The organism is Streptomyces sp. NPDC050121 (assembly GCF_044460385.1).
In the GTDB taxonomy this organism is placed as follows: Bacteria; Actinomycetota; Actinomycetes; order Streptomycetales; family Streptomycetaceae; genus Streptomyces; species Streptomyces soliscabiei.
Genome location: NZ_JBITJV010000002.1, coordinates 272609 through 330279, shown reverse-complemented (window position 1 = coordinate 330279; position 57671 = coordinate 272609). Strand labels below are relative to the sequence as shown.

Genomic DNA, 57671 nt, shown 5'->3' with positions numbered 1-57671 from the left:
GACGCTGGACACCACGAGCGAGAAGAAGATCCTCGACGTGCCCGCCTCGCGCGGCCTGTGCTGCCATGTCGGCGGCGACATCGACTTCGACGCGGCGGGAAACCTCTACCTGTCCACCGGCGACGACACCAACCCCTTCCAGTCGGACGGCTTCACCCCCATCGACGACCGCGACGGTCGCAACCCCGCCTTCGACGCCCGCCGTTCCGCCGGAAACACCAATGACCTGCGCGGCAAGCTCCTGCGCATCAAGGTGAACGCCGACGGCTCGTACGCCATCCCCGACGGCAACCTCTTCGCGCCTGGCACGGACCGCACGCGGCCCGAGATCTACGCGATGGGTTTCCGCAACCCGTTCCGCTTCAGTGTCGACAAGGCCACCGGCATCCTCTACGTCGGCGACTACGGTCCCGACGCCGGCGCCGCCGATCCGGCCCGCGGACCGGCCGGCCAGGTCGAGTTCGCACGTGTCACCGGTCCCGGCAACTTCGGCTGGCCGTTCTGCACGGGCGACAACGACCCGTATGTCGCCTACGACTTCGCGACCGGTGCATCCGGCGCGCCCTTCGACTGCGGCGCCCCGAAGAACACCTCGCCGCACAACACGGGACTCACCGACCTGCCCCCGGCCCAGCCCGCCTGGATCCCGTACGACGGCGCTTCGGTACCCGAGTTCGGCGACGGTTCGGAGTCCCCGATGGGCGGCCCCGTCTACCACTACGACGCCTCGCTCGACTCGCCGGTGAAGTTCCCGCAGGCGTACGACGGGAACTTCTTCGCCGGGGAGTTCGGCCGCCGCTGGATCAAGCGCATCGTCAGTGACGCGAACGGCTCCGTGCAGTCGATCAACCCCGTCCCATGGACCGGCACCCAGGTTATGGACATGACATTCGGGCCGGACGGGGCCCTGTACGTCCTCGACTACGGCACCGCCTGGTTCGGCGGAGACGAGCACTCGGGTCTATACCGCATCGAGAACGCCACCGACGGCCACTCCCCGGTCGCCCAGGCCGCTGCCGACCGCACCTCGGGACAGGCCGCTCTGAAGGTGCGGTTCTCCTCCGCCGGCTCCACCGATCAGGACGGCGACGCGCTCACCTACCGCTGGGACTTCGGCGACGGCGGCACCTCGACGTCGGCCAACCCCACGCACAAGTACAAGAGCAACGGCACCTACACCGCGACCCTGACCGCCGCGGACGGCACCGGCCGCACCGGCAGCGCGAGCGTGCAGATCGTCGTCGGCAACACGGCCCCGAAGGTGGTCCTGGAGACGCCTAAGGACGGTCAGTTGTTCAGCTTCGGCGACGCGATCCCGTTCAAGGTGAAGGTCACCGACCCCGAGGACGGCACGGCGATCGACTGCGCCAAGGTCGAGGTCACCTTCGTCCTCGGCCACGACAGCCACGGCCACCCGGTGACCTCGGCCAACGGCTGCACCGGCACCCTCCAGACCAGCGCCGACGGCGGCCACGACGAGGACGCCAACATCTTCGGGGTCCTGGACGCCGAGTACACCGACGGCGGAGGCGGCGGCCAGGCCCCGCTCACCTCGCACGACCAGAACGTCCTCCAACCCCGCCACCGGCAGGCCGAGCACTTCGGCGCCTCCTCCGGCGTCACGGTGACCGCACGCGAGTCCGCCCACGGCGCTCGCACGGTCGGTGACATCAGCCGTGGCGACTGGATCTCCTTCACGCCGTATGTGCTCGGCAACGCCCAGAAGATCACCGCACGGGTCTCCTCCGCCGGCGCCGGCGGCGTCCTCGAGGTCCGCGCGGGCTCACCGAAGGGCCCCCTGCTCGGCAGGGCGACCGTGCCGGTCACCGGCGGGTGGGACACCTACCAGGACGTCAGCGCCGGCCTGTCCCGCGCCCCGAGGGGCACGACCACGCTCTACCTGGTCTTCAAGGGCGGCAGCGGAGCCCTGTACGAGGTGGACGACTTCACCTTCACGACGGCGACGGGCTGAGGGAGGACTGCATGCGCACAGTGAGCGCTGTCGCCGGGGCCGCCCTGCTCCTCGGCTGCCTCGCACAGCCGGCCGTAGCCCACTCGGCAGCCACGGACGACGGTCGACGGGTGCTGATCTTCTCCAAGACGGCCGGGTTCCGGCACGACTCGATCCCGGACGGCGTCACGGCGCTACGGGAGCTAGGCGCGACGGCCGGCTTCACGGTCGACGCGACGGAGGACGCGGACGCGTTCACGCGGGCGAACCTGCGGCGCTACGACGCGGTCGTCTTCCTGTCGACGACCGGGGACGTCCTGGACGCCGCCCAACAGGCGGCCTTCGAGGGCTACATCCGGCACGGCGGCGGCTACGTCGGGATCCATGCGGCGGCCGACACCGAGTACGACTGGGCGTTCTACGGCGGCCTCGTCGGCGCCTGGTTCCAGTCGCACCCGGCGATCCAGCCCGCGACGGTCGCCGTCGAGGACCGGGCCCACCCGGCGACCTCGGGACTCGACCGGACCTGGAACCGCACCGACGAGTGGTACAACTACCGCTCCAACCCACGCGAGCGGGTCCACGTCCTGGCCTCGCTCGACGAGTCGTCGTACACGGGCGGCACCATGAACGGCGACCATCCGATCGCCTGGTGCCAGAACTACCAGGGCGGCCGCGCCTTCTACACCGGCGTCGGTCACACGAAGGAGTCCTACGCGGATCCTGCATTGCGCAGACACCTGCTGGGCGGGATCCAGTATGCGGTCGGCGACGTGCGGGCGGACTGCCGCCCGGAGAACGGATACCGTCCGCTCTTCGACGGCACGTCCCTGGACGGCTGGCAACAGGCCGGCCCCGGCTCCTTCACCCTTTCCGACGACGGCACGCTGACGTCGACGGGCGGCATGGGCCTGCTCTGGTATGCGGGCCGCAGCTTCGGGGCGTACTCCCTGAAGCTCGACTGGAAGACCACGGCCGGCGAACCGAGCGGCTCCGGTGACGACAACTCCGGTGTCTTCGTCGGCTTCCCGCCGTCGGACGATCCGTGGTCCGCGGTGAACAACGGCTACGAGATCCAGATCGACTCCACCGACGTCCCCGAGAAGACCACGGGGTCCGTCTACGGCTTCAGGTCCGCGGACCTTCGCAAACGGGACCGCGCGCTGAACCCGCCGGGTGAGTGGAACACGTACGAGATCCGCGTGGAGGGCGAACGCCTGCGCGTCTGGCTCAACGGCGTGAAGATCAACGATTTCACCAACACCGATCCGGCCCGGAGCCTGCGCGACGGACACATCGGCCTGCAGAACCACGGGGTGGACGACCAGGTGTCCTTCCGTGACGTCCGGATCAAGGAACTGCCCGTCAAGGGCGACTGAACGGCGGCGGGCGGGGGACGCCGGACCCCCGCCCGCCGTCATCCCCTCGTTCTCCGGGGTTCGCGCACGACAAGGAGGCTGCCCATGTCCGCGTCACTCTCCCGCCCCCCGCGCGTCGGCGTCTGGCTGATCGGTGCCCGCGGTTCCGTGGCCACCACCGTGGTCGCGGGATGCGCCGCCGTCACCGGCGGTCTGCACCCGCCGACGGGCCTGGTCACCGAGTCGCCCGCCTTCGCCGACAGCGACCTGCCGGCCCTGTCCTCCCTCGTCTTCGGCGGACACGACACTTCCGACTGCCCCCTGCCCAAACGCGCCGAACAACTCGCGGCCGGAGGCGTCCTGCCGGCCGGGCTGCCCGCGGCGGTCGGCACCGAACTCGCCGCCGCCGACCGGGAGATCCGCCCCGGAGGCCCAGTCCCGGGGGACACCCGCGACGAGGAGCAGCTGATCGCCGCGTTCACCGCCGACCTCACGGACTTCGTACGCCGATGCGGGCTGGCGCACGCGGTCGTCGTGAACGTGGCCTCCACCGAACCCGCCGCGAACGGGCCCGCGCTTCCTCCGAGTTCGCTGTACGCGGCGGCCGCCCTGCGCGCGGGCTGCCCGTACGTGAACTTCACGCCCTCCACCGGGCTGCACCATTCGGCGCTGGCCTCCCTGGCGGAGTCGAGCGGACTGCCGTACGCCGGACGCGACGGCAAGACCGGCCAGACGCTCCTGCGTTCCGTGCTGGGGCCGATGTTCGCCCAGCGGGCGCTCGCGGTGCGGGCCTGGTCCGGCACCAACCTCCTGGGCGGCGGCGACGGAGCCGCCCTGGCCGACCCGGCCGCCGCCGAGGCGAAGAACGCGGGCAAGGAGCGCGTCCTCGCCGACACCCTCAGCGTCACTCCAGAGGGCCGGGTGCACATCGACGACGTGCCCGTGCTGGGGGACTGGAAGACCGCCTGGGACCACGTCGCCTTCGACGGGTTCCTCGGCACCCGGATGATCCTCCAGACCATCTGGCAGGGCTGCGACTCCGCGCTCGCCGCACCCCTCGTCCTCGATCTGGCCCGCCTCACCGCCCGGGCCCACGAAGCCGGCCTGTCCGGCCCGCTCCGCGAACTCGCCTTCTTCTTCAAGGACCCCGTGGGCGAGGCGCCGTCGGCCTTGGCGGAGCAGCACGCGGAACTGCAGCGCTTCGCCCGACGGCTGAAGGACGCGCCCGGTGAGGAGACGGGGTGAGCACCACATGAGCTTCGAACACGCCAACCTCGAACGCGCTGACCTCGAACACGGCAACCGCGAACGCGCTGACCTCGAACACGGCAACCGCGAACACGCTGACCGCGGGAGCACTCCGCGACAAGGCACCCCGCAGGAAAACGCCCCGCGTCGCACCGCCCGGCACACGCACCCCCTGTCTCCCGTTCCCGACGGCAGCCCGCCCCCGCCCCCGCCCCCGCTCCCGCTCCGTTTCGGCTACGGCACCAACGGCCTCGCCGATCTGCGCCTCGACGACGCCCTCGACCTCCTCGCCGATCTCGGCTACGACGGCGTCGGACTGACCCTCGACCACATGCATCTCGACCCGTTCGCCCCGGACCTCGCCGCACGCACCCGACGCGTCGCCCACCGACTGGACACGCTGGGGCTCGGCGTCACCGTGGAGACCGGTGCCCGCTACGTCCTCGACCCGCGCCGCAAGCACGGCCCCTCCCTCCTGGACCCGGATCCGGACGACCGCGCCCGCCGCGTCGACCTGCTCCTGCGGGCCGTCCGCATCGCCGGCGACCTCGGTGCGCACGCCGTCCACTGCTTCAGCGGGACCCTCCCGACGGGCACGCACCCGGGCACGCACCCGGGCACGGCATGGCAGCGCCTCGCCGAGACCCTCACCCCCGTCCTGGACGCCGCCGCGACCGCCGGCATCCCCCTCGCGATCGAACCCGAACCCGGTCACCTCCTCGCGACCCTCGCCGACTTCCACCGGCTCCGCCGCACTCTCGGCGACCCGGCCTCCCTCGGCCTCACCCTGGACATCGGCCACTGCCAGTGTCTTGAACCGCTCCCTCCCGCCGACTGCGTGCGCGCCGCCGCTCCTTGGCTGCGCCACGTCCAGATCGAGGACATGCGCCGCGACGTCCACGAACACCTTCCTTTCGGAGACGGCGAGATCGACTTCCCGCCCGTCCTCGCCGCCCTGGCCGCGACGGGCTACCGCGGGCTGACGGTGGTCGAACTGCCCCGTCACTCCCATGCCGGGCCCCAGTACGCCGGCCTCTCCCTTCCGTTCCTCCGCCGCGCGCAGGCGGCTGCCCAAGCCGTCGAGCACGCCGGCCCGCGACCGTCCTCCCTCCTCGCCCCGATCGACCGCCCCGCCGGCAGGCCGCAGCCTCCCTCCCACGCAGTCCTCCCGAGCCCGCCCTCCCCGCCAGCGAACCCGTCCGTCGCACCACCCGGCGAGCCCTCCGCCACCCCGGAAGGGAGCACTCCATGACCCCGCCCCAGGCCGACCCGGCCCCCCGGGCAGCGGGACCCATGGGCACCACCCTCGCCCCCCTCGACGCCCTGCACAGCCATCTCGACACCCACCTCCAGGGAACCGCCCGCACCTGGTTCCACCAGGCTCTCGACGATGCCGCCGCCCACCCAGGGACCCACGGGCCCATCTCCGTCTGGGAGTTGCGCCTCGCCGAGGCCGGACGCCGCTGCGGCAGCCAGTACGCCGACGCCGCCCGGGTGCTCATCCTGCACGCCGCCCGCGCCGACCCGGCCGCCCTCGCCCGCGTGTATTTCCAGGGCACGGCCGACGAGCGTCGCGCGGTCCTGCACGCACTGCCCCACCTCGTGTCCGGTCCCGACGCCCTTCCGCTCGTCGAGGACGCCCTGCGCACCCATGACACCCGGCTCCTCGCCGCCGCCGTCGGCCCCTACACGGCCCGCCATCTCGACGCCCACGCGTGGCGCCACGCCGTCCTGAAGTGCCTGTTCGTGGGAGTGCCCGTCGACGAGGTGGCGGGCCTCGAACAGCGCGCCAGCGCCGATGTCGAACTCGCCCGCATGCTCGCCGACTACGCCGCCGAACGCACCGCGGCGGGCCGCCCCGTACCCCCGGATCTGGACCGCGTCCTGACCCTGACCGACCCGGGGACGCCCCCCGCACCTCCATCGGGCACCGCGGATCCACACCGCCCGGACCCAGGTCGGCCAGACCCGCACAGCCCGACCCTCGACCGCACGGACCCCCCTGGCCCGGGCAGCCGCCACAGCCCGGTCCACCCCCACGGCAAGGAGTCCTGATGCGCATCTTCGACCCCCACATCCATATGACCTCGCGCACCACCGACGACTACGAGGCGATGCACGCGGCCGGCGTCCGCGCCGTGGTCGAGCCGTCCTTCTGGCTGGGTCAGCCCCGTACCTCGCCCGCCTCCTTCCTCGACTACTTCGACTCCCTCCTCGGCTGGGAGCCCTTCCGGGCAGCGCAATACGGCATCGCCCACCACTGCGCGCTCGCTCTCAACCCCAAGGAGGCGAACGACCCGCGCTGTGCCGCCGTCCTGGACGAGCTGCCGCGGTTTCTCGTCAAGGACCACGTCGTGGCCGTCGGTGAGATCGGCTACGACTCGATGACCCCCGCCGAGGACACCGCCCTGGCCGCCCAGCTCCAGCTGGCCGCCGACCACGCTCTGCCCGCCCTCGTGCACACCCCGCACCGCGACAAGCTCGCCGGACTGCGCCGCACCCTCGACGTCGTCCGTGAGTCCGCCCTGGCCCCGGACCGGGTGCTGCTGGACCACCTCAACGAGACGACCGTGAAGGAGGCGAAGGCCGCCGGCTGCTGGCTCGGCTTCTCCGTCTATCCCGACACGAAGATGGACGAGATCCGCATGATCGAGATCCTCCGGGGCCACGGTCCGGAGAAGGTCCTCGTCAACTCCGCCGCGGACTGGGGCAGGAGCGACCCCCTCAAGACCCGCAGGGTCGCAGACCTCATGCTCGCGGAGGGCTTCGACGAGGACGACGTCGATCTCGTCCTGTGGCGCAACCCCGTCTCCTTCTACGGCCTCAGCGGCCGCCTCACCCTGGACGTGGCAGCCTCCGACCCCACGCACGAGGGCAACTCCATCCTGCGCGGCGGGGAGTGACCGATGCGCTTCCGCCACCCCGACGGCACCACCGTCCACCTCGCCTACTGCACCAACGTCCACCCCGCCGAAACCCTCGACGGCGTCCTCACGCAACTCCGGGACCACTGTGAACCCGTCCGTCGCCGCCTCGGCCGCGACCGGCTCGGCATCGGTCTGTGGCTCGCCAAGGACGCCGCCCGCGCCCTCGACACCGATCCTTCGGCCCTGCGCGGCCTGCGCACCGCACTCGACCGGCGCGGCCTCGAAGTCGTCACCCTCAACGGCTTCCCCTACGACGGGTTCGGCGCCGGAGAGGTCAAGCACCGGGTGTACAAGCCCGATTGGGCCGACCCGGAACGCCTCGAACACACCACGGCACTGGCCCGTGTCCTCGCCGGGCTGCTCCCCGACGACGTCACCGAGGGCACCGTCTCCACCCTCCCCCTCGGCTGGCGCACCGCGTGGACCACCGAACACTCCGAGACGGCCCACTCCGCCCTGCGCACCCTCGCCGACCGCCTGGACGCGCTGGCGGACCTCACCGGCCGCTCCGTCCGGGTCGGCCTCGAACCGGAACCCGGTTGCATCATCGAGACCACCGCCGACGCCCTCGCCCCGCTCACGGCCATCGGCCGTCCCCGCATCGGCGTCTGTGTCGACACCTGTCATCTCGCCACCTCCTTCGAAGACCCGCACACCGCCCTGGACGCGCTCGCCGCAGCCCGCGTCCCTGTCGTCAAATCCCAGCTGTCAGCCGCCCTGCACGCCGAACACCCCCGTCTCCCGGCCGTACGCGAAGCCCTCGCCGCGTTCGACGAACCCCGCTTTCTGCACCAGACCCGCACGGTCACCGCCAACGCCGCCGGTCTGCACGGCACCGACGACCTCGGCGAGGCCCTCATAGGCAACGCCCTGCCCGACAGCGGGCCCTGGCGCGCCCACTTCCACGTCCCGCTGCACGCGGCCCCCGCCGCGCCCCTCACCTCCACGCTCCCGGTACTCAAAGCCGCGCTGACCCGACTCGTCGGTGGCCCGCACCCGCTCACCCGACACCTCGAGGTCGAGACCTACACGTGGCAGGCCCTCCCACCCGAGCTACGGCCCCGCGCCCGAGCCCAGCTCGCCGACGGCATCGCCGCCGAACTCTCCCTGGCCCGCAACCTGTTGACGGACCTCGGCCTCAAGGAGCTGCCGTGAGCGACGCTCCCGTTCCCCTGCTCGTCCTCGACGTCGTCGGTCTCACCCCCCGTCTTCTCGACCACATGCCCCACCTCAAAGCCCTCGCTCAGGCCGGTTCCCGTGCGCCGCTCGGAACCGTCCTGCCGGCCGTCACCTGCGCCGCGCAGTCCACCTTCCTCACCGGGACCCTCCCGGACGAGCACGGCATCGTCGGCAACGGCTGGTACTTCCGTGAGCTCGGTGACGTCCTGCTGTGGCGGCAGCACAACGGTCTCGTCACCGGAGACAAGCTGTGGGACGCCGCCCGCCGGGCGCACCCCGGCTACACGGTCGCCAACATCTGCTGGTGGTACGCGATGGGCGCCGACACCGACTTCACCGTCACCCCCCGTCCGATCTACTACTCCGACGGCCGCAAGGAGCCCGACTGCTACACCCGGCCCCCGGCCCTGCACGACGAACTCACCGACGAAATCGGCACCTTCCCCCTGTTCCACTTCTGGGGACCGGGCGCCGACCTGGTCTCCAGCCGCTGGATCATCGACGCGACCCGCCACATCCTGCGCACCCGCCGACCCGACCTCGCCCTGTGCTACCTCCCTCACCTCGACTACGACCTCCAGCGCTTCGGCCCCGACGACCGGCGCTCTCTGCGGGCGGCCGCCGACCTGGACAAGGCCATGGCCCCCCTCCTGGCCGACGCCCGCACGCAGGGCCGTACCGTCGTCGCACTGTCCGAGTACGCCATCACCCCGGTCAGCCGGCCCATCGACATCAACCGCACTCTGCGCCGCGCCGGCCTGCTCGAGGTGCACACCCAGGACGGCATGGAGTACCTCGACCCGATGGCGTCCCGTGCCTTCGCGGTCGCGGACCACCAGCTCGCCCACGTCTACGTAGGCCGCCCCGAGGACCTGGAGGCCACCCGGGCCGCGCTCGCCGGACTGACCGGCATCGAGCAACTCCTCGACGACGAGGGCAAGAAGGCCCACCACCTCGACCATCCGCGCTCCGGCGAACTCGTCGCCGTGGCGGAGTCGGACGCCTGGTTCACGTACTACTACTGGCTCGACGACGCCCGCGCGCCCGACTTCGCACGGCTCGTCGAGATCCACCGCAAACCCGGCTACGACCCGGTCGAGCTGTTCATGGATCCACGCGACCCCTATGTGAAGGTCAAGGCGGCCACCGCCCTGGCCCGCAAGAAGCTCGGCATGCGCTACCGCATGGCGGTCGTGCCCCTCGATCCCTCACCTATTCGCGGCAGCCACGGCCGCCTTCCGACGAGCGACGCCGACGGTCCGCTCCTCATCTGCTCCACCCCCCGTTCGCTCGGCGACCGCATTGCGGCCACCGACGTGAAAGCACTGCTGCTCCAACTGGCCGGCCTGTCCTGACAGGTTGCCGACTGGTCACAAGTGAAGCACTCACCACTGACAACGCCCTCCGATCCCGAGGAGTTCCAGACATGAGCCGCATCTCCGACACCGACCCCGAACTCACCCACCGCCTCACCAGACGAGGCATGCTCGGCGTCGCCGCGGGTGCCACCGCCGCCGCATTGCTGGGAGCCGCCGCGACCCCGGCCACGGCAGCACCCGCCGCCGAAACGTCGGCCGCCGGCCGTGGCCGGCCCGTCCTGCCCCCCGGCCGGCTCGGCGTCCAGCTCTACAGCCTGCGGGACAAGGTCTCCACGCTGGGCTTCGCCGCCGTCTTCGCCGAGCTGAAGAAGTACGGCTACGACGAGGTCGAGTTCGCCGGCTACACCCAGGGTTCCGCCGGGCCCATCACCCTCGCTCAGCTCAGGCGGCTGGCCCGCAACCACGGCCTGACGCCGATCGGCAGCCACGTCGGGTACTACGCCGACGACCCGAACGCCTACACCTTCGCCCAGAACCTCACCAAGGTCCTCGACGACGCCCAGGCCCTGGGCCTCAAGCACATCGGCACCGCCTCGGGCCCCTTCCGCTACGGGTCCACCGTCGACGCCTGGAAACGCGCGGCCGAGGAGTTCAACACCTACGGAGCGGCGGCGCGAGCCCGCGGCATGAAGTTCTACCAGCACAACCACTCCGACGAGTTCGCCTTCGCGACCGACAACCCCAAGGTCCGCCTCTACGATGTGCTGCTCGCCGAGACCGACCCCGACCTGGTGTTCCTGGAGATGGACATCTTCTGGGCGTACGTCGGCCAGTTCCGCTTCTCGGCGCGGACCGACGGTACGCCCGCGCCCTTCGAGCCGCTGGACTACGTACTGAGGCAGCCGCACCGCTACCCGCTCTTCCATGTGAAGGACGGCGTCAGCGACCCCTCGAACCCCTTCGGGTACCGGATGGTCGACGTAGGTGACGGGGACATCGACTACCAGCGGTTCATCTCCGCCGTGACCCGGCTGCGCGGCGAGCGCCTGGCCCACCACTGGCAGGCCGAACACGACAACCCGGTCGAGTCGTTCGCCTTCGCCCGCAAGTCGAGCGCGCACCTGCACTCGCTGCGCGAGAAGTGCTGAGCACCGGGCGACGCCGGATGAGATGACCACGCACGCACGCGTGGAGGCCCCACCCCGTGCCTGCCGGGGTGGGGCCTCCGCACGCGCGTGCCTTGTCAACCCGCGGACTGGGGCCGGGTGTTCGAGCTGATTTCCCCGCTCCGGCCAGGCTGCCGCAGCAGCAGTGCGATGGCCGCCGCGACCATCGAGAGGCCGCCGGCCAGCGCGTACGCGCCGTTGTACCCCCAGGCCGCGACCACCATGGAGCCCAGGCCGCCGCCGAACAGACCGCTGATCAGCTTGCCGCTGTACACCAGCCCGTAGTTGGTGGCGTTGTAGTTCTCGCCGAAGTAGTCCGGGGTCAGAGCCGCGAACAGCGGGTAGAACGCGCCGCCGCCGAAGCCGGACAGGAAGGCGAAGAACAGGAACAGCCATTCGCTCCTGACGTCACCGGCCCAGATCACGCCGAACTGCGCGAGCCCCAGGACGACGATGACGAACACGAGCGTGGGCTTGCGGCCCCAGCGGTCGGACAGCCAGCCCACGACGCCGCGGCCGATGCCGTTGATGACCGCCATGACCCCCATCGACGACGCCGCGACCAGCGGTCCGAAGCCGACCTCCTTGGCGAAGTCGACCTGGAAGGAGATCCCGAAGATGGACACGCCGGCCGTCAGCACGATGGAGAGCCACATCAGGGGCAGCATGCCGGTCCGGACGGCCTCCTGCGGTGTGTACTGCTTCACCGCCGGGGGGTTCTTGGCCAGGCTCGCCGCGTTCTTGTGGTCGCCGGAGAAGGTCAGCGGGTCGAGGCCGGCGGGCCACCAGTTCTTCGGCGGGTCCTTGAAGAAGAACGCGCACCCGAACACCACGACCATGATGTAGCAGCCGATGAGGTCGAGGACGCGGTGGTAGTTGGCGGTGTCGAAGCCGTAGTTGAAGATGAAAATGAACGGCAGTGACCCGTACGCGAACCCGCCGTTGACGAAGCCGGTCCGGGCGCCGCGCCGTTCCGGGAACCACTTGCCGACCATGTTGATGCAGGTCGCGTAGACCAGACCGGCCCCGATCCCGCCGACCACCCCAAAGCCGAGAATGGCCAGCAGGACGTCGTCCAGATGAGACAGCGCGAGGAAACCGGCCAGACACATGCCGGAGCCGATGTACATGGCCCTGCGGGCCGTCAGGACGCCCTTCTCGCGCAGCCATCCCGCCGGGAAGGCGATACCGGCCTGGAAGAACACCCAGACGCTGAGGATCCAGAAGGTGTTGCCCTGCGTCCAGCCGTGCGCGTGGGACAGAGTGTCCTCCGCGGAGCCGTACGCGTATTCGAAGACGCTGATCGCCATCATGGCGATCCACGGCAGGTAGATCATGAGCTTGCGGGAGTGGCCGAGGATGTCGCGGTCGCTCTCGCCGATGCGGTAGACGCGGCCGCGGGAGTCGGTCACCTCACGGTAGGGACGGGCGGCGGCGTCGGTCGGAGAACTGTTCGTTGCGAGGGGATCTGCCGTCATGTCAGGCCATTTCCTCACCGAGCGGATGCGGATTGGGGACGATGCGACGACTGGTCAGGGGCCTGCCGGGCGCCCTCAGGAAGAGCGCCAGCACCGCGGATGCCCGGCCGATCGAGCCCGCCAGGACGAACGCGCCCTCGTAGTCCCACGTCCCGACCACGATCGAGCCGACGCCGGAGCCCACGAGACCCGAGATGAGTTTGGAGCTGTAGACCATGCCGTAGTTGCTGGCGTTGTTGTTCTCGCCGAAGTAGTCCGCCGTCATCGCGGCGAACAGCGGGAAGATCGCGCCACCGCCGAAGCCGGAGACCATGGAGCAGATCAGGAAGAACGGCATGCTGGCCATCTGGCCGAAGACCAGCACACCGAACTGGGCCGTACCGAGCACGAGACAGACGATGATCAGGGTGTGGCGGCGTCCGCAGCGGTCGGAGATCCAGCCGATGATGCCGCGCCCGGTGCCGTTGACGATCGCCTTCAGGGACATCGCCGTCGCCACGATCCCGCCCGCGAAGCCCATGTCCTTGCCGAACGGCACCTGGAAGGCGATGCCGAAGATGTTGATCCCGGCCGTGCACAGCAGACAGAACCACACCATCCACAGGACGGGAGTGCGGGCGGCCTCCTTCGGCGTGTACTGCTTCACCGCGGGCGGGGTTCTTCTCCAGCGCCCGCCGGATCTTCGGGTCGTCGGTGAGCCTGAGCGGGTCTACCTGCGCCGGCCACCAGTTCTTCGGCGGGTCCCGGAAGAACCACCCCGCGAACGCGACGACGGCGCAGCAGACGAGGCCCACCATCACCAGCACGCCCCGGTAGTTGCCCAGGTCCATGTACGACGTGAACAGGAACACGAAGGGCACCGAGCCGTAGGCGAAACCGCCGTTGACCATGCCGGTCTTGCCGCCCTTGCGCTCCGGGTACCACTTGCCGACCATGTTCACGCAGGTCGCGTAGACGAGGCCGGCGCCGATGCCGCTGCACACGCCGAAGCCGAGATGGGCGACGGTGACGTGCGGTGCGTACGCGAGTGACAGATAGCCGAGAACCGTGCCCAGCGCGCCCAGCATCATCGCCTGCCGCGCGGGCAGTCTGCCGCTCTCGCGCAGCTGCCCGGCCGGGAAGGCCATGGCCGCCTGGAAGAACACCCAGACGCCCATCAGCCAGAAGATGTGCCCACTGCTCCACAGATGGGCGTCGTGCAGGGTGTCCTCGGCCGACGTGAACGCGTACTCCGAGGAGCTGATGCCCAGCATGCCCATCCAGGGGAAGAGCACCATGGTCCAGCGTGGCCGCCCCATGATGTCCCGGTCGCTCTCGCCGATCCGGTACACGCGGCCGTTGCGGTCGGTCACCTCCCGGTAGGGGAGGGAGGCCGAGTGGTCGGTGGTTGTCATACAGCTCAGCACCCCTTGCGTCGAAAGTTCTGGCCAGCGCCCCCTGTCCAATGCCTTTCGTGTGCGCACGGGTCCCGGGACCGGCCGACGCGCACCGTGGGCCGGCCCCGAGCCTGGGTCACCTCATGAACCGCCCCCCACCATCCCCGCTGCCCGCGCCCAGCGGTACTTGGCGCCGAGCACGGCCACCGGCTTCTCCGTCGTGTACGGGTACGCCACGACGCCCCGTTCGTAGAGGTACTGGCAGGCCTGCTCGACCTCCACGTCACCCGCGAGCGACGCCACGACGGGCTTCTCGATGCCCCGTTCGCGGAACTCGGCCACCACGCGCGCGGTGAGCTCCGCGAAGACCATCGGGGGAGTGACGATGGTGTGCCAGTAGCCGAGCACCAGGGCGTGGATGCGCGGATCCTCCAGACCCAGCCGGATCGTCGCCTCGTACGTCGACGGCGGCTCGCCCCCGGTGATGTCGACCGGGTTGCCCGCGGCCCCGAAGGGCGGGATGAACTCCCGGAACGCCGCGTCCAGGTCCGGCGGGATCTCCATCAGGGTCAGGCCGTTGTCCATCACCGCGTCCGACAGCAGCACCCCGCTGCCGCCCGCGCCCGTGATGATCACGACGTTGTCCCCCTGAGGGGTGGGCAGCACCGGCAACGCTCGCGCGTACTCCAACATGTCGTTCAGCCCGGGCGCCCTGATGACGCCCGCCTGCCGCAGGATGTCGTCGTAGACGGCGTCGTCGCCCGCCAGCGCCCCGGTGTGGGAGCCGGCCGCCCTGGCGCCCGCCGCCGTACGGCCCGCCTTCAAAACGACGACCGGCTTCTTCGGAACGGTGGCCCGCGCGGCCTCGACGAAGGCGCGCCCGTCCTTGAGGTCCTCCAGGTGCATCGCGATGCAGTCGGTGTGCGGGTCCTCGCCGAACCAGGTCAGCAGGTCGTCCTCGTCCAGGTCCGACTTGTTGCCGAGCCCCACGATCGCCGACACGCCCGTCTTCGTGGTGCGCGCGAAGCCCAGGATGGCCATCCCGATGCCACCGGACTGCGAGGTCAGCGCGACCCCGCCCTTGACGTCGTACGGGGTGCAGAACGTGGCGCACAGGTCCTGCCAGGTCGAGTAGTAGCCGTAGATGTTCGGCCCGAGCAGCCGCACGCCGTAGCGCTCGGCGATCGCCACGAGCTCGTCCTGGAGGGCGAGTTCCCCGGTCTCCGCGAACCCGGAGGGGATCAGCACGGCGTTGGGGATGTTCTTGCGTCCCACCTCCTCCAGGGCCGAGGCCACGAACTTGGCGGGTATCGCGAAGACCGCCACATCCACCTCACCGGGAACGTCGGCGACACTCTTGTACGCCTTGCGGCCCACGATGTCATCGGCCCGGGGGTTCACCGGATGGATGTCCCCGGCGAAGCCGCCGTCGACGAGGTTGCGCATCACCGAGTTGCCGATCTTGCCCTGCTCGTTGGAGGCGCCGATCACGGCCACGGAACTCGGCTGCATCAGACGGCGCATCGAGGTGAGGATCTCCGCGCGCGTGTAGCGGCGACGCTCCTTGACCGGCGTGTCGGACAGGATCACGCGGATGTCCGCGGCGACGGCGCCCTGTGGCGTCGCGATCACCGGGTTGAGGTCCACCTCGGCGATCTCGGGGAAGTCCGCGACCAGTTGGGACACCCGGCGGATCTGCTCGGCGACCGCCCACCGGTCCACGCCGGGCAGACCGCGCACCCCGCGCAGGATCTCCGCCGACCTGATCGAGTCCAGCATGGAAAGCGCCTCGTCGGAGTCCACCGGAGCCAGCCGGAAGGTGACGTCCTTGAGCACCTCGACGAGCACCCCGCCGAGCCCGAACGCCACGACCTTGCCGAACGTCGGATCGGTTACCGCCCCGACGATGACCTCCTGCCCCTGCGGCAGCAGTTCCTGGATCTGCACGCCCGCGATCTTGGCACCCGCGTCGTACGCGCGCGCGTTCTCGACGATCCGGTGGAACGCCGCTCGCACGTCCGCCGCGCCCTCCACCCCGACGACCACTCCGCCGGCGTCGGTCTTGTGCAGGATGTCCGGCGAGACGATCTTCATCACGACGGGGCCGCCGAAGCGCGCGGCGTACGCGACGGCCTCCTCGACGTCGGTCGCGATCTCCTCGCCCGGTACGGCGATCCCGTACGCGTCGGCGATCACCTTGCCCTCCGGCGCGGTGAGCGCCGTCCGCCCCTCGGCGCGCACCGCGTCGAGCAGCGCACGCACCCTGAGCACCCGGTCCTCGGCCATCACCTCAGATCACCCCGTTCGACTTGAGCAGGCGCAGCTCCTCGTCCCCGAGACCGAGTTCGCCGATGTACACCTCTTCGTTGTGCTCGCCGAGCAGCGGCGCGCCGGTCACCTCGACGGGGGAGTCGGAGAGCTTCAGCGGGCTGCCCACGGTCATGAACTCACCGCGCTGCGGATGCGGTACGCGCACCACCATCTCGTTGGCGGCAAGCGACTCGTCCTCGATGATCTCCTTGGTGGACAGGATCGGCCCGCACGGGATGTTGTGGGCGTTGAGCCGCTCCAGCACCTCCCATTTGGGCAGCGTCGAGGACCACTCCTCGATCAGCTGGAACATCTTGTTCAGCTTGGGCAGCCGGGCCTGCGGAGTCGCCCACTCGGGGTCGTCGGCCAGCTCGGGCCGGCCGATGAGCTCGCTGATCGGCTGCCAGCCGACCGGCTGCACGATGACGTACACGTAGTCGTTCGGCCCGCCCGGAGCACACCTCACGGCCCAGCCGGGCTGGCCGCCGCCGGACGCGTTTCCGGACCGGGGAACCTCCTGGCCGAAGTCGTCGTTGGGATATTCAGTGAGCGGCCCGTGTGCCAGGCGTTGCTGGTCCCGCAGTTTCACCCGGCACAGGTTGAGTACGGCGTGCTGCATGGCCACGTTGACCCGCTGACCGCGCCCGGTGTTCTCCCGCTGGTACAGCGCCGCGAGAATCCCCGCCACGGCGTGCACCCCTGTCCCCGAGTCCCCGATCTGGGCCCCCGTCGCCAGCGGCGGCCCGTCCTCGAAACCGGTGGTCGACATCGACCCGCCCATGGCCTGAGCGACGACCTCGTACGCCTTGAAGTTCGTGTACGGGCCGTCCCCGAACCCCTTGATGGAGGCATACACGATCCGCGGATTGATCTGCTGGATGCGGTCCCAGGTGAAGCCCATACGGTCGACCGCGCCCGGTCCGAAGTTCTCGACCATGACGTCGGAGCGCCGGATCAGCTCGGTGAGGATCTCCTTGCCGCGCTCGGTCTTGGTGTTGAGGGTGATGCTGCGTTTGTTGCAGTTGAGCATCGTGAAGTAGAGCGAGTCGACGTCCGGGAGGTCGCGCAACTGCCCGCGCGTGATGTCACCGGACGGCGCCTCCAGCTTGACGACGTCCGCGCCGAGCCAGGCAAGCAACTGGGTCGCCGACGGGCCCGACTGGACGTGCGTCATGTCGAGGACACGGATGCCTTCGAGAGCCTTGCTGGCCGTTCCTGTCATGGGGGTCATCGGGGGCGCCTCACTTGTACATCGTCTGGTTCATCGTTCCGGGGGCGTACGCGTCCGGGTCGACCCAGACGTTGATCAGGGAGGGCTTCCCGGACTCGCGGGCGCGCCCGAGCGCGGGGCCGATGTCGGCGGGGTCGCGCACCTCCTCGCCGTAACCGCCCAGCATCTGCGCGAACTTGTCGTAGTGGACGTCGCCGAGGGTGTTGCCGATCCGCGCGCGCTCCGGGCCGTACTTGGCGGCCTGGCCGTACCGGATCTGGTTCATGGAGGAGTTGTTGCCCACGATGCCGACGAACGGGAGGTCGTAGCGGACGAGGGTCTCGAAGTCCCAGCCGGTGAGGGAGAAGGCGCCGTCGCCGAAGAGGGCGACGACCTCCTTGTCGGGCCGCGCCTGCTTGGCGGCGAGCACGAAGGGGACGCCGACGCCGAGGGTGCCCAGCGGGCCCGGGTCCATCCAGTGGCCCGGTGACTTGGGCTGCACGACCTGCCCGGAGAAGGTGACGATGTCGCCGCCGTCGCCGATGTAGATCGAGTCCTCGGTGAGGAAGTCGTTGATCTCGCTGACCAGGCGGTAGGGATGGATCGGCGAGGCCTCCGACCTGAGGCTGGGCAATCGCTTCTCGAGCGCGGTCTGCTCGGCGGCGCGCAGTTCGTCGAGCCACTCCTTGCGCTTCGACGCGCCCCCGTTGAGGCGCCCGGAGGCGGCCTCGGTCACCGACTTCAGCACCAGCCCGGCGTCGCCGACGATACCGAGGTCGATGTCGCGGTTCTTGCCGACGGTGCGGTAGTCGAGGTCGATCTGCACCACGGTCGCGTCGGGGGAGAGCCGCTTGCCGTAGCCCATCCGGAAGTCGAACGGGGTGCCCACAATGACGATCACGTCGGCGCCCGAGAAGGCGTACCGGCGCGACAGCTGGAAGTGGTGCGGATCGCCGGGCGGCAGTGTGCCGCGGCCCGCGCCGTTCATGTACGCCGGGATGTTCAGCGTGCGGACCAGTTCGACGGCCGCCTCCGTGCCCCGGGTCGTCCACACCTGACTGCCCAGCAGGATGGCGGGTTTCTCGGCGTGCACCAGCAGGTCGGCGAGCTTTTCGACGGCCTCGGGGTCGCCGGCCGAGCGGGTGGAGGCGCGGTAGGCGCCCGGCCTCGGCAGCCGGGCCTTCGCCGTCGGCACCTTGGCGTCGAGGACGTCGCGCGGGATCTCCAGGAAGGAGGGGCCGGGCGCGCCGTGGTAGCACTCGCGGAACGCCATCGACACCATGTCCGCCGCGCGGGCCGTGTCCGGCACGGTCGCCGCGAACTTGGTGATCGGCGTCATCATGTCGACGTGTGGCAGGTCCTGCAAGGACCCCATCTTGTGCTGGCTGAGCGCCCCCTGACCGCCGATCAGCAGCATCGGGGACTCCGCGCGGAAGGCGTTGGCGACACCGGTGACGGCGTCGGTGGTGCCGGGGCCGGCGGTGACGACCGCGCAGCCGGGCTTGCCGGTGATGCGCGCGTAGCCGTCGGCGGCATGGGCGGCGACCTGTTCGTGGCGTACGTCGACGACCTCTATGCCCTCGTCGACGCAGCCGTCGTAGATGTCGATGATGTGGCCGCCGCACAGCGTGTAGATGCGGTCGACCCCCTCTGCCTTCAGCGCCTTGGCAACGAGATGACCACCGGAAATCACGTCCTGGGTATCGTCGGGCATGGCGAAGTCCTGTCCCTTCGTAGGGGATGGGATGCAGTCGTCGTACATTGCATACAGTCGACGAATACTGTATGAAGCTTGTTATCCCCCATCCGGTGGGTGGTGTCCAGGGGGCGTGCGGCACTTTCGGCCATCGGCGTTCGGCCTCGCGATGGCTCGGCGGACCCGACCGTGCACCGAGAGCGGAGCAGCCCCATGACCACCACCCTCACCCTCAAGTCAGGAACCCTCCAGGCCCGATGCCTGGCGGCGCTGCCTCGCCGTCGCCCCGGAGGCCTTCCGCGAGGACCGGGTCCTCAACCTGTGGAACGCCACCTGGCAGGCCGACGGCCGCGTGCTGCCCGAGAACTCCTCGCCCTCCTCCTCGTATGGGAGATCGGCAAGCCCTGGCGGCTCGCACCGGCCGACGTCGACCGGGCCGTCCCGGCGGTGCGCACGCTGAGGCTCGGACATCCACTGGCCGTCGAGAAGCGCGCGACGAGCCCACCCACGGCTGGACTTCGGTCCGGTGATCAACGCGGCCAAGGCCAAGGAACTCAACGACCAGGTCGCCGAGGCCATCGACCGGGGCGCGGTCCCGCTGCACCGCGGCCGCCCGGCCGACGCCCGCTTCCTGCCCGGCCAGGACACCTCCGCCTACGTCCAACCGGTCACGCTCCTGGCCCCGCCGCCGTCCTCACCCCTGTACCACGCGGAGCCGTTCGGCCCGGTCGACACCATCGTCCTCGTCGACACGGAAGCGGAGCTGCTGGCCGCCGTGAACGCGTCCAACGGGGCGCTCGTCGCCACACTGTCCACGGACGACCGGGTGACCTACGACCGACTGGCCCCGCAGATCCGCGCCTTCAAGGTCGGCCACGGCACGCCGCGCTCCCGCGGCGACCGCGACGAGCTCTTCGGCGGCTGCGGCGCCTCCTGGCGGGGCGCGTTCGTCGGCGGGGAACTGCTGGTGCGCGCGATGACACGAGGACCGGCCGGGGAGCGGCTGCCCGGAAACTTCCCGCAGGCACAGCAGATGCCCTGACCCCGGGCGCTCCTCAACCAGGTGGTCGATCGTCCTGGCGACGGCCAGGACCGACGCGCCCCGCGGGCAGCCCGAGCGCGGAGCGATCGTGCGGTCACCCGGCGTGAGGCGCCCGCGGCGGTGCCCCGCCCCCTGTGTGGCCAGCGGATATGCAGGTGAATCGCACTCCGAAAGCTTGGTATTGTTGTCCATGTCGCCGCGGGGAACGCTTCCGCACGGCGGCAGACACCTGGTCCGGGTGGCGGAATGGCAGACGCGCTAGCTTGAGGTGCTAGTGCCCTTTATCGGGCGTGGGGGTTCAAGTCCCCCCTCGGACACTCTCACTCTCCGCATCGAGCGGATTTCGCTCGGTGATATTCGACGATCAGTCAGTTCCCGCATTCGGTGATCAGCCGAGTGCGGGTTTTGTCGTTTCCGTATCCATTGCCGCCCAAATGTCGCGGAAGCCCGTTTATCGGTTGTCCCGCCGTGGTGCCCGGCACCCTGTCCGGGCGTCGCCTCGGGTGTCGTTTCACCCGTCGCTCAACAGCTTACTGACGGCCCGTCAATGTTCATCCCCGTCCCCATATTGGCGGTCTATGGCTCGTTCTCGTGGTGATACGATCACGCTCGCTTGTAGAGCGGGCGGATGGGTGCAAGACGACATCTCCGGCTACGGGGACAGTCCGGGCGGTCACCCCGGTGCGGGCGGTCCGCCGGTCCACCCGCATTGACGGGAATTCAGCAACTGGCCGTCAGTCGAGGCCGCCTGAAGAGAGTCTTATGACTGATTACATACAGAACCCGGTACTCTGGGCTCTCCTCGTCGCCGTACTCGTCGCAGTCACCCTCATTGTGCGTCAGCGCAGGGTGGCGCGCGCCTTAAGGCAGGAGATCGCGGGGCTCAAGTCCCACTACTCCGCGTTGGAAAACGAGTACGCGCAATCCGTCGAGGCAGCTCAGGAACGAGCCGAAGAGGCTACGAAAACGGTCCTCAAGTCCGCGATGCGGACCCTTCAGGGCCTGGCCGCGGAACAGCAGTTGATTGTCTCCCGGCTGCAGAACAAGTACGGCGAGTCGGTCATCCTCCAGGACCTCCTGGAGATCGACCACACGAACTCGCAGTTCGGCCGACGCGCCCAGTCCATCGCCGTGCTCTGCGACGGCTGGCTGGGGCGCGCACGTGATGTCGCGTCCGTCTACGACGTGGTGCGCAGCGCGCAGGGCAGGGTTCGCCACTACCGGCGGGTGGAGATTCTCTCGCAGGTCGACTTCGGCGTCACGAGCCGTGCCGTCGAACCCGTCGCACTGGCCCTCGCCGAGCTGCTCGACAACGCCACGAGCTATTCCAGCCCAGACACCGTCGTCGAAATCAACATTCGTACCGTGCCCAAGGGTATCTGCATCGTCGTCGACGACGCCGGTGTCGGTATGAACGACGAAGAGCGCACCCGTGCCGACAAACTCCTCGCCAGCGACCGGGTCTCGGGCGTCTCCGCACTCGGCAACCCGCCGCAGTTCGGCTTCGCCGTGATCGGTGTGCTCAGCGAGCGCTTCGGCTTCGAGGTGTCCGTGGACTCCACCTCCCCCTACGGAGGCGTCCGGGCGGTGCTCCTCCTGCCGCACGACCTGCTCACCAACGCGCCCGAGCAGAAGGAGCCGGCTCCGGCCGTCGCTTCCACCGTCACCGCCACGGGCTTCAGTGGCCCCGAAGGCGCGCTGACGGCCAACACCACCACCGCCGACGGCCTGCCGAAGCGGCGGCGCAAGCGGCCCATGGCCATCGTGCCGGGCAGCGCGTCCGCCCCCACTCCCGCCCGCTCGGGCGCCGAGACGGCGGCGATCATGGGCGCCTTCCAACGGGGTACCCAGTCGGGCCGGGCCACGCCTGCGGATCCCGCGGACAAGTCGAGCAGCACACGTGGTGCAAGCAGCGAAGGGCATGAGGTCTCGTGAACGACGATCTGTCATGGATGCTTGACAGTGCCTTGGAGATTCCCGGGGCCCTGCACGCAGTCCTGATCTCCGCCGACGGCCTGCTGATGGCCCGGACGCAGGATTTCGACAAGGACGACGCGGACCGCGTGGCCGCCGCGATGAGCGGGGTGCAGTCGCTCAGCCGCTCGCTCGCGTTCTTCTGCGAGGACCCGCAGATGCGCTGGCGGCAGACGCTGGTCGAGTTCGACGGGGGCTGGGTCTTCCTGATCTCCGCCGGCGAGGGCGCCTACCTCGGCGTCTCCGCCTCGCCGGACGTCGACATGGCGGACATCACCTTCCGGATGCAGCAGCTCGTCGGTCAACTCGGCAAGGCCCTGATGACACCGCCGCGCGAGAACCTCGGCGCGCGGTCATGAACGGTTTCGACGAACTGGAGCCCCAGACGCCGGAGTTAGTGCGCCCGTACGTCATCACCAAGGGGCGCGGGCTGCCCGACGAAGGGCAGCTCTCCCTCATCACCCTGGTCACGGCGGCCACCGATCACGAGCAGCGGCCGACCCGCCTGTCCCCCGAGGAACAGAACCTGTTGGACCTGTGCTCGGCCGGCTACCTCTCGGTCGCCGAAATCGCCGGCCACACCCAACTGCCCCTGGGCGTGGTGAAGATCCTCCTCGCCGCCCTCACCGAAGGCGGCTACCTCATCACCCGCCCGCCCGTGCAGCGGGCGCCGCTCGCCGACCGGGACATCCTGGAGGAGGTGCTGAATGGTCTCAGGGCCAAGTTTGGATGAACAGGCGTACGTCCGCGACGGGGCTACGCAGACAGCGGTGAAGATCCTCGTCGTGGGCCACTTCGCGGTCGGCAAGACCACGTTCATCGGGGCGATCTCCGAGATCGAGCCGCTGACCACCGAGGAGACGATGACGCGGGCCGCCGAGTCCGTCGACGACCTCAAGGGAGTCCAGGGCAAGACCACCACCACGGTGGCCATGGACTTCGGCCGTCTGACCATCAGCGACCGCGTCGTGCTGTACCTGTTCGGAACGCCGGGCCAGCAGCGCTTCGTCCAGATGTGGGAGGACATGGCACGCGGTGCGCTCGGCGCGCTGGTGCTCGTCGACCCCGAGCGACTCGCGGACTCCTTCGCCGTGATCGACCTCATCGAGCAGTACGGACTCGACTACGCCATCGCCGTCAACCACTTCGACGGCTCGCCGCTGCGCGACGAGATGGCCCTGCGCGACGCACTGGACCTGCTCGACGACACCCCCGTCGTCACCTGCGACGCACGAGACGAGAAGTCCTCGGCGGAAGCGCTGATCACCCTCGTCCGTCATCTGCAGGACCGTGCCCACTAGGAGCAGACATGGACGCCCAACCCACCGCCCCCGTGCCCCCTCCGGGTTGCCCGGCGCACCAGCCCGGCGGCCGAGTGCCGCTCTACGGACCGGAGTACGCGGCCGACCCGGAGCCCTACTACACCTACCTGCGGCACTACGGGCCGACCGCGCCCGTGGAGATCGCCCCGGGAGTAGAGGCCACCCTCGTCACCGACTACGCCACCGCCCTGCAGCTCCTGCAGGACTCCGGCTCGTTCCGCAAGGACGCACGCCGCTGGCGGGACCTCAACGAGGGCCGGATCGCCCCCGACAGCCCCGTTCTTCCCGTGCTCGCCTACCGGCCCAACTGCATGTCCTCCGATGGCGCCGAACACCTGAGGCTGCGTCAGTCCATCTCGGACTGCATGGCGCGCATCGATCCGATGAGGCTCAGCCAGAGCGTCGAGCGGATCTCCGACTTCCTCATCTCCCAGTTCAGCGAACGCGGTTCGGCCGACCTGATCGGCTCCTACGCCAAGCAGCTCCCGTTGTTCGTGTTCAACGAGCTCTTCGGCTGCACCGCCGACATCGGCGACCGCGTCTTCTTCGGCATCTCCGGCATGTTCGACGGCGTCAACGCCGAGAAGGCCAGCGAGGTCCTGTACGAGGCCGTGCGCGAGCTCGTCGCCCTCAAGCGGCGCAAGCCCGGCGATGACGTCACCTCCTGGCTGCTGAAGCATCAGACCGGCCTGTCCGACGAGGAGATGCTGCACCAGGTCTCCCTGCTGCTGGGCGCGGGCGCCGAGCCCCTGGTCAACCTCATCGGCAACACCCTGCACCGAATCCTCACCGACGACCGGTACGCCCACGAGGGCGGGCTGATCGAGGAGGCGATGGAAGACACGTTGTGGGAGAACCCGCCCATGACGAACTTCGCCGCCCACTACCCGGTGTCCGACATGGAGTTCGCCGGTCAGAAGCTCATCGCCGGTGACCTGATGCTGGTCGGCATCGCCGCGGCCAACACCGGTCCCACACTGTCGGCGGCCCGCAAGGCCGGCAGCAACCGCGCACACCTCGCCTGGAGCGCAGGCCCGCACGCCTGCCCCTCGAAGGAACCCGCCCGGCAGATCGTCGTGTCGGCCGTCGAGAACCTTCTCAACCGCCTCCCCGACGTCGAACTCAGTATCCCTGAAAACAGTTTGACGTGGCGTCAGGGAGCCTTCAGTCGTGGCCTTGTCACGCTCCCCGCGCGATACACCCCCGTCAAGCCGGTGATCCGTACGAGTCGGCAGGCCACCACTCAGGCGTCGGCGCGCGAGACCCCCGGAGCAGTCCGCCACGAACAGGCCGGAGTGTGGAGCAAGTTCCTCAACTGGCTGACCAAGTGATGCGCCTTACGCACAGCCATCCGGCCAACTAGATACCCGCCCTTCGGGGCGGGTATCTGCTTGTCGGCGTCCCGGCGTCCCGGCGTCCGGCCGACCTCACTCCTCGCGCAGCTCCTGCAGATACGGCGCCACGTTGACCTGGATCGACGCGCTGTCCCGCTGTCCGTACTGACCCGCGACACCGCTCAGGTACGCGGCGATCTCCTTGCGCATGACCTCCGCCTCCGGCAGCACCGCATCGCCGTTGACGAGCCGCGCGATCCACCGTGCCTGCGCCTCCACCATCCTCGTGATCGAACCGACCGGGCGCACCAGACCGACGAAGAACAGGCCGGGACGGTCCGGGGCGACGACCCGCTTGTACAGCTCGACCGAGCCCTGCGCGCCGACCGGGCAGCCGGGCTCCAGGAACGGGAAGGCCATCTGGTAGCCGGTGCAGTACACGATCGCGTCGGCCCTGACCGATGTGCCGTCGACGAAGGAGACCCGGCCGCCGTCGACGGCGTCGATCGACGGTTTCGGGGTGACCGCGCCATGGCGGATACGGCTGAGGATCTCGTCGGAGATGGTGATGGATGACGCGAAGAGCGGGTGGTCCGGCTCGGGCAGCCCGTGGTCGCGGAGTCTGCCGCGGGCGATCAACAGGGCCTGTTCGATGAAACGGCGCTGCTCCGCCAGGGACATGCTGATCCACCACGGCGCTTCGGCGATCTCGTCGAGCGCCATGCCGAACAACTGCTTGGGCACGATGTGCAGGCCTCGGCGCGCCGACAGGACGGTCAGCTCGGCGTGCCGGGAGAGGTCCGCGGCGATGTCCACCGCCGAGCTGCCGAGCCCCACGACGATGACGCGCTGTCCGGCGAATGCGCTGCCGTCGAGGTAGTCGAGAGAGTGGCGAATCGTTCCCGTGAACGTCTCGGCACCCTTCGGCAATGCGGGCATCGACGGTTCCGAGTTGTGCCCGGAGGCGACGATCACATGGGTGAAGCTGCGGGACGAGGTCGTGCCGTCGGCATCCCGGCTGACGACCGTCCACCCACCGTCGGCCTTCTGCCGTACGGACTCCACGGTCGTCCCCAGCTCGATGCGGTCCCGTATGCCGGCCCACTCGGCGAACGAGCGCAGATAGGCGGCGATTTGACTGTGCCGGGGGTAGAGCGGGTAGGAGGCGGGCATCGGGAAGTCCGCGTACCCTGTGAGGTGCTTGGCGGTGTTGAGGTGCAGCGACAGATAGCCGGGACCGCGCTCGCCCGCCTGCGGCCGACGCCACAGCCCGCCGACGTCACTCGACTGCTCCAGGCAGACGAAGTCGACCCCGGCGCTCTTCAGGGCGTGTGCCGTCGCCAGCCCCGACAGTCCCGCACCGATCAGACACAGACGCACGGATTCCCCCACGGGATAGACACCGTCCTTTCGCGCACGGGCAATTGACTGCCCAACCGGCGCCGCGCCCACTCTTCTCCCGTCCGCGACAAGGATCACAGGACGTTTCGGGAACGCCTGGGGTATCCGAGCGGAGGGCGGCCTACTCCCGGGCTGACGCCCACAACCCCCGGACATGCCCCAGGTGCCGTGTCATGACCTCGCGAACAGCCCGTTCGTCGCGCGCCAGCAGGGCGTCCAGAAGCTCCAGGTGTTCTTCGGCGGAGGCCAGCAGACGGCCCGAGGCGGAAAGCGCGGTCAGGCCGTACAGGCGGGCGCGGCCGCGCAGTTCCCGGACGACCTCGACGAGATGGGCGTTACCGGCCAGGGCGAGCAGGCCCAGGTGGAAACGGGTGTCGGCCTCGACGTAGGCGATGAGGTCGCCCGCGACCGCGGCGGCGACGATCTCCCGGGCGGCGGGGCGGAGCGCCTCCAGCGACACGGGGTCGGCGCTCGTCGCCAGCGCCGCCACCGTGGGGATCTCGATCAGAGCGCGCACGTGCGTGTACTCGTCGAGCTGCCGGTCGGAGACGTCCGTGACCCGGAACCCCTTGTTGGGGACCGCGTCCACCAGGCCCTCCTTGGCGAGATCCAGCATCGCCTCGCGGACCGGCGTCGCCGAGATGCCGAAGCGGGTGGCGAGTGTCGGCGCCGAGTACACCTCGCCGGGCCGCAGTTCGCCCGCGATCAGCGCGGCCCGCAGGGCGTCCGCGACCCGCTCGCGGTAGCTGCTGCGGCGCCCGCCGAGCACGGGGAGCGACGGCTCGGCGGGTGGCTGGCTGCTGCTCATGGGCGGCGGGGCCATGGTGGGTCTCCTCGGAAACGGGCTGTGCCATCGCGCTGTGCCATGTCACGTGCTACGTCAGGTACTTCGCTCATCAGTATCTACGGTGGGGTAGGCCCCGGTGTCACAGGACGAATCCCGCCGGGAACGGGTCCGTCGGGTCCAGCAGGTACTGGGCCGTTCCCGTGATCCAGGCGCGGCCGGTGAAGCTGGGCAGTACCGCCGGGCGGCCGGCGACCTCCGTCGTGCCGAGCAGCCGCCCCGTGAAGCGGGTGCCGATGAAGGACTCGTTCACGAACTCGGTGTGCAACGGCAGCTCGCCCCGGGCGTGCAGTTGTGCCATGCGCGCGCTCGTCCCCGTACCGCAGGGCGAGCGGTCGAACCAGCCGGGGTGGATGGCCATCGCATGCCGCGAGTGCCGGGCGGTGGCGCCGGGCGCGTACAGGTGGACGTGGTGGCAGCCGCGGATGGACGGGTCCTCGGGGTGGACCGGCTCCTCCTCGGAGTTGATCACATCCATCAAGGACAGGCCGGCCCGCAGGATGTCGTCCTTTCGAGCGCGGTCGAAGGGCAGCCCGAACTCCTCCAGCGGCAGGATCGCGTAGAAGTTGCCGCCGTACGCCAGGTCGTATGTCACGCTGCGCCCGTCGGGCAGGGTCGCCTTGCGGTCCAGTGCGACCGCGAAGGAGGGGACGTTCTGCAAGGTCACGGACGTGGCCGCGCCGTCCTCGACCGTCACCTCGGCGACGACGAGTCCGGCCGGGGTGTCCAGGCGGATGGTGGTGACCGGTTCGACGACCTCCACCATGCCCGTCTCGACGAGTACCGTCGCCACCCCGATCGTGCCGTGTCCGCACATCGGCAGATAGCCGGAGACCTCGATGTAGACGACGCCCCAGTCGCAGTCCGGCCGGGTGGGCGGCTGCAGGATCGCGCCGCTCATCGCGGAGTGCCCGCGCGGCTCGTTCATCAGCAACTGCTTCACGTCGTCGCGGTGTTCACGGAAGTACAGCCGCCGCTCGTTCATCGTCGCGCCGGGGATGGTGCCGATCCCGCCGGTGATCACTCGGGTGGGCATGCCCTCGGTGTGCGAGTCGACGGCGTGCAGGACGAGCTTGCTGCGCATGATGAAGTCCCCTTGTCCGGTGCGGAGTTACGCGAGTCCCGCGGCGACGGCCTTCTCGGTGGCCGCGCGGACCGTCGCCTCCTGGTCCGACAGCAGCGGGACCCTTGGCGGACGGCAGCCGCCGCCGTGGCGGCCCACGACGTCCATCGAGAGTTTGATCGCCTGGACGAACTCGACGCGGGAGTCCCAGCGCAACAGCGGGTGGAGCTGACGGTACAGGGGGAGCGCCGTGGTGAGATCACCGGCGACGGCCGCCCGGTACAGCTGCACCGAGGCCTTCGGCAGCGCGTTGGGGTAGCCCGCCACCCAGCCCTTGGCCCCTGCCACGGCCAACTCCAGCAGTACGTCGTCGGCGCCGATCAACAGGTCGAGTTCGGGGGCGAGTTCGGCGATCCGATAGGCGCGTCGGACATCGCCGGAGAACTCCTTGACGCCGTGGATGAGACCCTCGCCGTGCAGCCGCGCCAGCAGTTCGGGCACGAGGTCGACCTTGGTGTCGATCGGGTTGTTGTACGCCACGACCGGCAGGCCCGCCCGGGCGACCTCCGCGTAGTGGGCCACGACGGCACGCTCGTCCGCGCGGTAGGCGTTGGGCGGCAGCAGCATCACCGCTTCGCAACCCGCCTCGGCGGCCTGCTCGGCCCAACGGCGGGCCTCCGCGGAGCCGTACGCGGCGACCCCGGGCATCACCCGCGCCCCGCCGATCGCGGTCACAGCCGTCTCCACCACCCTGGTGCGTTCCTCGGGCGTGAGCACCTGGTACTCGCCCAGCGAGCCATTGGGTACGACGCCGTCGCAGCCGTTCGCCACCAGCCAGGCGCAGTGCTCGGCGTACCGGTCGTAGTCGACGGAGAGGTCGCGCTTGAGCGGGAGCGCGGTGGCGACGAGGACACCACGCCAGGGGCGGTGCCGGGGATCGGCGGGGCCGGGGGGAGGGGTGGGGGCGGTCATCCGAGGTCCCTTTCATGCGGCGTTCGCTGAACGTTCGGTGAGTGGTGGGGGTGTAGCGCCGGGCAGGACAATGGGATGTGACATATCACTTGGTCGGGATCGGCCGGCGCGGCGGCCAGTACCCCCAGGGGCACGGGGCGGGCCAGCAGCCGGCGGGCCGGGGTGAGCTCACAGCCCGTGACACCGGCCACGCCGGGCTCGCACATCCGGCCCTGGCACCAGCCCATACCGGCCCGGGTCAGCAGTTTCACGGTGCGCAGGTCACCCGCGCCGAGTGTGCCGACGGCCTCGCGGACGGCGCCCGCGGTGACCTCCTCGCAACGACACACGACCGTCTCGTCGCTCACCTGGTCCGTCCACCGGACGGGCCGTGCGGCATACGCGCCGTCCAGTGCCGCGAAGAACGCCCGCAGCCGGGTCCGGGCCCGGGCGGCCGGCGCCCACGCCCGCGGTTCGGGAACCCTGCCGGTCAGCCTGGCCGCCGCCGACCGTCCGGCGATATGCCCCTCGGCGAGCGACAGTTCCGCGCCGCCGATGCCCGTGGTCTCCCCGGCGGCCCAGACGCCGGGGACGTCGGTGCGCTGCTCGTCGTCGACGCGCACGCCCGGCCCGTCGAGGCGACAACCGAGCCCTTCGGCGAGATCGGTGTGCGGCAGCAGACCATGCCCGACGGCGAGGGTGTCGCAGGGGACACGTCGCTCGGAACCGGGCACCGGCCGGCCCTCGGCGTCCAGCGCGGCGACGACGACGTACTCCAGCCGCTCGGCGCCGTGCGCTTCCAGTACCAGGTGACGGGCCTTCACCGGGATGCGGTGGCGCAGGAGTCGGGCCGCGTACCCGGCCCCTTCGGCCAGCTTCCGAGGGGCTGTGGCCCAGGCCGGGGCGCGACGCACGAAGTTCCCCGGCCCGGCCGACTCGACCAGGGCGACGACCCGCGCTCCCGCAGCGGCGAGGCCGGCCGCGACGGGCAGCAGCAAGGGGCCCGTGCCGGCCACGACCGCCGTACGGCCGGGCAGCACGAGTCCGCCCTTCAACAGGGCCTGGGCACCGCCGGCGGTGATCACACCGGGCAGGGTCCAGCCGGGGAACGGCAGGACCTTCTCGTAGCCGCCGGTCGCCAGCAGCACCCCGTCGGCGCGGACCGCGACGGACTCCTCCTGCTCAGGACCCGTCAGCGCATGCACGGTGAAGTCGGCTGATCTGCCCGAGTCGTTCGACTCCCGTTCCACACACCACACATGACGATCACTCAGATGCGTGACGCGTCCGGTGGCGAGGTGGGCGTCGAGTCCGGCGCGCAGTAGCTCCCAGGTGCGCCACTGGTGGTGGAGTGCCTGAGGGCGACGGGCGCGGAGTGCGGGTGCGGGCTGCCGGTAGAACTGTCCGCCCGCCTCGGCGGCGGAGTCGATCAGCACCACCCGCACGCCGTGCGCCGCGGCTGCCGACGCGGCGGCGAGCCCGGCCGGGCCCGCACCGATCACCGCGAGCACCGGGTGCCGCTCAGTCATCGTGGCCCGTCCCTTGCTGCGTGCGGATGTCCGCGCCCGGGGCGGTCGGCACCAGGCAGGCGCGTTGGTTGGGGCGGCCGTCGACGGTCACCAGGCAGTCGAAGCACACGCCGATCCCGCAGAAGACCCCGCGCGCACGCCCCCCGCCCCGCGTGGTGCGCCAGGCCGTGACACCGGACGACCACAGCGCGGCGGCGATCGTCTGCCCGGGCAGTGCCTCGATCTCCCGGCCGTCGAAGGTGAGGGTGAACGGGGTGCCGGGGCGAGCCCGGACCAGCCTCAGGGGGTTCACGGCGCGGTCTCCTCGGCGGAGTGGTCGGGGTGGTCGAAGCGGTCGGGGCGGAACGGTGTCAGGTTCAGTTCCGGGCCCTGACCGGCGAGGGTCTGCGCGATCAGGTGGCCGGTGCCGGTGGCGAGCCCGATGCCCGCGCCCTCGTGGCCACAGGCGTGGAACAGCCCGGGCACGCGGGGGTCGGGTCCGATGGCGGGGAGGTGGTCGGGCATGTACGGGCGGAAGCCGAGGTACGTGCGCATCGCCCGTACCTGCTCCAGGAACGGGAACAGGCGGGTCGCCCCCGCCGCCAGGGCGCGGACGACCGGCAGCGAGAAGGACCGGTCGAAGCCGACCCGTTCCCGGCTCGCGCCGATCAGCACCGGCCCGGCGGCGGTCCCCTCGACGACCGGTGAGGTCTGCAGGGCGGCCGAGTCGCTCGCCACGTCGGCCACGTAGTCGGCGGCGTACACCTTGTGCCGCACCCGGCGCGGCAGCGGCTCGGTGACCAGGACGAAGCCTCGGCGCGGGAGTACCGGCAGCCGCACCCCCGCCAGTTCGGCGACCTGCGCACCCCAGGTCCCGGCCGCGTTCACCACGACTGGCGCGAGGATGTCGCCCCGGTCGGTCCGCACGCCCCGGACGGCACCGTCGGCGCCGCGCAGGATCCGTGTCACGGTGCGACCGGTCTCCAGCCGCGCGCCCGAGGCCCGTACGAGGTGCGCGGCGGCAAGGGTGGGCATGACCTGGGCGTCCTGCGGATACAGCACACCGCCCGTGAGGCCGGGTGCCAAGTACGGTTCCAGGTCGTGGAGTTGGTCCGCTCCAACGTGGACCGTCTCCACCCCGGCCGCCCGTTGTCCGGTTGCCAGGTCCGTCAGGGCGGTGAGGGCCTCGGGGGCGGACGCGACGACGAGGCCGCCCTTGGGCTCGTACTCGACGGCCGTGCTCAGCTCCTGGGCCAGCTCGGCCCACAATCGAGCGGACAGCATGGCCAGTTGGAGCTCGGGTCCTGGCTCCTTGTCGGAGACGAGGAGATTGCCCTCGCCCGCGCCGGTGGTGCCGCCGGCCACGGGACCGCGGTCGACCAGCACCACCTCCAGCCCGGCACGGGCCGCGTACAGCGCGCAGGCGGCGCCCACCATGCCGGCGCCGACGACCACGACGTCACCGATCGGTCGCTTGGTCACGACAGTAATATGTCACATGGTTCTGCTCGGAGGAAGAAGGCCGGATGAGGCCGGGCGCGGAGCCTCGGTCAGTCGAACTGGCTGGGCTCCGGGGCCGGTGTACGGCCCTCCCGGACGTCCTTCAGCCGCGTCGTGCCATGGCTCACCGCGTCCTTGGTGCTGTCGTGGTCCACGCCGTCGGTGCCGCCGTTCGTGACCGTGATCGCGTCGTCGCCGACCCGTACGACGGCGACGTCGAGGGTGAGCGTGACCGGGGAGCCCCCGGAGACGCCCTGCACCGTAACGGTCACGCCCTGCCGGGCGTCGCCGGCTTTGGGCAGGGAGGCCTCGACGACCTGCACGGTTCGGGTGGAGTTGCCTGAGCCGACCGCGTTGAACTGGTCGCAGTCGGTCGGGAGCGACGCCAGCCACTTCAGTGACTGGTCGAGGTCGGCCTTGTCGTATGCGGCGACCTGGTAGAGCAACCGGGAGTCGCCCTGCTGGAAGCCGGTGAGCGCCGACCCGCCCGAAGGCTTGCCCAGCAGGTCGTTCTCGTAGAGCCCGTCGAGCAGTCGCTGACAGTTGGCGGCCTGCGTCTTGGCGGTGAGGAACTGGGCGACGTCGACCTTGTCGATCAGCAGGGTGTCGTGCCAGTTCCCTGCGGTCTTGACCTGATTCCAGGCGTCCTCCAGATCTCCCTCCGTGATCAGTGCGATCTGTGCGCGGGCGTTCGTGAGCGGCTTGTCCGGGGACTTGGTGGCGGTCCGCTCGGCGACGGGTCTGGCCGCGACACCCGAGCCGGTCGACGCGCTGTCGTCCCCGTCGGAACAGGCCGCGGTGGCCAGCAGCGTTCCGCAGGCCAGGATGGCGGCCAGCATGCGCGCCGGACGAGCTGGACGAGCCGGACGCGCCGGACGAGCCGGACGGGTCGGACCGGCCGGGCCCGACGGGCGGGGCGGGCAGGGCGGGCGGGACGACGGGCGAGGGGTGGTCACGGGTGCCTCCTGAGGGCGGGGCCGGCTGCCCCTGCTCCTCCACGGCACCACCGGCCACGCCGCGCGACCAGCGCAATGAGCCGTACGGGTGAGGCGGCGGGCGTGGGGACGGTCGCGGCGAGGGCGGGGTGAGGGCGGGGCGACCGGGCCGGCGCCGACTGGGCGGGCGCCGCCGAAAAATGCGAGGTGCTCCGGGCCGGCGCCGGGGCATCATGGCGGTCCTGTCGCCCGACCCGGCGGCGCTGATCAGTATCGGGGAACGACCGGGGGCACCAGTGACCGTCACCAACATCCTGCTGTCCGGCATCGTCGGCTCGACCGCCTACGGGCTCGCCCACGAAGGCTCCGACGTGGACCGCCTCGGCATGTTCGCCGCCCCCACCGAGGAACTGCACGGCCTGCACCGGCCGCAGGAGTCGCACGTCAGCACGTCACCGGACCGCACCCTGCACGAGGCCGCGAAGTGGTGCCGGCTCGCCCTGGGCGGCAACCCGACGGTGATGGAACTCGTCTGGCTGCCGGACGAGTTGTACGAGGTGCGCACCCCCCTTGGCGACGAACTCATCGCCCTGCGCGAGACGTTGCTCAGCGCTCGACGAGTCCGCGACGCCTATCTCGGTTACGCCACCCAGCAGTTCCGCAAACTCCGGAACCGCAGCGAAGGGACCCTTACCGCAAGCCCCCGCAGCCGGACCGCCAAGCACGCCCGTCACCTCAAGCGGCTGTGCACCCAGGGCTACGAGCTCTACGCCACAGGGAAGTTGACGATTCGCGTCGAGGATCCCGAGAGCTATCACCGGTTCGGCGAACAGGTCGCCGCCGACCCCGAAGCGGCGCTGCCGCTACTGCGTGGCTTCGAGGACGCCTTCGCCGAGACACGCAGCGTTCTGCCCGAACACCCCGACGACACAGCTGCCGACGCATGGCTGCGTCAGGTGCGGAGGCAGTTCTACCCGGTGACGCCGGGCCCGGTGCGATAAATCGCGTGCCGGGCACGCCGTCCGCCCCTACACTCACCGAAGACCAAGCGTGGCCCACGATCAGGGCGCGCCGCACCGATGCGAACGAGGGGAGCCCGCCATGCGTGACCGTACCGCTGTCGTCGCTCCCCGCTCCCGCTACGAGGTGATCCTCGTGTCTTCGTCCGTCCGGTGCTCGCTGCGCGGCCGGCACCGGATGTCCTGACGAACTGCCTGAGTAGTCCAACGCGCCGTCGATGAGTCATATGTGACGGTGTGTCAGCCACGTGCGGTCATGCATGTGTCTCTCCTTGCCTTCGTCCGGAAATCGCGCTGCCCGTTCTCGGAAACACCCCGAAAGGCCAAGGGCCGTGCGCAACAACCTCGACCGTCACCTCTCCGCCGTACGCAACCTGGGCATCCTCGCCCATGTTGACGCGGGCAAGACCACCGTCACCGAGCGGATCCTGTACGCCACCGGGACCACGCACAAGCGCGGCGAGGTCCACGACGGCACCACCATCACCGACTTCGACCCCCAGGAGCGCGACCGTGGGATCACCATTTTCGCCGCGGCCGTCAGCTGCGAGTGGGACGGTCACCGCATCAACCTGATCGACACCCCCGGGCACGTAGACTTCGCCGACGAGGTGGAGCGATCCCTGCGGGTGCTCGACGGGGCGGTGGCGGTGTTCGATGCCGTCGCCGGCGTGGAGCCGCAGAGCGAATCGGTGTGGCGGCAGGCCGACCGGCACTGTGTTCCCCGGATCGCGTTCGTCAACAAGCTCGACCGGGTCGGTGCCGACCTCGACGCCGCGGTGGCGTCGATCCGTGCGCGCCTCCACCCGGTCCCGCTGGTCGTACACCTGCCCATCGGCAGGGAGAACGGCTTCACCGGTGTCGTCGACCTGCTCCGTATGCGGGCGCTGACCTGGAGCGACGACGGCGACACGGCCGGCGGGACGGCCGTCGAGGCGGCTGTGCCGCAGGAGCTTCGGGAGGAGGCGCTGCGTCGGCGCAGGCTGCTGGAAGAGGCTGTGGCGGAGCGGCATCCGGCCGCGCTGGAGGAGTTCTGCGACCGGGAGACGCTGTCTGCCGAGACCCTCTCCGGAGCGCTGCGCGACCTGACCCGTACGGGCGACGGGGTGGTCGTGCTGTGCGGCTCGGCCTACCGCAACCGCGGCATCGAGCCGCTGCTGGACGCCGTCGTCGCCTACCTGCCGTCGCCGCTGGACGTGCCGCCGGTACGCGGTGTGCAGACCACTGGCCGCGGCATGCAGAGGGGTGCCGACAGTGTGCAGCGAGATGTCGATCGTGTGCAGGAGGTCGTCGGTGAGCAACGACCCGCCGACCCCTCCGCGCCGTTCGCCGCTCTCGCGTTCAAGGTCAGCGCCACGCCCACCGGTCGGCTCACCTACCTGCGGGTGTACTCGGGCACGATCGAGAAGGGGGACGCGGTGTGGGAGTCGGGCACGCGACGCACCGAGCGGATCGGTCGGATCCTGCGTGTGCAGGCCGACCGGCACGCCCAGGTGGAGCGCGCGGTCGCCGGGGACATCGTGGCCGTGATCGGGCTGAAGTCGGCGCGTGCGGGCTCGACCCTGTGCGCGCCGGAGGCGCCGATCGTCCTCGAACCGCCCGGGGTCGCCGAACCGGTCGTCTCCGTGGCGGTCGAGGCGCGGTCGAGCACCGACGCCGACCGGCTGGCCTCGGCACTGGCGCGGCTGGCGGAGGAGGATCCGTCGCTGGTCGTCAGGACCGATCCCGAGACCGGTCAGACGGTGCTGTCGGGAATGGGTGAACTGCATCTGGAGGTCGCGGTGGAGAAGGTGCGCCGTGGCCTCGGCGTGGAGGTCAATGTGGGGCGTCCGAGGGTGACGTATCGCGAGACGGTCGTCCGTGGGGTGTCCGGCCTGCTCTTCCGGCACGTCAAACAGGACGGTGGCGCAGGCCAGTTCGCGCACGTCGTGCTCGACGTCGAACCGCTCGACGCGGTCGGCGGCGAGGGCCCGGACGGCGATGTCGAAACCGGTTTCGCGTTCCGCTCGGCCGTCGTGGGCGGTCGGGTGCCACAGGAGTACGTCCGTGCCGTCGAGGCCGGCTGCCGGGACGCCCTCGCCGAGGGTCCCCTGAGCGGGCACCCGGTCATCGGGCTGCGGGTCACCCTCACCGATGGGGCGACCCACGTGAAGGACTCCTCGGAGACCGCCTTCCGTACGGCGGGCCGGCTCGCGCTGCGGGAGGCCCTGCGCCGCTGCACGACGGTCCTGCTGGAACCGGTTGTCGAGGTTTGCGTCACCGTTCCCGAGGACGCCGTCGGCGGCGTGCTCGGGGACCTGGCCGCTCGGCGGGGGAGGGTCACCGACTCGACGGTGCGCGATGCTTCGACGGTGATCACCGCCACCGTGCCGCTGGCCGAGCTGTTCGGCTACGCGACCCGGCTGCGCAGCCGCACCCAGGGCCGAGGCACGTTCTCGGCCCGACCGACGGGATACGCCCCGGCCCCGGCGTCGGTGTCGGCGTCGGCGGTGGCGGTCACCAAGTAGGTCCCGAATTCGGGAGGCGTAGGTCCGCGGACCCTGGACCGTGGGCCTACGCCCCCTACGGCGTCGTATGTCACAAGTCCCGTTGTCGGTTCGCGCCACGCACACATACCGTTCGTGGCACGAACTGAACGGGGTGTCCCGCGGACGCTCCACCGACGGGGGAAGGGCTGTCTTCGCCATGCCACTGCACAGCAAACCGTTGTTCGGGACCGGGATCAGCACAGCCGTCGACGAGGTCGGGGAAACCCTCCGCCTGGCCGTACAGGCCGACCGGCAGGGCTTGGACCTGGTAACCGTTTCCGACCACCCTTACTTCGGCGGTCGGCTCGACGCGTACGCCATCCTCGGTGTCGTCCTCGGCCGTACCGAGCGGGTCTCCGGGCTGGTGTGCGTCACCAACCTGCCCAGCCGCCCGGCGCCGATGCCGGCCCGCACCGTCACCTCGTTGTCCGCCCTCACCGGTGGACGGCTGGTGCTGGGCATGGGGGCGGGCGGGCTGTGGGACGACATCGCCCGGCTCGGGCTGCCCAAGCTCGGGCCGGGCGCCGCGGTGCGCGCGCTCGAAGAGGCGATCACCCTGGTCCGGCTGCTCTGCGGGGGAGGCGAACCGGTCACGTTCGAGGGAGAGTTCTACCCGGTGCGGGATCTGGAACCCGCCAACGTCGAGGTGCCGCCGGTGTGGACGGGTGCCGTCGGCCCGAAGTCCCTTGCCGTCACGGGGCGGGTGGCCGACGGTTGGATACCCGGGCATGCCGCGGACTGGCTCAGCGCGCGCTACCGGGAGTCGCGGCCCGTCATCGACGAAGCGGCGCTGACGGCGGGCCGCCAACCCGGGGACGTCGCCACCGTCTACAACCTGCCCGGCGTCATCACAGCCACCGCGTCGGCCGCCCCGCGCGATCACGAAGGGCGTTGGCGGGGTGGCTCGGTCGGCCAGTGGATCGAGGAACTCACGGGCGCGGTCCTGGAGTTCGGGGCCTCCGGGTTCGTGCACTTCCGGGTCGAGGACGGTACCCCCGCCGACGTCACACTCGGCCGCTGGGCCGAGGAGATCGCACCGGCGGTACGCGAGGCGGTTTTCGCCGCCCGCATCTGATCCGACCTCAGAATCCTTTGCTCAAAAGCGGGTTCAGGGGTACGCGCGCAAAGTCGACGGTATCGCCGAAGTTCCGGACCGTGTGGGAGGCCCGCGTCGACGGTGGGGCGTCGGGCGGAGCGGTCGGTTGAGTCGGCGCGGGGCGTTCCTGATGGGGAATCCCGTTGCCCGCCGAGCCCGCCGCTGTAAGGCTCTGTCCCATGTCGATCTTCACCGCCCCCGACGGAACCCGCCTCGCCTGCCACGAGTCGGGGGACGGTCCGCCGCTGGTCTGTCTGCCCGGTGGCCCCATGCAGTCCGCGGCGTACCTGGGCGACCTCGGTGGCCTCACCGCCCACCGTCGTCTGATCGGCCTGGACCTCAGGGGTACCGGCGAGTCGGCCGCCCCCGCGGACACCGTGTCGTACCGCTGCGACCGCCAGGTCGACGACGTCGACGCCCTGCGCGAGCACCTCGGGCTCGACCGCATCGACCTGCTCGCGCACTCCGGAGGGGCCAACCTGGCGATCCTGTACGCGACCCGTCACCCGGACCGTGTCAACCGCCTGCTGCTGATCACGCCGAGCGTGTACGCGGTCGGTCTTGGGATCACCGCCGAGGACCGTCTGACGACTGCCCGGCTGCGCGGGAGCGAGCCGTGGTTCGCCGCCGCCTACGCGGCGCTGGAGGATGTCACCGCCGACCGGGGCACCGCCGGCTCCTGGCAGGCCATCGCCCCCTTCTTCCACGCCCGTTGGGACGAGGAGGCCCGGGCCTTCGATCAGGCGGGCGAGCGGCAGCGGAACGGCGAGGCGGCAGCCGTGTACACCGCCGAGGGCGCCTTCGCCCCCACCGCGACCCGCGAAGTCCTCGCCGCTCTCCCGTCCCCGGTGCTGATCCTCGCGGGACAGGTGGATGTGGCGGGACCGCCGCGCGTGATGCGGGAGTTCGCTGAACTGTTTCCCAAGGCCGAGCTCGTCGTGCAGCCGGGGGCGGGGCACTACCCGTGGCGAGACGATCCCGAGCGGTTCGTGACGACGGTGAAGCGTTTCATGGACGTGGGTTGACGGCCTGTGGCGGGGCGGCGTGCGGGTGTGCAGGCGGGTCGTTCACGCGAACGAGTGAACTCATGGCGGACGGGGCACGCGTGAAATCGGCGGGCCGTTGTGCGGGTGTCGGGATCTTCCCGTTTGTGAGGACCACGGGGGTACACATGAGCCTGCATTTCCAGCGCAACGCCGATGGCACGATCACCGGCCGCAACACCGAGACCGGCTACACGGTCACCTTGGCGGACGAGGAGGAGGTGCAGCGGCTGGTCTACGAGGACGCGGGCTGCCAGTACACTCCGCCGCCCGCTCCGCCGCCGCCGGGGTTCCACCGGTTCGCCCTGGTGCATGAGGAGTTCGGCCAAGGGGGCTTCGGGGACGAGCGGTACGAGAGCCTGCGCACACGTCCGCCCACCGGCTGCGAACCCGCCGACTGGGGTTGCTTCGCCCTGGAGTGCGAGCGACCGGGGGCCTCGCTCCTGAGTGCCGTGTCCGACACCGTCGCCGAGATCCGCCGCGAGCACGGGCTGGTGATGAACAGCCTCGGCGTCGAGAAACCCGACGAGTGGTTCGGGGAGGACAGAAACGGCTACGGCGCACAGGTCGTGGCGCATCTGATGCTCGTGTCGGCCCATCGCGCCGCACTCCTCGGATACGGGCGGAAGGACTTGGTGCGGCTGCTCGATGCCACGGGGATCGGTTGGGCGTGAGGACTGGTGGGCGATGAGGGCGGCGAATGGGAGGGGCGACGCGAGTATGGGTGAAGCCCCTGAGAGCAGTTGGCTGTTCATGTTCGGCGAGCGACTCGCGGGTGCTGCGCCGATGGAGCGCCGGACTTCACTCCCGACTACCGTGCCGTGTCCACGACGGCCTGCGGGAAGACCGTGCCCGTCTCGCAGAATCACCTGAGCCTCGGCACGGTCTTCCTCGCGTGGCTGTGAGCCGCGTCAACGACTGCGTGTGTTCGCGTCAGCGTCAGCAGTCCCGCAGTTCCGCCGACTGGTTCAGGACCTGGGCCCGCGTGGACGTGAAGCGTGCGTACGTGTCCCCGTTCCGCGCTCCCGGGCGGAACGCTGCGACGCGGTGGCAGTTCTGGAAGGCCAGGGTGATGTCGAAGTGGCGTTCCAGGCTGGCGCGGATGGCGTCGCTGGCCATGGCGCGCAGAAGCTGGCCGCGCTCCTGCTCGGACGCCGGCGGGGTCTGGTTGTCGGTGAACTCGCCGATTCCGGCGTGCAGTTGGGTGGCAAGGGAGTCGACGAGCTCGTAGGCGTAGGGGAGGGAGGTGCGGACCGTGTCCACGAAGTCCTCCTCGCGGATGGCGCCGGCTTCGGCCTCGGCGAGGAGCTTCGGGGAGACGTCGAGAGACATGGGTATGGGGGTCCTGTTCTTGTGGAGGGGAGAGGGCGGGTGAGGTTGTTCGGGTCCGCTTACGGCAGTGACGCCGGGCCGGGGACGAACTCCGGGTCCACCTGCGCCGCGAGGTCCTGGCCCGTTGCCTTGTTCGCCCAGGACCGGGCGTTGCGCAGATGGAAGTCGACGGCGTGGCGGTGGAGGGTCGGCCAGTCCTTCGCGCGGCCGTCGACCGTCTCGCGCAGGACGTTGAGGGCGTGACGGTTGGTGTCCTCCAACGCGCCCTGAGGGCTGCCTCGTTCGGCCGAGCGGACCCAGGGGGAGAGGACGAGGTGGGTGAGTAGGTCGTCGCCCACTTCCTCCTTGAGGAAGAGTAGATCGTCCTCGCCCGTCACTTTGTTGCCGATCACGGCGAGAGGGATGTCGAACTCTCGGGCGTGGTCGCGGTACTGGCGGTAGACGGAGACGCCCCTGCGGGTCGGTTCGGCCACCAGGAACGTCATGTCGAAGCGGGTGAACAGTCCGGAGGCGAAGGCGTCGGCACCGGCAGTCATGTCCATCACCAGGTACTCGCCGGGACCGTCCACCAAGTGGCTCAGGTAGAGCTCCACCGCGCCCAGCTTGGAGTGGTAGCACGCCACGCCCAGGTCGCTCTCGTCGAACTCGCCCGTCACCATCAGCGGCACACCGCCCACCCGTTGGACGTGACGGGCGTGCAGTGCGTCGTCGCCCAGCAGTCGCAGTAGTCGGGAGCCGCGGCCCGGCGGGGTCGTCTTGACCATGGCCTCACGGGAGGTGATCCGCGGGTTGGTGCCGCGCAGCAGGTCCTTGATCTCAGCCAGGTGCGCGGCCAGGGGCGGGGCGGTGAAGGGTGGCGTTTCGGCCGTGGGGTCCAGGGCCTCGGACAGATGCTGGTTGATGTCGCCGTCCACGGCGAGCACCGGTGCGCCGGACTGCGCCAACTGCCGGGCGAACAGGGCCGACAGCGTCGTCTTGCCGCTGCCGCCCTTCCCCACGAACGCGACGCGCACCTACCGGCCCGCCTTTGTGAAAATGAATGTCATGTGGCTAGATTTAAAGGAGGTCATGATCGCTGTCAAGTCGGAGCGGGGTGGCGGGAGAGCGTGTCGGGAGGTGATCAAGTGCATGAGCTTTAATGCATATGATGTGCAGGTGCGTGATTACTGCATAAGACCCGCGGGGTCAGGCGACCTCGACGGCGCCCGTGCCGTCATGCTCGACACCGTCTACCGCGATTTCGGCACCGGTTATGTGCCGCGCTGGCACAGCGACATCATCGACCCGCTCGCCGCCTACCTCGTTCCGGCCCGCCACACCCTGCTGGTCGCGGTCGAGGGTGCTGAGGGTGAGGGCGGGGGAGGCGAGGTCGTGGCCACGGCCGCCCTGGACTCCCGCGGTCCCGTGCATCCGCCGAACCCCCGTCATGTCGCCGAGCGCTACCCCTGCGGCACGACCGCGCAACTACGTCGCGTCTATGTGCGGCGGGAGCATCGGCGGCGCGGCCTCGCCCGGCGGCTCGTCGCCGAGCTCCTCGCCTTCGCGGCGGAGGACGGCGGCTACCGCTCCGTCTATCTGCACACCGACCCGGCCGTCGAAGGGGCCGAGGGCTTCTGGCGCTCGCTCGGCGAGGTCGTGCACGACGAGCGGGCGGACCCCGGCGGCGGCCAGCGGATCGTCCACTTCGACGTCCCCCTCCACGCTCCCGCCCCGTTCGCCACCCCGTGTTGCGGTAGGAGCGCGCCACCGTCCACCTGACCGCCACCCGGGCCCTCGGCGCCGGCCCCTGGTAGCTGCTGAGGAGCGAACTCCTGCCCGCCGTCCTGCCGCCCGTCGCCCGCCACGCCCTCCTGCGGCTGCCCGGCATCGCCCTCGCCCTGTCGTCCCTCGGCTTCCTCGGCCTCGGCGCCCGGCCGCCGTCCCCCGAGTGGGGCCTGCTCCTCGCCGAGAACCAGCCCTACGCCGAACGCGCCCCCTGGGCCGTGCTCACCCCCGCCACCGTCCTCGCCCTCCTCGGCGCCCTCGCCGTCACCGCCGCCGGAGCACTCCGAGGGCCGCGACGACGTCGTACGGCGGACAACACGGAACCGGCAGAACCGGGGGGCCCGGTACAGCTGCTTACCGGTGAACGGACCTTCGCCGAAGCAGAGTTGGCGGTCGGCCGCACGCTGGTGAAGATCGGCCGGTTCACTCCGACCTCCCAGACCTGCTCTGCCTGCGGCGCCGTGGACGGGCCCAAACCGCTGAACGTGCGGGAATGGACCTGTGCCGCCTGCGGCGCCGTCCACGACCGGGACCACAACGCCGCGATCAACGTGAAGACGGCAGCCGGACTGGCGGTGTCGGCCTGCGGAGCGCCGGTAAGACCAGAATCCGTTCTGGCGCAGCGCGAAGAAACAGGAAGCCACGGATTCCCGACCGAACCGGGTGCCGCGTAGCGGCACAGCAACCAGTCAGGGAAGGCCAGAATCCTCGGGCTTCAGCCCGAGGAGCAAGTCAAACGAGCTCCAGCATCTTCGGCGCCGGAACCTCGGCCGTGATGCGCGAGGTGCGCCACAGCCACAGCACGTCCCGGCCGAACGACCACACCAGCGAGCCCAGCGCCAGCAGCACGACGGCGAAGTTGGCCGCGTACGGCAGCAGGTTCGCGCCCGCCAGCAGCAGCAGGACGCCCTGCAGGGCGGCGACCGTCTTTCGGGCGGTGCTCGGCGGGAGCGGGGCGTTGAGCCAGGGGGCGAGGCGGGCCGCGGCGACGAAGACGTAGCGCATGCCGCCGATGAGGAGGACCCACGGGCCCAGCGCCATCGAGACGTACACGCTGAGCACCAGGATCAGGAACGCGTCGACCTCCATGTCGAAGCGCGCGCCCAGCGCCGTCGAGGTGCCGGTGCGCCGGGCGACCTTGCCGTCGACGCCGTCGAGGATCAGGGCCACCGCCGTCAGACCGACCAGGAGCGTCACCGGCGGCGCGCTCTCGAAGGAGTCCGCGACCAGCGCGGTCACCCCGCCGACCAGCGTCGCCCGGCCGAGCGTGACCCGGTTGGCCGGGCCGAACGTGCGCAGACTGGAGCGGTGCAGCGCCCGGGAGAGCACCGCCCAGGTGGCGATGGCGAAGACGAGACCGGTGACCCAGCCCGCCGGCCCCATGCCGATCGCCGTGCCGAGCAGAGCCAGCAACAGGATCTGAACGCCCGCTCCCACAGCGGTCTCCTGCTGGACCAGCCTTGCGTCGTAAGTGTTGTTCAGGGCCACCGCACATTCCTCCGGCCAGATGACAGAGATGATCAGTGCCGCGTACTGTGCGCGGACTGTGCACACCTCGGTACGTGAACAGGTTCCCGATCGTTCAGGAGGATGTGGATGTCGATCAGCGCACGTGCGTTCTGGGTCACCTCTTCGGGTGAGGGAGAGATCCGCGAAGTCGCCCTTCCGGCCCCGGCCGAGGGCGAGGTCCTGGTGCGTTCGCTGTGGTCCGGCGTCAGTCGTGGCACGGAGACCCTCGTCTTCAGGGGCGGGGTGCCCGAGAGCCAGCACGCGGTCATGCGGGCGCCGTTCCAGGAGGGCGAGTTCCCGGCGCCGGTGAAGTACGGCTACCTCAACGTCGGGCTGGTGGAGGAAGGTCCGGCGGAGCTGGTCGGGCGCACGGTCTTCTGTCTCTATCCGCACCAGACGCGGTACGTCGTCCCGGCGACGGCGGTGACGGTCGTACCGGACTCCGTGCCCGCCGAGCGGGCCGTGCTCGCCGGCACCGTCGAGACGGCCGTCAACGCGCTGTGGGACGCGGCGCCGCTGGTCGGCGACCGGATCGCGGTGGTCGGCGGCGGCATGGTCGGCTGCTCGGTGGCCGCCCTCCTCGCCCGCTTCCCCGGCGTCCGGGTCCAGTTGGTGGACGCCGACCCGGCGCGGGCGAAGATCGCCGAGGCCCTGGGCATCGACTTCGCCGCCCCCGCGGACGCCCGCGACGGCCTCGACCTCGTCGTGCACGCCAGCGCCACCGAACAGGGCCTCGCCCGCTCCCTGGAACTGCTGTCGGCCGAGGGCACCGTCCTCGAACTGAGCTGGTACGGCGACCGGAAGGTGTCCCTGCCGCTCGGCGAGGAATTCCACTCCCGCCGCCTGGTGATCCGCAGCAGCCAGGTCGGCACCGTCTCCCCGGCCCGCCGCTCCAGCCGTACCTACGCCGACCGGCTCGCCCTCGCCCTGGAGCTGCTGGCCGACCCGGCGCTCGACGCGCTCGTCACGGGGGACAGCGCTTTCGAGGAGCTGCCGCAGGTGATGCCGAAGCTCGCATCGGGTGAGATTCCGGCGCTGTGTCACCGCATCGGGTACGGGCAGGAGCGCCTGACCTGAGAAAAGAGTGAGATCGGGCTGAACGGGGGGAAGCGAGGAGCCGTACTACACGGCATCCCCCGGCGGCCAACGGCCGGGGGACCAGACGCGCCGCACCTGGAGGGTCGTCCGTTGTTCAGTGTCACCGTCCGCGATCACATCATGATCGCCCACAGCTTCCGCGGCGAGGTCTTCGGACCCGCGCAGCGCCTGCACGGAGCGACGTTCCTCGTGGACGCCACCTTCCGCCGCGAGCAGTTGGACGACGACAACATCGTCGTCGACATCGGACTGGCCACGCAGGAACTCGGTGCCGTGGTCAGCGAGCTGAACTACCGCAACCTCGACAACGAGCCCGACTTCGCGGGCATCAACACGTCGACGGAGTTCCTCGCCAAGGTCGTCGCCGACCGCCTCGCGGAGCGGATCAACAAGGGCGCGCTCGGTGAGGGCGCCCGGGGCATCGCCGCCATCGCGGTCACGCTGCACGAGTCGCACATCGCCTGGGCGAGTTACGAGCGTGCGCTGTGACCGATGTGACCCTAGAGAAGACCGTGCAGACCGTCCCGACCTCACAGCCCGTGCAGCAGGCCCCGCTCATGTACGTGCCCGCGCAGGCGCCGCTTCCCAAGATCGGCGGGATCATCCCCATGTCGCTGCGCTCCGTGCACTTCGTGATGCCGGGCGGGGTCGACGACCCGGCGAACCCGAGCGGCGGCAACGCCTACGACCGGCGCCTCTGCCTGGATCTGCCCGGCTTCGGCTGGCAGGTCCACAAGCACCTGGTGAACGGTTCCTGGCCCCGCCCGGAGGCGGCCGCCCGCGCGGAACTGGCGCACAGGCTGCGGGAGTTCCCCGACGGCACGGTCGTCCTCATCGACGGGCTGGTCGCCTGCGGGGTCCCGGAGATCATCGCCCCCGAGGCGGAGCGGCTGCGGCTCGTCGTCCTCGTCCACCTTCCGCTCGGTGACGAGCGGGGCATCGCGCCCGAGGTGGCGGCCGAACTCGACGCCAAGGAACGGGCCGTGCTGCGGGCCGTGCCCGCCGTCGTCGCCACCAGCGAGTGGGCCGTGCGCCGCCTCGTCTCCCACCACGGCCTCGCCCCCGAGCGGGTGCACGTCGCCGCGCCGGGCGCCGACATCGCCCCCCTGGCCTCCGGCACCGACGGCGTCTCGCGCCTGCTGTGCGTGGCCGCCGTGACCCCGCGCAAGGGCCAGCACCGGCTGGTGGAGGCGCTGGCCGCGGCGCGGGACCTGCCGTGGAGCTGTGTGTGCGTGGGCGGTCTCGGACAGGACCCGGAGTACGTCGCCCATCTGCGCGGCCTCATCGCCAGATACGGCCTTGAGGACCGGTTGGTGCTCGCGGGTCCGAAGGCCGGCGCCGACCTCGACGCCGCCTATGCCTCCGCCGACCTGATGGTCCTCACCTCCTACGCCGAGACCTACGGCATGGCCGTCACCGAGGCGCTCGCCCGCGGCATCCCCGTCCTCGCCACGGACGTCGGCGGGCTGCCCGAGGCGGTCGGCCGCGCCCCCGACGGCGGCGTCCCCGGCATCCTCGTCCCGCCGGAGGACCCGGCCGCCCTCGCGGCCGAACTGCGCGGCTGGTTCGGCGAGGCCGACGTACGGCGCCGTCTCAAGGCCGCCGCGCGAGGCCGCCGCGCGGCCCTGAACGGCTGGGCGACCACCGCCCAGAGCCTGGCCGGAGTCCTCGGCCGGCTTCCCAGCGAACCCCGGAGGGCGGCATGAGGAAGACGACGGCGACCCCGGCCGACGTGGCACGACGCGTGGGCGGCATCCCGGCACAGCCGGGCCGGAAGGAGGCTGTTTCCGTGGTGGAGGCCGTATTCGGCGCGGACTTTGGCGCGGACTCCGGCGCGGACTCCGTGGCGGACCACGCTGTTCAGAGCGTCATCGCCGGCGCCGGGCCCGTGGGCCGGTCCGGTGAGCGGCCCACCGTGCGGCTGCGGGACAGCGGGCCGGACGAGCAGCCGCGGTACGCCCCCGAGTGGCTGGAGCTGCGCGAGCCCGCCGACGCCGCCGCGCGGGCGCTGGACCTGCTGGACCCGCTGCGGATCCGGCTGGCCAACCTGCCCGGCCGCAGCGGGCTCGCCATCCACGACCTGGGGTGCGGCACCGGCTCCATGGGCCGCTGGCTCGCCCCCCGCCTCGACGGCGCCCAGCACTGGGTGCTGCACGACCGCGACCCCTACCTCCTGCACTTCGCCGCCGTCGCCTCCCCGCGCGCGGCCGCCGACGGCAGCCGGGTCACCGTCGAGACGCGGCGCGGCGACGTCGCCCGCCTCACCCCGGACGCGCTGCTCGGCGCCTCGCTGGTCACCGCCTCCGCCCTGCTCGACGTCCTCACCCGCGAGGAGGTCGAGACCCTCGCGGCGGCCTGCGCGGGCGCGGGCTGCCCGGCACTGCTGACGCTCTCGGTCGCCGGGCGCGTCGAGTTCAGCACGCCGGACCCGCTGGACGCGGACCTCGCCGCCGCCTTCAACGACCACCAGCGGCGCGGCGGCCTCCTCGGCCCCGACGCGGTGAGTGTGGCCTGCGAGGCGTTCGCCGCCCACGGCGCCACCGTCAAGGTGCACCCGAGCCCTTGGCGGCTCGGCCCCGAGAACGTCGGCCTGACCGCGCAGTGGCTGCGCGGCTGGGTCGGCGCGGCCGTGGAGGAGCGCCCCGAACTGGCCGAGCGCGCCGAGTCCTACCTCGCCGCCCGGCTGGCGGCCTGCGCGGCGGGCGACCTGCACGTCACCGTCCACCACAGCGACCTACTGGCACTGGCCCGGCCGACGGGCGGGGCGTGATGAGCGCGGAGACGGTGGGCCCACGGGTGCAGACCGCGGCGCCGGTGGTGTGGAGCGAGGGGACCGGGCCGCTCGTACGACGGCCCCTGCGCAGCCCGTCGGTGGCCCGCACCGACGCCGCCGTGTCCGAGGCCCGCATCGGCGTCATCGTGACCGCGCCGCACACGAAGAAGCCCTCCCGGCTGCGCGCGCTGCTCGGCAACCGCGCCGTCCGCACGCACATCGGGACCGTCGCCGGGGTCGTCATCCTCACCGCCCTGCTGTGGCGGCTGGGCACCGGCGTCTTCCTCGACGGGCTGCGGCGGATCGACGCGCCGACGCTGCTGGTGGCGCTCGGGATCGGCGCCGTCACCACCGTGTTCAGCGCCTGGCGGTGGGCGCTGGTGGCCCGCGCCCTGCGGATCCGGCTGCCGCTCGGTCCGGCCGTCGCCGACTACTACCGGGCCCTGTTCCTCAACGCGGCCCTGCCCGGCGGCGTCCTCGGCGACGTGCACCGCGCGGTGCGGCACGGACAGAGCGCCGGCGATGTCGGACGCGGCGTGCGGGCCGTGGTCCTGGAGCGCACCGCGGGACAACTCGTGCTGGTCGTGGCAGGGGTAACGGTCCTGCTGACCCTGCCGTCGCCGGTCATGCAGGACGCCCGGCGGATCGCCGCGCCGGTCCTGTTCGCCGCGGTGGGCGCGCTCGCCGTCGTCCTCGCCGTCCGGGTGCGCTCCTCGAAGCCGCGCCGCGGCGGGCGGCTGCGGGCGGCGCTGACCGAGGCGCGTGAGGGACTGCTGTCGCGGCGCAACGCGCCGGGCGTCGCCCTGTCGTCGGCGGTCGTGCTGGCCGGGCACCTCGGCATGTTCGTCGTGGCCGCCCGGGTCGCCGGCTCCGGGGCCTCCGTCCTCGCGCTGTTGCCGATCGCCGTCCTCGCCCTGCTGGCCATGGGCCTGCCGCTGAACGTCGGCGGCTGGGGCCCCCGCGAGGGCGTCACCGCCTGGGCGTTCGGCGCCGCCGGACTGGGCGCGAGCACCGGCCTCGCGGTCGCCGTCGTCTACGGCGTCCTCAGCTTCGTGGCGGCCCTGCCCGGCGCGGTCGTGCTGGTCGTCCGCTGGTACGCCGGGCTGCGCGGGGGAGCCGGGGCCGACGACGTGGCCGGCCCCGAGGGCGACGAGCGGCGCTACGACGACCGCACGGAATCGCCCGTCGCGGCGTCGGCCGCCTCGGTTTCTTCCTTTTCGGTTCCCGAATCCGCCGAAGTCAGCAACGAGAAATACGCGCCGAAGGATTCCGCCAGGCTCGCCAGGAGTTCCTTCCCCTTTTCCGCAGACCCCAGGGAAGGACGGCCGATGACGCCCGAATCGGTATAGGCGGACATTCCCAGCGTGAGCAGATGGCGACGGTCGTCCGCGACGAAATCGGCCGACTCGTAACCGGGCCGGACGAGTTCGGGGTGGGCGTGCAGCAGGATCGAGGTCTCGATCTCCCCGGCGTGCATGTCGGTGAGCAACGACGTCGCGACCCCGGACCGCTCCAGCGCCGTCTCCCAGTCCTCCGGGGCCGGGAAGAGCGCCATCCGTTCACCTGCGGCGGAGGACTCCTGGACGACATTGCCCAGGACGTAGTTCCCGCCGTGTCCGTTGACCAGCACCAGGGCCTCGACGCCCGAGCGGCGCAGTGACGCCGCGATGTCCCGTACCACCGCGTGAAGGGTCACGGAGGAGATGCTGACGGTCCCCGGCCAGGCCGCGTGCTCGTGCGAGCAGGCGATGGTCACCGGCGGAAGGAGGTGCACCGGGAACGCCTCGGCGATCTCCCGGGCGATGGCGCAGGCGACCAGTGTGTCCGTCGCCAACGGCAGGTACGGACCGTGCTGTTCGAAGCTTCCGACGGGAAGGACCGCCACCTGCGTGGGTACTCCGGCACCCCGGGTCCGTACGTCTTCGGTGGTGTCCGTCGGCACCTGTCCGTACGTCGCCGACGCCGCCGACCGTATGTCCGAACCACTCATCTTTTCCCGGCCCTTCGTCTCTGCTTAGGAACCAGATCATGACAGACAACATTGGCGTACTCGGCACGAAGACCCCCCAGCGCACCGGTGTGGAACGCGTGGTGAATGCGCCCTTGCCCACCGTGTACGGCAAATTCCAGGCGGTCGGTTACCTGGACCACGACCGCGGCGACGAACAAGTCGCGCTGGTCTACGGCGAGATCGGCGCCGAGGACGTGCTGACCCGGCTGCACTCGGAGTGCCTGACCGGCGACGCGTTCGGCTCCCAGCACTGCGAGTGCGGCGACCAGCTGGAGTCCGCGCTGCGCGCGGTCGTCGACGAGGGCCGCGGCATAGTCGTCTACCTGCGCGGGCACGAGGGGCGCGGGATCGGGCTGCTGGGCAAGCTGCGGGCGATGGCGCTGCAGGCGGAGGGCCTGGACACGGTCGAGGCGAACGTGGCGCTCGGCTTCCCGGTGGACGCCCGCGACTACAAGGTGGCCGCCGACATCCTGCGCGATCTCGGCGTGCGCTCCGTCCGCCTGATGTCGAACAACCCGCGCAAGCGCGAGGCGCTGGTGGACAACGGCATCAAGGTCGCCGAGGAGGTGCCGCTGCTGATCGAGCCGTGCGAGAACAACATCACCTACCTACGCACCAAGCGGGAGCGCATGGACCACCGGCTGCCCCACCTGGACGCGGTGGCGCACTGGTCCTGAGCGCGCGCGCTTCGCACCGCCGCCCGTACGGGTAGGGATCACGGCGGTCACGGCGTACTACAGCCTCGGCTCCGGCAACCGGGCCGGGGCCGCCGCCGAAAGGAGCCGCTCGCGTGAACACACATGCCTCGGTCGTCGTCATCGGCGGTGGGGTGATGGGCACCAGCATCGCCTACCATCTCGCCGCCGCCGGCATCCGCGACGTCCTGCTGCTGGAGCGGGACGAACTCGCCGCCGGCTCGACCTCGAAGGCAGCGGGCGGGGTGCGCGCCCAGTTCTCCGACGAACTGAACATCCAGCTCGGAGCGCGCAGCCTGGAGGCGTTCGGGCGGTTCGGCGAGGAGATCGGATACGACATCGGGCTGCACCGCGTCGGCTACCTCTTCCTGCTGTCCACGCACGAGGAGGTCGCCTCCTTCGAGACCGGGGTGCGGCTGCAGAACGCGCTCGGGGTGCCCAGCCGGATGATCGGCCCGGCCGAGGCGCAGCGCCTCTCCCCGCTGATCAGGACCGAGGGGTTACGGGCGGCCGCGTTCTCGCCCGACGACGGCCACTGCACACCGGAAGCCGTCGTCCACGGGTACGCGGCCGCCGCCCGCAGGTGCGGTGCGCGCATCCTGCGGCACACCGCCGTCACCGGCATCGAACGGCAGGGCGCCGCCATCACCGCCGTGCAGACCACCCTCGGCCGCATCAGCACCGACACGGTGATCTGCGCGGCCGGCGCCTGGTCCAGAGCCGTCGGCGCGATGGCCGGCGTGGAGCTGCCGGTGCAGCCGCTGCGCCGCCAGATCGCGGTCACCGAACCGGTCCCCGCCCTCCCGCCGGACCTCCCCATGACCATCGACTTCACCAGCACCCTCTACTTCCACCGGGAGGGTCCCGGCCTCCTGGTCGGCATGTCCGACCCGGACGAACGCCCCGGCTTCGCCACCGATACCCACGACCGGTGGATCCCCCGCCTCACCGCCGCCATGGAGTACCGCGCTCCCGCCCTGCTCGACCTGCGCCGCACGGGCGGCTGGGCGGGCCTGTACGAGGTCACCCCGGACCACAACGCCCTGATCGGCGAGGCGTCGTCGGTATCCCGCTTTCTGTATGCGACCGGCTTCTCCGGTCACGGTTTCCTTCAGGGCCCGGCGGTCGGCGAGGTCGTCCGCGACCTGTACCTCGGCCGCGTACCCTTCGTGGACGTCACCCCCCTGAGCGCCGACCGTTTCGCGGCCGACGCCCCGCGTCCGGAGGTCAACCGCGTATGACCGAACTGCACCTGTGGCTGCGTCATGAGGCCCGCACCACCGAACGGCGCACCCCGGTCGTCCCCGACGACGCCCGCCGCCTCGTCGAGGCCGGCGTGCACCTGACCGTCGAGGACTCCCCGCAGCGCGTCCACCCGACCCGGGAGTACGAGGCCGTCGGCGCCCGGATCGCCCCCGCGGGCTCCTGGGTGTCCGCGCCGCGCGACGCAGTCGTTCTCGGTCTGAAGGAACTCCCGGACGAACCCGGTGAGTTGACGCACCGCCATATCTTCTTCGGGCACGCCTACAAGCAACAGCCGGGCGCGGCCGACCTGTTGCGCCGGTTCGCCGCCGGGGGAGGGGCGCTTCTCGACCTGGAGTACCTGGTCGACGACCACGGGCGTCGCCTCGCCGCGTTCGGATTCTGGGCGGGCTACCTGGGCGCGGCGCTGGCCGTCCTCCAGCACCGGGGCCGGCTCCTCGCGCCCCTGCGACCCACCGGCAAGGAGGAGTTGGACGAGACGTTGCGTCCGGCCCCCGGCGACGAGGAGTTCGCCGCCCTCGTCGTCGGCTCCCTGGGCCGCAGCGGCCGGGGTGCACGGCTCGCGTTCACCACGGCCGGCGCCGACCCCACCTGCTGGGACCTCGCCGAGACCCGCGACCTGGACCGCACCGCCCTGCTGGCCCACGACGTGCTGGTCAACTGTGTCCTCGCCACGACCCCGGTGCCGCCGTTCGTCCGCGAGGAGGACCTCGACGACCCGGCCCGCCGGCTGCGCACCCTCTCCGACGTCACCTGCGACGTTGGATCGCCCCTCAACGTCCTGCCGGTGTACGACCGCACCACCGAGTGGACGGACCCCGTGCGCCGCCTGCGCAAGGAACCCCCGCTCGACCTGATCGCCATCGACAACCTGCCGTCCCTGCTGCCACGCGAGTCCAGCGCCGACTTCTCGGCGGCCCTGACACCCCACCTGCTGGACTTCGGCGTCGGCGGACCGTGGGGCCGCTGCCTGGACCGCTTCCGCGAGGCAAGCCGTGAACTCGGCGTGACCGAGGGGGGTTCGGAGTGACAGAGGGGAATCTCCGTTCGATAGAAGGGGAGTTCGGTGTGACCGAAGGGAACCGCGGTGTGACAGTAGGGGAGTCCGGCGGTGTCTGACCTCGTTCCCGCGAACGGCACCGTCCACTGGGTCGGCGCAGGCCTCTCCACCGGCAGTGGCCTGGCCGCCCTGTGCGAGCGCACCGACCGGATACGCCTGTGGCACCGCACGGCGGAGCGGGCCGCCGAGGCCCTCGACCGGCTCGGCCTGAGCGGACGCGCCGAGCCGCGCGCCTACACGCTCGACGCGCTCACGGCCGAACTGGCCCCCGGGGACGTCGTGGTGTCGATGCTCCCCGCCCCCGAGCATGCGGCGCTGCTGTCGGCATGCGTGGCCCGGCGGGCCCACTTCGCCTGCTCCAGCTATGTCTCGGACGCGGTCCTGGAGCAGGTGCCCGCCGCAGAGGCGGCCGGGATCGTCGTGCTCACCGAGGCCGGCCTCGACCCCGGTATCGACCACCTCTTCGCGCACAGCCTCGTGGCCCGCGCCCGGGAGGCGATCGGCGACGACACGTCGGCCTCGTACCGCCTCACCTCGTACTGCGGCGGCATCCCCGCCGTCCCCAACGAGTTCAGGTACCGCTTCAGCTGGGCGCCCCTCGGCGTCCTCAACGCCCTGCGCTCGCCCGCGCGTCACATCGACGACGGCACCGAGACCGTGGTCGACCGGCCCTGGGAGGCGACCCGCGAGCACGTCGTCGGCGGGGCGGGCGGGGAGACCTTCGAGGTCTATCCCAACCGCGACAGCGTCCCCTTCATCGAGCAGTACGAACTGCCGCAGGCCTGGAAGCCGCGGATCTTCGTGCGCGGCACGCTGCGTCTGAACGGCTGGCTGCGCGCCTGGGACACGGTGTTCGAGGAGCTGAAGGCCGACGACGAGACCCGGATCGCCGCCCTGGCCCGGGAGTTGGCGGCCGCGTACCCCACCACCGACACCGACCGCGACCGGGTGGTCCTGGCGGTGTCCCTGGAGGTGGACGCCGACAACGGCTCCGAAGTCGGTCACAACGGCATGTCCTGGTCCGGGAGTTACCTCCTGGACCTGGAGGGCGACGCCCGGGAGAGCGCCATGGCCCGCTGTGTCTCCCGGCCTCTCGCCCTCGGCGTCCGGCACATCCTGGACGGCTCGTTGCCGCCGGGGCTGAGCCGGGCGGCCGAGACGGCGGCGAGGTCCGAGGAGTGGCTGCGGGAACTCGCAGACGAGGGCCTGGAGTTCACGCTGCGGGCCGACGGCTGAGACGGCCCGCACTGGTCTGCGGGGTCTGCGGGGTCTGCGGGGTCTGCGAGGTCTGTGGGGTCTGCTTGGGCTGCCGTCTCAGCCCGTGATCGACTCGTGGACCAGTCGCTTCAGGTCGGGGTACAGCTTCAGGGACCTCCGCGGCCTCAGCTGGGTGAGGAACTGGACGGTCACGTCGTGCGCCGGGTCGACCCAGAACGTCGTCGTGGCGACGCCGCTCCAGCCGTAGGTGCCGAGGCCGACGGGGGCCTGGGTGCGCTCCGGGTCGACGACCACGGAGACGCCGAGGCCGAAGCCGACGCCGTCGTTGCCGGGTTCGTCGTGGGCGGGTCGGCTGCCGAAGGCGCGCAGGTCGGCGCCGCCGGGGAGGTGGTTGCGGGTCATCAGGTCGACCGTCTCCGGGGCGAGGAGGCGGACGCCGTCCAGTTCGCCGCGGCGGCGCAGCAGCTCCGTGAAGCGGTGGATGTCGTACGCCGTCGCCACCATCCCGCCGCTGCCGGACAGGAACCGCGGCCGGCCGAACAGCGGCAGGCCCGGGATCGGCTCGATACGGCCGTCGTCGGTGTCGCCGTACAGCTCGGCCAGCCGGCCCGCCTGCTCGTCCGTGACCTGGAAGCCGGCGTCCGGCATGCCGAGCGGGCGGAAGATTCGCTCGGTGATGAACTCGTCCAGTGGCCGGCCGGAGACGACCTCGATGATCCGGCCCAGGACGTTGGTGGCCACCGAGTAGTTCCACTGCGTGCCCGGCTCGAACTGCAACGGGAGCCGCGCGTACGCCTCCACCGTCCCGGCCAGGTCCGAGCCCGGCAGCACCGCCGACTCCAGGCCGGCCTCGCGGTAGAGCGCGTCGACGGGGTGACAGTGGTAGAAGGCGAAGGTCAGCCCCGCGGTGTGGGTCATGAGGTGCTTCACGAGCAGCGGTTGCTCGACCGGGCGGGTGGTGAGCCCCGCGCCGGAGCCGCCCGCGTACACCCGCTGCTCGGCGAAGGCCGGGAGGTGCTCGGCGACCGGGTCGTCGAGCCGCAGGCGGCCCTCCTCCATCAGTATCAGCGCGGCGACCGACGTGACCGGCTTGGTCATCGAGTAGATCCGGTAGAGGGTGTCGGGCCCGACGGGCAGCCCGGCGGCGACGTCGCGACGGCCGTGCGCGGTGAGGTGGGCGACCCGGCCGCCACGGGAGACCGCCACGAGGAAGCCCGGCAGGCGCCCTTCGTCGACATAGTGGGCGATGTGCTGGTCGAGGCGGTCCAGCGCCTTCGCGTCCAGCCCGACCTCGCTCGGGTCGACCTCTTGTCGCAGCAGTGCCATCGTTCTCCTCCGGTGCGCTCTCTCAAGGTGCGGGACAGGCCCTACCCCGCCCGGACGACCTCAGACCTCATGGTCGCGTAGGGAACGCGTGTGCGGACCCCTTTTCGGTGCCCTGTCCTGTGTGCGTTGCGTCGCTTCCACCAGCCGGGGGACCGCCGGAAGGGGAACGTGCGCCGGGGCGCGCGCGGCTCGGTAGCGCCCGGCAGAGCGGCAGCGCCGCCGCGGCCGCACACGACAGCACGAGGAGAGGCGTACGCGCCGCGCCGAGAGTCATGAGCACGGTCGCCGACGCAACGCCCAGCACCGGGCCCACGTTCATCGCCGTCTGCTGCAACCCGCCCGCGACCCCGGCCCACTTCGCGGGGGCCTGCCGTACGACGACATGGGTCGCCGCGACCATCACGGCGCCGAACCCGGCGCCCACCAGCGCGAACCCGGCGCAGAAGGCCACGGACCCGGAGGCTCGGGCGAGCACGAGGAGGCCGACGGAGAGGAGGGCCGTCGCCCCCGCGACCGTGGCGCGGGCGCCGGCCCGGCGGAGCAGGACGGCGGAGACGGGCGCGGCGGCCACCAGGAACACCGCCAGCGGCAGGCTGAGCAGCGCGCTGCGCAGCGGCGTCAGCCGCAGGTCGTCCTGAAGGACGTAGACGCAGACGAACAGCCCGCCGTTCAGGGCCGCGGACGCGACGACGAGCACGCCGAGGGCCCCGCCCACCGCCGGGGAGCCGATCACGTCCGGCGGCAGCAGAGGTGAGGCGGTGCGGCGTTCGTGCCGTACGAAGGCGGCGCCGACGACGAGGGCGACCGGGGCCGACCAGGTGAGACCGGGCAGGCTGACGAGGGCGTGCACCAGGCAGGCCAGCGCCACGGCCAGCAGCAGGGCGCCGGGGAGGTCGAGCGGGACGGGTGCGGGGGAGCGTGGGAGGTCCTGGTCCTGGTCCTGGTCCTGGTCCCGGTCCCGGGAGGTGAGAGCGAGCGCGCCGAACAGCAGCGTGGGCGCGATGGTGAGGAGGAACACCGACCGCCAGCCGAACTCCGTGGCCAGCGCCCCGCCCACCACCGGTCCGGCCGCCGCGGCCACGCCGATGCAGGCGGTACGGACCGCGATCGGCGTCCGTAGCCGGTCGGGTGGGTACGCCGTCCGCAGCATGCCCAGCGTGGCCGGTTGCAGCAGGGCCCCGAACACTCCCTGGACGACCCGGAGTCCGATCACCCAGCCGACGCCCGGCGCCAGCACGATGCCCGCCGAGGCGGCGCCGAAGCCGAGCATGCCGACGGCGTAGGCGCGCCGGTGGCCGTAGAGGTCGCCCAGCCGCCCGGCGAACACCAACAGGCCTGCCACCGCGACGAGATAGCCGGTGCTGATCCACTGGACCTGGGCGAAGGAGGCGTGCAGGTCGCGGCGCAGGGTGGGCTGGGCGACAGTGAGCACCGTGCCGTCCAGGGCGACCACCATGGCACCGGCCACACTGCTCGCGAGCGCCAGGGAACGGTTCACCTCGCGGCCCGCGGACCGAGATGCGCGTCCAGGGTCGTGTGCAGGAGCGTGGCGAAGTCGTCGGCGCCCGTGGCGAGTTGGAGGCTTCCCCAGCGCCACAGCTGGGCGATGCCGTGCAGGTTCGCCCACAGTGCGCCCGCGACGGCTCGCGCGTCGGCGTCGGGGCGCGCCCGCCCGATCAGGTCCACCAGCACGCCGAACAACGGCAGACTGGTGTCCCGCAGCCGCAAGTGACCGCTCTCCAGCAGATCGTGACGGAACATCAGCTCGTACATTCCAGGGTTCTCCATGGCGAACTCCAGGTAGACGCGGGACAGTTCGGCCACCCGCCCTCGTGGGTCCGCGCTCTCGTCACCGCCGGCGCCGCTCGCCGTCACGCGTACGCCGAGATCGGTGAAACCGCGGCGGGCGATGGCCGACAGCAGCTCCAGATGGGTGGGGAAGTAGCGGCGCGGCGCCCCGTGCGAGACGCCCGCCCGGCGGGCGATCTCCCGTAGCGTCAGCGCCCCGACGCCCTCCCGGGACACCAGGTCCACGCCGACGTCGACGAGGCGGGTGCGCAGGTCCTGATCGGAGGACTGCTGATCGGACGAGTCCTGATCGGACGAGTCTTGATCGGACGAGTCTTGGTCGGACGAGTGTTGCTCGGGCGGCTCCGGTCTGTGCATGGACAGTGTCTACCGGACGGTCGTAGACATTGTCTACTGTCGGTGGCGGGGAATGTGCGCCGAGGGGTGCGGGTTGTGCGGATATGACTCAGGACACGACGCAGAACGCACTGCTCGCGCTGCTCTCCGAGGGCCGCGGCGGGGTACTGGTCACCCTCAAGCGAGACGGCCGCCCCCAGCTGTCGAACGTCTCGCACCACTACTACCCGGACGAGGGCGTCATCCGGATCTCCGTCACGGACGACCGCGCCAAGACCCGCAACCTGCGCCGTGATCCCCGGGTCTCGTACCACGTGAGCGCACCCGATCATCGTGCCTACACGGTCGCCGAGGGCACCGCCGACCTCACGCCGGTCGCCGAGGACCCCTACGACGACACCGTCGAGGAACTGATCCGCCTCTACCGCGACGTCATGGGCGAGCACCCCGACTGGGAGGACTACCGTGCCGCCATGGTCCGCGACCGCCGCCTGGTGCTGCGCCTGCGCGTCGAGCGGGCGTACGGCATCCCGAAGGGCGCCAACGTCGGCTAGGGCGTGTTTCGAAAGTAGCGTCGTCCGCCCGGAGGGCGGGGCCCGCGGCGTCTGGTGCGGTGCATCGCAAGGCGGAGGGGGGGGGGGGGGGGGGGGGGGGGGGGGGGGGCGCCCCCCCCCCCCGCCGGGGCGCGGGGGGGGGGGT

48 protein-coding genes, 1 tRNA gene and 5 pseudogenes (1 of these 54 cut by a window edge) are annotated in these 57671 nt (G+C 71.1%); 34 read left to right on the top strand and 20 right to left on the bottom strand.

Annotation, left to right across the window (positions count from 1 at the left end):
- The 9 genes from ACIBTS_RS03885 to ACIBTS_RS03845 all read left to right on the top strand — a co-directional run.
- On the top strand, positions 1–1972 hold the 3' portion of the coding sequence (locus ACIBTS_RS03885) for a PQQ-dependent sugar dehydrogenase (protein WP_399316367.1). 554 nt of this gene lie to the left of the window's left edge; 1972 of the gene's 2526 nt are visible here — the last part of the coding sequence; the start codon falls outside the window, past its left edge; its stop codon occupies positions 1970–1972.
- A gap of 11 nt (positions 1973–1983) precedes the next feature.
- The gene (locus ACIBTS_RS03880; protein ID WP_399316365.1) at positions 1984–3330 is read left to right on the top strand and encodes a ThuA domain-containing protein; all 1347 of its coding nucleotides are present in this window, start codon (positions 1984–1986) and stop codon (positions 3328–3330) included.
- An 84-nt stretch (positions 3331–3414) separates the two neighbouring features.
- The gene (locus ACIBTS_RS03875) at positions 3415–4554 is read left to right on the top strand and encodes an inositol-3-phosphate synthase (protein ID WP_399316363.1); all 1140 of its coding nucleotides are present in this window, start codon (positions 3415–3417) and stop codon (positions 4552–4554) included.
- 7 nt (positions 4555–4561) lie between these two features.
- Complete coding sequence (locus ACIBTS_RS03870) at positions 4562–5809, top strand: sugar phosphate isomerase/epimerase family protein (RefSeq protein WP_399316361.1); 1248 nt, start codon at positions 4562–4564, stop codon at positions 5807–5809.
- Positions 5806–6612: an EboA domain-containing protein gene (locus ACIBTS_RS03865; protein ID WP_399316360.1), complete on the top strand. Its 807-nt coding sequence runs from the start codon at positions 5806–5808 to the stop codon at positions 6610–6612. The genes ACIBTS_RS03870 and ACIBTS_RS03865 overlap by 4 nt, the downstream gene beginning before the upstream one ends.
- On the top strand, positions 6612–7460 hold the full coding sequence (locus tag ACIBTS_RS03860; RefSeq protein ID WP_399316358.1) for a TatD family hydrolase: 849 nt from the start codon (positions 6612–6614) through the stop codon (positions 7458–7460). The genes ACIBTS_RS03865 and ACIBTS_RS03860 overlap by 1 nt, the downstream gene beginning before the upstream one ends.
- 3 nt (positions 7461–7463) lie before the next feature.
- Entirely contained in the window at positions 7464–8639 is a 1176-nt protein-coding gene (gene eboE, locus ACIBTS_RS03855) for a metabolite traffic protein EboE (protein ID WP_399316357.1), read from the top strand.
- Positions 8636–10018 (top strand): nucleotide pyrophosphatase/phosphodiesterase family protein, encoded by a 1383-nt coding sequence (locus tag ACIBTS_RS03850; RefSeq protein WP_399316355.1) that lies wholly within the window; start codon positions 8636–8638, stop codon positions 10016–10018. Before eboE ends, ACIBTS_RS03850 begins: the two co-directional genes overlap by 4 nt.
- A gap of 71 nt (positions 10019–10089) precedes the next feature.
- Positions 10090–11130: a sugar phosphate isomerase/epimerase gene (locus ACIBTS_RS03845; RefSeq protein WP_079658520.1), complete on the top strand. Its 1041-nt coding sequence runs from the start codon at positions 10090–10092 to the stop codon at positions 11128–11130.
- Between the two features lie 95 nt (positions 11131–11225).
- Here ACIBTS_RS03845 and ACIBTS_RS03840 read toward each other — a convergent pair whose 3' ends face one another.
- The 5 genes and pseudogenes from ACIBTS_RS03840 to ACIBTS_RS03820 form a co-directional block, all read right to left on the bottom strand.
- Positions 11226–12626 carry an OFA family MFS transporter gene (locus ACIBTS_RS03840; RefSeq protein WP_399316353.1) on the bottom strand — a complete coding sequence of 467 codons (1401 nt, stop codon included), beginning with the start codon at positions 12624–12626 and terminating at the stop codon, positions 11226–11228.
- A gap of 1 nt (position 12627) precedes the next feature.
- Positions 12628–14020: pseudogene (locus ACIBTS_RS03835) on the bottom strand (OFA family MFS transporter).
- A gap of 123 nt (positions 14021–14143) precedes the next feature.
- Positions 14144–16288 carry an acetate--CoA ligase family protein gene (locus ACIBTS_RS03830; protein ID WP_399316351.1) on the bottom strand — a complete coding sequence of 715 codons (2145 nt, stop codon included), beginning with the start codon at positions 16286–16288 and terminating at the stop codon, positions 14144–14146.
- Positions 16289–16292: 4 nt separating this feature from the next.
- Entirely contained in the window at positions 16293–17534 is a 1242-nt protein-coding gene (gene frc, locus ACIBTS_RS03825) for a formyl-CoA transferase (RefSeq protein WP_399316349.1), read from the bottom strand.
- A 19-nt stretch (positions 17535–17553) separates the two neighbouring features.
- Positions 17554–19236, bottom strand: coding sequence for a thiamine pyrophosphate-binding protein (locus ACIBTS_RS03820; protein WP_399316348.1), 1683 nt, complete (start codon positions 19234–19236; stop codon positions 17554–17556).
- A gap of 195 nt (positions 19237–19431) precedes the next feature.
- On the opposite strand from ACIBTS_RS03820, the pseudogene ACIBTS_RS03815 reads away from it, so the two are divergent.
- The 7 genes and pseudogenes from ACIBTS_RS03815 to ACIBTS_RS03785 all read left to right on the top strand — a co-directional run bounded on the left by ACIBTS_RS03815 (position 19432) and on the right by ACIBTS_RS03785 (position 24887).
- Positions 19432–20260: pseudogene (locus ACIBTS_RS03815) on the top strand (aldehyde dehydrogenase family protein).
- A 232-nt stretch (positions 20261–20492) separates the two neighbouring features.
- Positions 20493–20577: transfer RNA gene (locus ACIBTS_RS03810), tRNA-Leu, on the top strand.
- 445 nt (positions 20578–21022) lie between these two features.
- Positions 21023–22195, top strand: coding sequence for an ATP-binding protein (locus tag ACIBTS_RS03805; RefSeq protein ID WP_399316346.1), 1173 nt, complete (start codon positions 21023–21025; stop codon positions 22193–22195).
- Positions 22192–22593 carry a roadblock/LC7 domain-containing protein gene (locus ACIBTS_RS03800; protein ID WP_079658518.1) on the top strand — a complete coding sequence of 134 codons (402 nt, stop codon included), beginning with the start codon at positions 22192–22194 and terminating at the stop codon, positions 22591–22593. Before ACIBTS_RS03805 ends, ACIBTS_RS03800 begins: the two co-directional genes overlap by 4 nt.
- Complete coding sequence (locus ACIBTS_RS03795) at positions 22590–22967, top strand: DUF742 domain-containing protein (protein WP_319675147.1); 378 nt, start codon at positions 22590–22592, stop codon at positions 22965–22967. The genes ACIBTS_RS03800 and ACIBTS_RS03795 overlap by 4 nt, the downstream gene beginning before the upstream one ends.
- The gene (locus ACIBTS_RS03790; protein ID WP_079658517.1) at positions 22942–23535 is read left to right on the top strand and encodes an ATP/GTP-binding protein; all 594 of its coding nucleotides are present in this window, start codon (positions 22942–22944) and stop codon (positions 23533–23535) included. Before ACIBTS_RS03795 ends, ACIBTS_RS03790 begins: the two co-directional genes overlap by 26 nt.
- An 8-nt stretch (positions 23536–23543) precedes the next feature.
- Positions 23544–24887, top strand: a complete 1344-nt coding sequence (locus ACIBTS_RS03785; RefSeq protein WP_399316343.1) for a cytochrome P450 — start codon at positions 23544–23546, stop codon at positions 24885–24887.
- Positions 24888–24983: 96 nt separating this feature from the next.
- Here ACIBTS_RS03785 and ACIBTS_RS03780 read toward each other — a convergent pair whose 3' ends face one another.
- The 8 genes from ACIBTS_RS03780 to ACIBTS_RS03745 form a co-directional block, all read right to left on the bottom strand.
- A complete protein-coding gene (locus ACIBTS_RS03780) occupies positions 24984–26270 on the bottom strand; it encodes a flavin-containing monooxygenase (RefSeq protein ID WP_399316619.1) in 1287 nt (428 codons plus the stop codon).
- Between the two features lie 142 nt (positions 26271–26412).
- Entirely contained in the window at positions 26413–27114 is a 702-nt protein-coding gene (locus ACIBTS_RS03775) for a GntR family transcriptional regulator (RefSeq protein WP_399316341.1), read from the bottom strand.
- Positions 27115–27217: 103 nt separating this feature from the next.
- Positions 27218–28219 carry a proline racemase family protein gene (locus ACIBTS_RS03770; protein ID WP_319677196.1) on the bottom strand — a complete coding sequence of 334 codons (1002 nt, stop codon included), beginning with the start codon at positions 28217–28219 and terminating at the stop codon, positions 27218–27220.
- A gap of 27 nt (positions 28220–28246) precedes the next feature.
- Positions 28247–29170, bottom strand: coding sequence for a dihydrodipicolinate synthase family protein (locus ACIBTS_RS03765; RefSeq protein ID WP_399316340.1), 924 nt, complete (start codon positions 29168–29170; stop codon positions 28247–28249).
- Positions 29167–30678, bottom strand: coding sequence for an FAD-dependent oxidoreductase (locus ACIBTS_RS03760; RefSeq protein ID WP_399316338.1), 1512 nt, complete (start codon positions 30676–30678; stop codon positions 29167–29169). The genes ACIBTS_RS03765 and ACIBTS_RS03760 overlap by 4 nt, the downstream gene beginning before the upstream one ends.
- A complete protein-coding gene (locus tag ACIBTS_RS03755; protein WP_399316337.1) occupies positions 30671–30970 on the bottom strand; it encodes a (2Fe-2S)-binding protein in 300 nt (99 codons plus the stop codon). The genes ACIBTS_RS03760 and ACIBTS_RS03755 overlap by 8 nt, the downstream gene beginning before the upstream one ends.
- Positions 30967–32139 (bottom strand): NAD(P)/FAD-dependent oxidoreductase, encoded by a 1173-nt coding sequence (locus tag ACIBTS_RS03750; RefSeq protein ID WP_399316336.1) that lies wholly within the window; start codon positions 32137–32139, stop codon positions 30967–30969. The genes ACIBTS_RS03755 and ACIBTS_RS03750 overlap by 4 nt, the downstream gene beginning before the upstream one ends.
- Positions 32140–32207: 68 nt before the next feature.
- Positions 32208–32996 (bottom strand): hypothetical protein, encoded by a 789-nt coding sequence (locus ACIBTS_RS03745; RefSeq protein WP_399316335.1) that lies wholly within the window; start codon positions 32994–32996, stop codon positions 32208–32210.
- Between the two features lie 392 nt (positions 32997–33388).
- Between ACIBTS_RS03745 and ACIBTS_RS03740 the strand changes: the two genes are divergently transcribed.
- From ACIBTS_RS03740 to ACIBTS_RS03720, 5 genes are all read left to right on the top strand, one after another.
- Positions 33389–34093 (top strand): DNA polymerase beta superfamily protein, encoded by a 705-nt coding sequence (locus ACIBTS_RS03740; protein WP_399316333.1) that lies wholly within the window; start codon positions 33389–33391, stop codon positions 34091–34093.
- 350 nt (positions 34094–34443) lie between these two features.
- The gene (gene fusA / locus ACIBTS_RS03735) at positions 34444–36618 is read left to right on the top strand and encodes an elongation factor G (protein ID WP_399316332.1); all 2175 of its coding nucleotides are present in this window, start codon (positions 34444–34446) and stop codon (positions 36616–36618) included.
- Positions 36619–36796: 178 nt separating this feature from the next.
- Positions 36797–37714 (top strand): LLM class flavin-dependent oxidoreductase, encoded by a 918-nt coding sequence (locus ACIBTS_RS03730; RefSeq protein ID WP_399316330.1) that lies wholly within the window; start codon positions 36797–36799, stop codon positions 37712–37714.
- A 200-nt stretch (positions 37715–37914) separates the two neighbouring features.
- Positions 37915–38760, top strand: a complete 846-nt coding sequence (locus ACIBTS_RS03725) for an alpha/beta fold hydrolase (RefSeq protein ID WP_399316328.1) — start codon at positions 37915–37917, stop codon at positions 38758–38760.
- A 146-nt stretch (positions 38761–38906) separates the two neighbouring features.
- The gene (locus ACIBTS_RS03720) at positions 38907–39452 is read left to right on the top strand and encodes a hypothetical protein (RefSeq protein ID WP_399316326.1); all 546 of its coding nucleotides are present in this window, start codon (positions 38907–38909) and stop codon (positions 39450–39452) included.
- 265 nt (positions 39453–39717) lie between these two features.
- Here the strand turns inward: ACIBTS_RS03720 and ACIBTS_RS03715 are convergent, their stop codons facing one another.
- A complete protein-coding gene (locus tag ACIBTS_RS03715) occupies positions 39718–40110 on the bottom strand; it encodes an SCO5389 family protein (RefSeq protein ID WP_319677109.1) in 393 nt (130 codons plus the stop codon).
- A 59-nt stretch (positions 40111–40169) separates the two neighbouring features.
- A complete protein-coding gene (locus tag ACIBTS_RS03710; RefSeq protein WP_399316324.1) occupies positions 40170–41123 on the bottom strand; it encodes an ArsA-related P-loop ATPase in 954 nt (317 codons plus the stop codon).
- Positions 41124–41265: 142 nt separating this feature from the next.
- On the opposite strand from ACIBTS_RS03710, the gene ACIBTS_RS03705 reads away from it, so the two are divergent.
- From ACIBTS_RS03705 to ACIBTS_RS03695, 3 genes and pseudogenes are all read left to right on the top strand, one after another.
- A complete protein-coding gene (locus ACIBTS_RS03705; protein WP_399316323.1) occupies positions 41266–41868 on the top strand; it encodes a GNAT family N-acetyltransferase in 603 nt (200 codons plus the stop codon).
- Positions 41847–42179: pseudogene (locus ACIBTS_RS03700) on the top strand (ABC transporter permease subunit); the annotation flags it as partial. The gene ACIBTS_RS03705 and the pseudogene ACIBTS_RS03700, both read left to right, overlap by 22 nt.
- Before the next feature lie 90 nt (positions 42180–42269).
- Positions 42270–42548 (top strand): annotated as a pseudogene (locus ACIBTS_RS03695) (zinc ribbon domain-containing protein); the annotation flags it as partial.
- Between the two features lie 58 nt (positions 42549–42606).
- On the opposite strand, the gene ACIBTS_RS03690 reads toward ACIBTS_RS03695, so the two are convergent.
- Complete coding sequence (locus tag ACIBTS_RS03690) at positions 42607–43362, bottom strand: CDP-alcohol phosphatidyltransferase family protein (protein ID WP_399316321.1); 756 nt, start codon at positions 43360–43362, stop codon at positions 42607–42609.
- 108 nt (positions 43363–43470) lie between these two features.
- Between ACIBTS_RS03690 and ACIBTS_RS03685 the strand changes: the two genes are divergently transcribed.
- The 5 genes and pseudogenes from ACIBTS_RS03685 to ACIBTS_RS03665 all read left to right on the top strand — a co-directional run.
- Entirely contained in the window at positions 43471–44460 is a 990-nt protein-coding gene (locus ACIBTS_RS03685; protein ID WP_399316320.1) for a dehydrogenase, read from the top strand.
- A 111-nt stretch (positions 44461–44571) separates the two neighbouring features.
- A complete protein-coding gene (locus ACIBTS_RS03680; protein ID WP_319671315.1) occupies positions 44572–44970 on the top strand; it encodes a 6-carboxytetrahydropterin synthase in 399 nt (132 codons plus the stop codon).
- Entirely contained in the window at positions 44967–46187 is a 1221-nt protein-coding gene (locus ACIBTS_RS03675) for a glycosyltransferase family 4 protein (protein ID WP_399316318.1), read from the top strand. Before ACIBTS_RS03680 ends, ACIBTS_RS03675 begins: the two co-directional genes overlap by 4 nt.
- Positions 46184–47251 carry a trans-aconitate methyltransferase gene (locus ACIBTS_RS03670; RefSeq protein ID WP_319671314.1) on the top strand — a complete coding sequence of 356 codons (1068 nt, stop codon included), beginning with the start codon at positions 46184–46186 and terminating at the stop codon, positions 47249–47251. The genes ACIBTS_RS03675 and ACIBTS_RS03670 overlap by 4 nt, the downstream gene beginning before the upstream one ends.
- Positions 47251–48264 (top strand): annotated as a pseudogene (locus ACIBTS_RS03665) (YbhN family protein); the annotation flags it as partial. The gene ACIBTS_RS03670 and the pseudogene ACIBTS_RS03665, both read left to right, overlap by 1 nt.
- Before the next feature lie 149 nt (positions 48265–48413).
- Here the strand turns inward: ACIBTS_RS03665 and ACIBTS_RS03660 are convergent.
- Positions 48414–49244: a creatininase family protein gene (locus tag ACIBTS_RS03660; protein ID WP_399316316.1), complete on the bottom strand. Its 831-nt coding sequence runs from the start codon at positions 49242–49244 to the stop codon at positions 48414–48416.
- A gap of 38 nt (positions 49245–49282) precedes the next feature.
- On the opposite strand from ACIBTS_RS03660, the gene ribA reads away from it, so the two are divergent.
- From ribA to ACIBTS_RS03640, 4 genes are all read left to right on the top strand, one after another.
- Entirely contained in the window at positions 49283–49942 is a 660-nt protein-coding gene (ribA, locus tag ACIBTS_RS03655) for a GTP cyclohydrolase II (RefSeq protein ID WP_079658375.1), read from the top strand.
- Between the two features lie 113 nt (positions 49943–50055).
- Positions 50056–51201, top strand: a complete 1146-nt coding sequence (locus ACIBTS_RS03650) for an NAD(P)/FAD-dependent oxidoreductase (protein WP_399316313.1) — start codon at positions 50056–50058, stop codon at positions 51199–51201.
- The gene (locus ACIBTS_RS03645) at positions 51198–52253 is read left to right on the top strand and encodes a saccharopine dehydrogenase (RefSeq protein WP_399316311.1); all 1056 of its coding nucleotides are present in this window, start codon (positions 51198–51200) and stop codon (positions 52251–52253) included. Before ACIBTS_RS03650 ends, ACIBTS_RS03645 begins: the two co-directional genes overlap by 4 nt.
- 81 nt (positions 52254–52334) lie before the next feature.
- A complete protein-coding gene (locus tag ACIBTS_RS03640; RefSeq protein ID WP_399316308.1) occupies positions 52335–53519 on the top strand; it encodes a saccharopine dehydrogenase family protein in 1185 nt (394 codons plus the stop codon).
- Between the two features lie 78 nt (positions 53520–53597).
- On the opposite strand, the gene ACIBTS_RS03635 is transcribed toward ACIBTS_RS03640, so the two are convergent.
- The 3 genes from ACIBTS_RS03635 to ACIBTS_RS03625 all read right to left on the bottom strand — a co-directional run bounded on the left by ACIBTS_RS03635 (position 53598) and on the right by ACIBTS_RS03625 (position 56993).
- Positions 53598–54827 carry a serine hydrolase domain-containing protein gene (locus tag ACIBTS_RS03635; protein WP_399316306.1) on the bottom strand — a complete coding sequence of 410 codons (1230 nt, stop codon included), beginning with the start codon at positions 54825–54827 and terminating at the stop codon, positions 53598–53600.
- A 67-nt stretch (positions 54828–54894) separates the two neighbouring features.
- Positions 54895–56325 (bottom strand): MFS transporter, encoded by a 1431-nt coding sequence (locus ACIBTS_RS03630; protein ID WP_399316304.1) that lies wholly within the window; start codon positions 56323–56325, stop codon positions 54895–54897.
- Entirely contained in the window at positions 56322–56993 is a 672-nt protein-coding gene (locus ACIBTS_RS03625; RefSeq protein WP_399316302.1) for a TetR/AcrR family transcriptional regulator, read from the bottom strand. The genes ACIBTS_RS03630 and ACIBTS_RS03625 overlap by 4 nt, the downstream gene beginning before the upstream one ends.
- 83 nt (positions 56994–57076) lie before the next feature.
- Here ACIBTS_RS03625 and ACIBTS_RS03620 point away from each other — a divergent pair, with 83 nt between their 5' ends.
- Entirely contained in the window at positions 57077–57526 is a 450-nt protein-coding gene (locus tag ACIBTS_RS03620; protein ID WP_399316300.1) for a PPOX class F420-dependent oxidoreductase, read from the top strand.
- Positions 57527–57671: the final 145 nt, after the last annotated feature.

What these genes read in the sequence shown, in the direction of transcription:
- ACIBTS_RS03880 (WP_399316365.1), top strand. Translation starts at nt 1,984, where the DNA reads ATGCGCACAGTGAGCGCTGTCGCCGGGGCCGCCCTGCTCCTCGGCTGC.
- ACIBTS_RS03875 (WP_399316363.1), top strand. Translation starts at nt 3,415, where the DNA reads ATGTCCGCGTCACTCTCCCGCCCCCCGCGCGTCGGCGTCTGGCTGATC.
- ACIBTS_RS03870 (WP_399316361.1), top strand. Translation starts at nt 4,562, where the DNA reads ATGAGCTTCGAACACGCCAACCTCGAACGCGCTGACCTCGAACACGGC.
- ACIBTS_RS03865 (WP_399316360.1), top strand. Translation starts at nt 5,806, where the DNA reads ATGACCCCGCCCCAGGCCGACCCGGCCCCCCGGGCAGCGGGACCCATG.
- ACIBTS_RS03860 (WP_399316358.1), top strand. Translation starts at nt 6,612, where the DNA reads ATGCGCATCTTCGACCCCCACATCCATATGACCTCGCGCACCACCGAC.
- eboE (WP_399316357.1), top strand. Translation starts at nt 7,464, where the DNA reads ATGCGCTTCCGCCACCCCGACGGCACCACCGTCCACCTCGCCTACTGC.
- ACIBTS_RS03845 (WP_079658520.1), top strand. Translation starts at nt 10,090, where the DNA reads ATGAGCCGCATCTCCGACACCGACCCCGAACTCACCCACCGCCTCACC.
- ACIBTS_RS03840 (WP_399316353.1), bottom strand. Translation starts at nt 12,626, where the DNA reads ATGACGGCAGATCCCCTCGCAACGAACAGTTCTCCGACCGACGCCGCC.
- ACIBTS_RS03830 (WP_399316351.1), bottom strand. Translation starts at nt 16,288, where the DNA reads ATGGCCGAGGACCGGGTGCTCAGGGTGCGTGCGCTGCTCGACGCGGTG.
- frc (WP_399316349.1), bottom strand. Translation starts at nt 17,534, where the DNA reads ATGACAGGAACGGCCAGCAAGGCTCTCGAAGGCATCCGTGTCCTCGAC.
- ACIBTS_RS03820 (WP_399316348.1), bottom strand. Translation starts at nt 19,236, where the DNA reads ATGCCCGACGATACCCAGGACGTGATTTCCGGTGGTCATCTCGTTGCC.
- ACIBTS_RS03805 (WP_399316346.1), top strand. Translation starts at nt 21,023, where the DNA reads ATGACTGATTACATACAGAACCCGGTACTCTGGGCTCTCCTCGTCGCC.
- ACIBTS_RS03795 (WP_319675147.1), top strand. Translation starts at nt 22,590, where the DNA reads ATGAACGGTTTCGACGAACTGGAGCCCCAGACGCCGGAGTTAGTGCGC.
- ACIBTS_RS03790 (WP_079658517.1), top strand. Translation starts at nt 22,942, where the DNA reads ATGGTCTCAGGGCCAAGTTTGGATGAACAGGCGTACGTCCGCGACGGG.
- ACIBTS_RS03785 (WP_399316343.1), top strand. Translation starts at nt 23,544, where the DNA reads ATGGACGCCCAACCCACCGCCCCCGTGCCCCCTCCGGGTTGCCCGGCG.
- ACIBTS_RS03775 (WP_399316341.1), bottom strand. Translation starts at nt 27,114, where the DNA reads ATGGCCCCGCCGCCCATGAGCAGCAGCCAGCCACCCGCCGAGCCGTCG.
- ACIBTS_RS03770 (WP_319677196.1), bottom strand. Translation starts at nt 28,219, where the DNA reads ATGCGCAGCAAGCTCGTCCTGCACGCCGTCGACTCGCACACCGAGGGC.
- ACIBTS_RS03765 (WP_399316340.1), bottom strand. Translation starts at nt 29,170, where the DNA reads ATGACCGCCCCCACCCCTCCCCCCGGCCCCGCCGATCCCCGGCACCGC.
- ACIBTS_RS03760 (WP_399316338.1), bottom strand. Translation starts at nt 30,678, where the DNA reads ATGACTGAGCGGCACCCGGTGCTCGCGGTGATCGGTGCGGGCCCGGCC.
- ACIBTS_RS03745 (WP_399316335.1), bottom strand. Translation starts at nt 32,996, where the DNA reads ATGCTGGCCGCCATCCTGGCCTGCGGAACGCTGCTGGCCACCGCGGCC.
- ACIBTS_RS03730 (WP_399316330.1), top strand. Translation starts at nt 36,797, where the DNA reads ATGCCACTGCACAGCAAACCGTTGTTCGGGACCGGGATCAGCACAGCC.
- ACIBTS_RS03725 (WP_399316328.1), top strand. Translation starts at nt 37,915, where the DNA reads ATGTCGATCTTCACCGCCCCCGACGGAACCCGCCTCGCCTGCCACGAG.
- ACIBTS_RS03720 (WP_399316326.1), top strand. Translation starts at nt 38,907, where the DNA reads ATGAGCCTGCATTTCCAGCGCAACGCCGATGGCACGATCACCGGCCGC.
- ACIBTS_RS03715 (WP_319677109.1), bottom strand. Translation starts at nt 40,110, where the DNA reads ATGTCTCTCGACGTCTCCCCGAAGCTCCTCGCCGAGGCCGAAGCCGGC.
- ACIBTS_RS03685 (WP_399316320.1), top strand. Translation starts at nt 43,471, where the DNA reads ATGTCGATCAGCGCACGTGCGTTCTGGGTCACCTCTTCGGGTGAGGGA.
- ACIBTS_RS03670 (WP_319671314.1), top strand. Translation starts at nt 46,184, where the DNA reads ATGAGGAAGACGACGGCGACCCCGGCCGACGTGGCACGACGCGTGGGC.
- ACIBTS_RS03660 (WP_399316316.1), bottom strand. Translation starts at nt 49,244, where the DNA reads ATGAGTGGTTCGGACATACGGTCGGCGGCGTCGGCGACGTACGGACAG.
- ribA (WP_079658375.1), top strand. Translation starts at nt 49,283, where the DNA reads ATGACAGACAACATTGGCGTACTCGGCACGAAGACCCCCCAGCGCACC.
- ACIBTS_RS03645 (WP_399316311.1), top strand. Translation starts at nt 51,198, where the DNA reads ATGACCGAACTGCACCTGTGGCTGCGTCATGAGGCCCGCACCACCGAA.
- ACIBTS_RS03635 (WP_399316306.1), bottom strand. Translation starts at nt 54,827, where the DNA reads ATGGCACTGCTGCGACAAGAGGTCGACCCGAGCGAGGTCGGGCTGGAC.
- ACIBTS_RS03625 (WP_399316302.1), bottom strand. Translation starts at nt 56,993, where the DNA reads ATGCACAGACCGGAGCCGCCCGAGCAACACTCGTCCGACCAAGACTCG.
- ACIBTS_RS03620 (WP_399316300.1), top strand. Translation starts at nt 57,077, where the DNA reads ATGACTCAGGACACGACGCAGAACGCACTGCTCGCGCTGCTCTCCGAG.